Source organism: Kitasatospora sp. Xyl93 (assembly GCF_055383135.1).
On sequence record NZ_AP029185.1, the window covers coordinates 1247828 to 1304226 of the forward strand.

At 74.6% G+C, this 56399-nt stretch carries 48 protein-coding genes and 1 pseudogene (2 of these 49 running past the window's edge); 23 read left to right on the top strand and 26 right to left on the bottom strand.

Translation table 11 applies throughout. The features are described from left to right. On the top strand, window positions 1-337 hold the 3' portion of the coding sequence (locus ACZ5GH_RS05360) for an NADPH-dependent F420 reductase (protein WP_387751611.1). Its footprint begins 326 nt before the window's first position; the window shows 337 of its 663 coding nt (coding positions 327-663); its start codon lies off the left edge, out of view; the stop codon is at window positions 335-337. A 1-nt stretch (window position 338) separates the two neighbouring features. Here the strand turns inward: ACZ5GH_RS05360 and galK are convergent, their stop codons facing one another. Continuing rightward, complete coding sequence (galK, locus tag ACZ5GH_RS05365) at window positions 339-1466, bottom strand: galactokinase (RefSeq protein ID WP_387751608.1); 1128 nt, start codon at window positions 1464-1466, stop codon at window positions 339-341. Then, window positions 1463-2584 (bottom strand): galactose-1-phosphate uridylyltransferase, encoded by a 1122-nt coding sequence (gene galT / locus ACZ5GH_RS05370; protein WP_387751605.1) that lies wholly within the window; start codon window positions 2582-2584, stop codon window positions 1463-1465. The genes galK and galT overlap by 4 nt, the downstream gene beginning before the upstream one ends. A 105-nt stretch (window positions 2585-2689) precedes the next feature. Here galT and ACZ5GH_RS05375 point away from each other — a divergent pair, with 105 nt between their 5' ends. Beyond that, on the top strand, window positions 2690-3526 hold the full coding sequence (locus ACZ5GH_RS05375; RefSeq protein ID WP_464333587.1) for a DeoR/GlpR family DNA-binding transcription regulator: 837 nt from the start codon (window positions 2690-2692) through the stop codon (window positions 3524-3526). A gap of 23 nt (window positions 3527-3549) precedes the next feature. On the opposite strand, the gene ACZ5GH_RS05380 is transcribed toward ACZ5GH_RS05375, so the two are convergent. The 7 genes from ACZ5GH_RS05380 to ACZ5GH_RS05410 all read right to left on the bottom strand — a co-directional run bounded on the left by ACZ5GH_RS05380 (window position 3550) and on the right by ACZ5GH_RS05410 (window position 11853). Continuing rightward, the gene (locus ACZ5GH_RS05380; RefSeq protein WP_464333588.1) at window positions 3550-4668 is read right to left on the bottom strand and encodes a LacI family DNA-binding transcriptional regulator; all 1119 of its coding nucleotides are present in this window, start codon (window positions 4666-4668) and stop codon (window positions 3550-3552) included. Window positions 4669-4767: 99 nt separating this feature from the next. Beyond that, complete coding sequence (locus tag ACZ5GH_RS05385) at window positions 4768-6516, bottom strand: glycoside hydrolase family 36 protein (RefSeq protein ID WP_387751597.1); 1749 nt, start codon at window positions 6514-6516, stop codon at window positions 4768-4770. Between the two features lie 2 nt (window positions 6517-6518). Continuing rightward, on the bottom strand, window positions 6519-7346 hold the full coding sequence (locus ACZ5GH_RS05390) for a carbohydrate ABC transporter permease (protein WP_387751594.1): 828 nt from the start codon (window positions 7344-7346) through the stop codon (window positions 6519-6521). Then, window positions 7343-8257 carry a carbohydrate ABC transporter permease gene (locus ACZ5GH_RS05395; protein WP_387751591.1) on the bottom strand — a complete coding sequence of 305 codons (915 nt, stop codon included), beginning with the start codon at window positions 8255-8257 and terminating at the stop codon, window positions 7343-7345. Before ACZ5GH_RS05395 ends, ACZ5GH_RS05390 begins: the two co-directional genes overlap by 4 nt. Continuing rightward, window positions 8254-9594 (bottom strand): ABC transporter substrate-binding protein, encoded by a 1341-nt coding sequence (locus ACZ5GH_RS05400; RefSeq protein ID WP_387751589.1) that lies wholly within the window; start codon window positions 9592-9594, stop codon window positions 8254-8256. The genes ACZ5GH_RS05395 and ACZ5GH_RS05400 overlap by 4 nt, the downstream gene beginning before the upstream one ends. Before the next feature lie 277 nt (window positions 9595-9871). Further along, a complete protein-coding gene (locus ACZ5GH_RS05405) occupies window positions 9872-11098 on the bottom strand; it encodes a radical SAM protein (RefSeq protein WP_464333589.1) in 1227 nt (408 codons plus the stop codon). A 20-nt stretch (window positions 11099-11118) separates the two neighbouring features. Further along, complete coding sequence (locus ACZ5GH_RS05410) at window positions 11119-11853, bottom strand: hypothetical protein (protein WP_464333590.1); 735 nt, start codon at window positions 11851-11853, stop codon at window positions 11119-11121. A gap of 304 nt (window positions 11854-12157) precedes the next feature. Here ACZ5GH_RS05410 and ACZ5GH_RS05415 point away from each other — a divergent pair, with 304 nt between their 5' ends. Both ACZ5GH_RS05415 and ACZ5GH_RS05420 read left to right on the top strand, forming a co-directional pair. Then, the gene (locus ACZ5GH_RS05415; protein ID WP_464333591.1) at window positions 12158-13114 is read left to right on the top strand and encodes an aromatic prenyltransferase; all 957 of its coding nucleotides are present in this window, start codon (window positions 12158-12160) and stop codon (window positions 13112-13114) included. After that, window positions 13111-13902, top strand: a complete 792-nt coding sequence (locus ACZ5GH_RS05420) for a class I SAM-dependent methyltransferase (protein ID WP_464333592.1) — start codon at window positions 13111-13113, stop codon at window positions 13900-13902. Before ACZ5GH_RS05415 ends, ACZ5GH_RS05420 begins: the two co-directional genes overlap by 4 nt. A gap of 74 nt (window positions 13903-13976) precedes the next feature. Here ACZ5GH_RS05420 and ACZ5GH_RS05425 read toward each other — a convergent pair whose 3' ends face one another. The 3 genes from ACZ5GH_RS05425 to ACZ5GH_RS05435 all read right to left on the bottom strand — a co-directional run bounded on the left by ACZ5GH_RS05425 (window position 13977) and on the right by ACZ5GH_RS05435 (window position 16305). Continuing rightward, window positions 13977-14558 (bottom strand): DUF2785 domain-containing protein, encoded by a 582-nt coding sequence (locus ACZ5GH_RS05425; RefSeq protein ID WP_387751575.1) that lies wholly within the window; start codon window positions 14556-14558, stop codon window positions 13977-13979. 105 nt (window positions 14559-14663) lie between these two features. Next, complete coding sequence (lysA, locus tag ACZ5GH_RS05430; RefSeq protein ID WP_464333593.1) at window positions 14664-16052, bottom strand: diaminopimelate decarboxylase; 1389 nt, start codon at window positions 16050-16052, stop codon at window positions 14664-14666. A gap of 61 nt (window positions 16053-16113) precedes the next feature. Further along, on the bottom strand, window positions 16114-16305 hold the full coding sequence (locus ACZ5GH_RS05435) for a hypothetical protein (RefSeq protein ID WP_464333594.1): 192 nt from the start codon (window positions 16303-16305) through the stop codon (window positions 16114-16116). Between the two features lie 274 nt (window positions 16306-16579). On the opposite strand from ACZ5GH_RS05435, the pseudogene ACZ5GH_RS05440 reads away from it, so the two are divergent. The 3 genes and pseudogenes from ACZ5GH_RS05440 to ACZ5GH_RS05450 form a co-directional block, all read left to right on the top strand. Further along, window positions 16580-16792, top strand: a pseudogene (locus ACZ5GH_RS05440) (potassium-transporting ATPase subunit B); the annotation flags it as partial. Between the two features lie 275 nt (window positions 16793-17067). Then, the gene (locus ACZ5GH_RS05445) at window positions 17068-17553 is read left to right on the top strand and encodes a universal stress protein (RefSeq protein ID WP_464333595.1); all 486 of its coding nucleotides are present in this window, start codon (window positions 17068-17070) and stop codon (window positions 17551-17553) included. Window positions 17554-18008: 455 nt separating this feature from the next. Next, complete coding sequence (locus ACZ5GH_RS05450; protein WP_387751564.1) at window positions 18009-18470, top strand: hypothetical protein; 462 nt, start codon at window positions 18009-18011, stop codon at window positions 18468-18470. Window positions 18471-18505: 35 nt separating this feature from the next. Here ACZ5GH_RS05450 and ACZ5GH_RS05455 read toward each other — a convergent pair whose 3' ends face one another. The 6 genes from ACZ5GH_RS05455 to ACZ5GH_RS05480 all read right to left on the bottom strand — a co-directional run bounded on the left by ACZ5GH_RS05455 (window position 18506) and on the right by ACZ5GH_RS05480 (window position 29985). Then, on the bottom strand, window positions 18506-22222 hold the full coding sequence (locus ACZ5GH_RS05455) for a wHTH domain-containing protein (RefSeq protein WP_464333596.1): 3717 nt from the start codon (window positions 22220-22222) through the stop codon (window positions 18506-18508). A gap of 105 nt (window positions 22223-22327) precedes the next feature. Beyond that, window positions 22328-23710, bottom strand: a complete 1383-nt coding sequence (locus ACZ5GH_RS05460; RefSeq protein ID WP_464333597.1) for a nitrate/nitrite transporter — start codon at window positions 23708-23710, stop codon at window positions 22328-22330. After that, window positions 23707-24066, bottom strand: a complete 360-nt coding sequence (gene nirD, locus ACZ5GH_RS05465) for a nitrite reductase small subunit NirD (RefSeq protein WP_464333598.1) — start codon at window positions 24064-24066, stop codon at window positions 23707-23709. The genes ACZ5GH_RS05460 and nirD overlap by 4 nt, the downstream gene beginning before the upstream one ends. Continuing rightward, window positions 24063-26651 (bottom strand): nitrite reductase large subunit NirB, encoded by a 2589-nt coding sequence (gene nirB, locus ACZ5GH_RS05470; RefSeq protein ID WP_464333599.1) that lies wholly within the window; start codon window positions 26649-26651, stop codon window positions 24063-24065. The genes nirD and nirB overlap by 4 nt, the downstream gene beginning before the upstream one ends. Continuing rightward, a complete protein-coding gene (locus ACZ5GH_RS05475) occupies window positions 26648-27871 on the bottom strand; it encodes an NAD(P)/FAD-dependent oxidoreductase (RefSeq protein WP_464333600.1) in 1224 nt (407 codons plus the stop codon). The genes nirB and ACZ5GH_RS05475 overlap by 4 nt, the downstream gene beginning before the upstream one ends. After that, window positions 27868-29985, bottom strand: coding sequence for a molybdopterin oxidoreductase family protein (locus tag ACZ5GH_RS05480; protein ID WP_464336799.1), 2118 nt, complete (start codon window positions 29983-29985; stop codon window positions 27868-27870). Before ACZ5GH_RS05480 ends, ACZ5GH_RS05475 begins: the two co-directional genes overlap by 4 nt. 330 nt (window positions 29986-30315) lie before the next feature. Here ACZ5GH_RS05480 and ACZ5GH_RS05485 point away from each other — a divergent pair, with 330 nt between their 5' ends. Both ACZ5GH_RS05485 and ACZ5GH_RS05490 read left to right on the top strand, forming a co-directional pair. Next, window positions 30316-31437, top strand: a complete 1122-nt coding sequence (locus tag ACZ5GH_RS05485) for a uroporphyrinogen-III synthase (protein WP_464333601.1) — start codon at window positions 30316-30318, stop codon at window positions 31435-31437. Next, on the top strand, window positions 31437-32132 hold the full coding sequence (locus tag ACZ5GH_RS05490; RefSeq protein ID WP_464333602.1) for a sirohydrochlorin chelatase: 696 nt from the start codon (window positions 31437-31439) through the stop codon (window positions 32130-32132). The genes ACZ5GH_RS05485 and ACZ5GH_RS05490 overlap by 1 nt, the downstream gene beginning before the upstream one ends. 321 nt (window positions 32133-32453) lie before the next feature. On the opposite strand, the gene ACZ5GH_RS05495 is transcribed toward ACZ5GH_RS05490, so the two are convergent. The 4 genes from ACZ5GH_RS05495 to ACZ5GH_RS05510 all read right to left on the bottom strand — a co-directional run bounded on the left by ACZ5GH_RS05495 (window position 32454) and on the right by ACZ5GH_RS05510 (window position 37526). Continuing rightward, window positions 32454-33401: a phosphorothioated DNA-binding restriction endonuclease gene (locus ACZ5GH_RS05495; RefSeq protein ID WP_387751543.1), complete on the bottom strand. Its 948-nt coding sequence runs from the start codon at window positions 33399-33401 to the stop codon at window positions 32454-32456. A gap of 53 nt (window positions 33402-33454) precedes the next feature. After that, complete coding sequence (locus ACZ5GH_RS05500; protein ID WP_464333603.1) at window positions 33455-35563, bottom strand: hypothetical protein; 2109 nt, start codon at window positions 35561-35563, stop codon at window positions 33455-33457. A gap of 85 nt (window positions 35564-35648) precedes the next feature. Then, on the bottom strand, window positions 35649-36746 hold the full coding sequence (locus tag ACZ5GH_RS05505; RefSeq protein ID WP_464333604.1) for a tetratricopeptide repeat protein: 1098 nt from the start codon (window positions 36744-36746) through the stop codon (window positions 35649-35651). A gap of 132 nt (window positions 36747-36878) precedes the next feature. After that, window positions 36879-37526, bottom strand: a complete 648-nt coding sequence (locus ACZ5GH_RS05510; protein WP_464333605.1) for a lysophospholipid acyltransferase family protein — start codon at window positions 37524-37526, stop codon at window positions 36879-36881. 423 nt (window positions 37527-37949) lie between these two features. Here ACZ5GH_RS05510 and ACZ5GH_RS05515 point away from each other — a divergent pair, with 423 nt between their 5' ends. Then, window positions 37950-38555: a transglycosylase family protein gene (locus ACZ5GH_RS05515; RefSeq protein WP_464333606.1), complete on the top strand. Its 606-nt coding sequence runs from the start codon at window positions 37950-37952 to the stop codon at window positions 38553-38555. 128 nt (window positions 38556-38683) lie between these two features. Here the strand turns inward: ACZ5GH_RS05515 and ACZ5GH_RS05520 are convergent, their stop codons facing one another. From ACZ5GH_RS05520 to ACZ5GH_RS05535, 4 genes are all read right to left on the bottom strand, one after another. Then, the gene (locus tag ACZ5GH_RS05520; protein WP_464333607.1) at window positions 38684-40621 is read right to left on the bottom strand and encodes an APC family permease; all 1938 of its coding nucleotides are present in this window, start codon (window positions 40619-40621) and stop codon (window positions 38684-38686) included. 334 nt (window positions 40622-40955) lie between these two features. After that, entirely contained in the window at window positions 40956-42587 is a 1632-nt protein-coding gene (locus ACZ5GH_RS05525) for a multicopper oxidase family protein (RefSeq protein ID WP_464333608.1), read from the bottom strand. Between the two features lie 146 nt (window positions 42588-42733). Beyond that, the gene (locus tag ACZ5GH_RS05530) at window positions 42734-43264 is read right to left on the bottom strand and encodes a hypothetical protein (RefSeq protein WP_464333609.1); all 531 of its coding nucleotides are present in this window, start codon (window positions 43262-43264) and stop codon (window positions 42734-42736) included. Window positions 43265-43349: 85 nt separating this feature from the next. Then, a complete protein-coding gene (locus ACZ5GH_RS05535; RefSeq protein WP_387751521.1) occupies window positions 43350-44273 on the bottom strand; it encodes a LysR family transcriptional regulator in 924 nt (307 codons plus the stop codon). A 125-nt stretch (window positions 44274-44398) separates the two neighbouring features. On the opposite strand from ACZ5GH_RS05535, the gene ACZ5GH_RS05540 reads away from it, so the two are divergent. From ACZ5GH_RS05540 to ACZ5GH_RS05600, 13 genes are all read left to right on the top strand, one after another. Next, window positions 44399-45445: a YncE family protein gene (locus ACZ5GH_RS05540; protein WP_464333610.1), complete on the top strand. Its 1047-nt coding sequence runs from the start codon at window positions 44399-44401 to the stop codon at window positions 45443-45445. A gap of 380 nt (window positions 45446-45825) precedes the next feature. After that, entirely contained in the window at window positions 45826-45966 is a 141-nt protein-coding gene (locus ACZ5GH_RS05545; protein ID WP_387751516.1) for a hypothetical protein, read from the top strand. Window positions 45967-46094: 128 nt separating this feature from the next. Beyond that, the gene (locus ACZ5GH_RS05550) at window positions 46095-46319 is read left to right on the top strand and encodes a hypothetical protein (protein ID WP_387751513.1); all 225 of its coding nucleotides are present in this window, start codon (window positions 46095-46097) and stop codon (window positions 46317-46319) included. Window positions 46320-46424: 105 nt separating this feature from the next. Beyond that, entirely contained in the window at window positions 46425-48035 is a 1611-nt protein-coding gene (locus ACZ5GH_RS05555; RefSeq protein ID WP_464333611.1) for a Rieske 2Fe-2S domain-containing protein, read from the top strand. Between the two features lie 11 nt (window positions 48036-48046). Then, window positions 48047-49138 carry a glycosyltransferase family A protein gene (locus ACZ5GH_RS05560; protein WP_387751507.1) on the top strand — a complete coding sequence of 364 codons (1092 nt, stop codon included), beginning with the start codon at window positions 48047-48049 and terminating at the stop codon, window positions 49136-49138. After that, a complete protein-coding gene (locus ACZ5GH_RS05565) occupies window positions 49135-50232 on the top strand; it encodes an NAD-dependent epimerase/dehydratase family protein (RefSeq protein ID WP_464333612.1) in 1098 nt (365 codons plus the stop codon). The genes ACZ5GH_RS05560 and ACZ5GH_RS05565 overlap by 4 nt, the downstream gene beginning before the upstream one ends. Window positions 50233-50252: 20 nt before the next feature. Next, the gene (locus tag ACZ5GH_RS05570) at window positions 50253-51266 is read left to right on the top strand and encodes a decaprenyl-phosphate phosphoribosyltransferase (RefSeq protein ID WP_387751502.1); all 1014 of its coding nucleotides are present in this window, start codon (window positions 50253-50255) and stop codon (window positions 51264-51266) included. Next, window positions 51260-52447, top strand: a complete 1188-nt coding sequence (locus ACZ5GH_RS05575; protein WP_387751499.1) for an endonuclease/exonuclease/phosphatase family protein — start codon at window positions 51260-51262, stop codon at window positions 52445-52447. Before ACZ5GH_RS05570 ends, ACZ5GH_RS05575 begins: the two co-directional genes overlap by 7 nt. After that, on the top strand, window positions 52440-53438 hold the full coding sequence (locus tag ACZ5GH_RS05580; RefSeq protein ID WP_387751496.1) for a glycosyltransferase family 2 protein: 999 nt from the start codon (window positions 52440-52442) through the stop codon (window positions 53436-53438). Before ACZ5GH_RS05575 ends, ACZ5GH_RS05580 begins: the two co-directional genes overlap by 8 nt. A 38-nt stretch (window positions 53439-53476) precedes the next feature. Then, window positions 53477-54535 carry a lysylphosphatidylglycerol synthase domain-containing protein gene (locus ACZ5GH_RS05585; RefSeq protein WP_464333613.1) on the top strand — a complete coding sequence of 353 codons (1059 nt, stop codon included), beginning with the start codon at window positions 53477-53479 and terminating at the stop codon, window positions 54533-54535. Then, window positions 54510-55469: an aldo/keto reductase gene (locus ACZ5GH_RS05590; RefSeq protein WP_464333614.1), complete on the top strand. Its 960-nt coding sequence runs from the start codon at window positions 54510-54512 to the stop codon at window positions 55467-55469. Before ACZ5GH_RS05585 ends, ACZ5GH_RS05590 begins: the two co-directional genes overlap by 26 nt. 270 nt (window positions 55470-55739) lie before the next feature. Further along, window positions 55740-56069 (top strand): hypothetical protein, encoded by a 330-nt coding sequence (locus tag ACZ5GH_RS05595; protein WP_387751488.1) that lies wholly within the window; start codon window positions 55740-55742, stop codon window positions 56067-56069. 119 nt (window positions 56070-56188) lie between these two features. Beyond that, window positions 56189-56399 carry the 5' end (the start) of an aegerolysin family protein gene (locus ACZ5GH_RS05600; RefSeq protein WP_387751485.1) on the top strand. It continues 725 nt past the right edge of the window, so 211 of the gene's 936 nt are visible here — the first part of the coding sequence; it begins with the start codon at window positions 56189-56191; its stop codon lies beyond the right edge, outside the window.

Sequence of the window (56399 nt, forward strand, 5' to 3'; positions counted from 1 at the left end):
GCTCACCGAGAGCCGCTGGACGGAGCAGCACCTCGGGCACCGGGTGGTCAAGGTGTTCAACGGCACCTACGCGCAGGACCTGCTGGAGCGCCCGCGCCCGGCGGGGGACCCGGAGCGGCTCGCGGTGCCGGTCGCGTCGGACGACGAGGCGGCCAAGCGGGTGGTCCGGGCACTGGTCGACGAACTGGGCTTCGACACCGTGGACGCGGGCGGGATCGACGAGTCCTGGCGCCAGCAGCCGGCCACCCCGGTGTACGGGCTGCGCGCCGGGGTCGAGGCGGTGACCCGGGCGCTCGCGGAGGCTTCCCCGGAGCGCCCGGCGGCCCACAGGGCCTGAGTCAGCGGAGCCGGCGCGCCCCCTCCGCCGGGACGGCGGTGAGGGTGCGCGGCTCGGCGTACCCGGCTTCCCGGAACGCGGCGGTGGCTGCGGCGGCGACGCGCTCGGCGGCGTCCGCGTCCACCAGGGCGATGACCGAGCCGCCGAAGCCGCCGCCGGTCATCCGTGCGCCGTGGGCGCCGGCGGCCAGGGCGGCCTCGACGGCGAGGTCGGTCTCCGGGCAGGAGACCCGGTAGTCGTCGCGCAGCGAGGCGTGCCCGGCGGTGAGGACCGGTCCGAGCGCGGCGAGGTCTCCGGCGTCCAGCCGGGCGACGGCGGCCTCCACCCGGGCGTTCTCGGTGACCACGTGCCGCACCAGCCGGCGCAGTTCCTCCGGCAGTCGGGCGAGCGCACCGGCCAGCCCGGACGGCTGGAGCGAGCGCAGCGCGGGCAGCCCGAGCAGGGCGGCGGCGCGTTCGCAGCCGGCCCGCAGCGCGGCGTAGGCGCCGTCGCCGAGGTCGTGCTTCACCCGGGTGTCCAGGACCAGCAGGGCGAGGCCCGCGCCCGCGAGGTCGACCGGCACCTGACGTGCCGTCAGGTCGCGGGTGTCCAGGAAGAGCGCGGACCCGGGGCGGCAGCACATCGAGGCCATCTGGTCCATGATCCCGCAGGGCACGCCGACGAAGGTGTTCTCGGCCCGCTGGGCCAGGACGGCCAGGTCCGCGGCCGGAAGGCCCAGCCCGTACAGGTCGTTGCAGGCGGTGGCGACGACGCACTCCAGCGCGGCCGAGGAGGAGAGCCCGGCGCCGCTGGGCACGTCGCTGTCCAGCCGGACGTCCGCCCCGCCGACCGGGTGTCCGGCCTCGCGCAGCGCCCAGACCACCCCGGCCGGGTAGCCGGCCCAGCCGGGCACCGCGCCGGGGGCGAGGTCGTCGACGCGGAGCACCACGAGTTCGCCGCCCTGGGCGGACCAGAGCCGCAGCAGCCCGTCCTCCCGGCGGGCGACCTGGGCCCGGACGGTCTGCGGCAGGGCGATCGGGAGGACGAACCCGAGGTTGTAGTCGGTGTGTTCGCCGATCAGGTTGACCCGGCCGGGGGCGGCCCACTCCCCCTCGGAGGCACGGCCGAACAGCTGCTGGAAGGAGCTCATGCCGCGACCTCCCGCAGCCGGCGGGCCGCGTCCTCGGGGGCGACGTCGTTGACGAAGGCGTCCATCCCGGACTCCACCCCGGCCAGGTACTTGAGCTTGTCGGCGGTGCGGCGGACGGTGAACAGCTCCAGGTGCAGGGCGAGTTCGTCCCGCTGACCGGCGGGGGCCTGGTGCCAGGCGGAGATGTACGGGGTGCGGCCGGTGCCGAAGAGCCGGTCGAAGCGGCGCAGCAACTCCAGGTAGAGGGACGGGAACTCGTCCCGCTGGCCGGCGTCCAGGGCGGTCAGGTCGGGCACCCGGCGGTGCGGGTACAGGTGCACCTCGTACGGCCAGCGGGCGGCGAACGGGACGAAGGCCGTCCAGTGCTCTCCGGCGAGCACGACCCTGCCGCCGTGGGCGCGTTCGGCGGCGAGCAGGTCCTCGAAGAGGTTGCGGCCGGTGGCGGCGCGGTGTTCGGCGGCGCGGACGGCCATCCGGGCGGTGCGCGGGGCGGTGAAGGGCAGGGCGTAGACCTGGCCGTGCGGGTGGGCGAGGGTGACGCCGATCTCGGCGCCTCGGTTCTCGAAGCAGTAGACCTGCCGCACGCCGGGCCGGGCGGAGAGTTCGGCGGTGCGGTCGGTCCAGGCGTCCAGGACCAGCCGGGCGCGTTCGGGGGTGAGGTCGGCGAAGGAGGCGTCGTGGTCGGCGGTGAAGCAGACCACCTCGCAGCGTCCGGCGCCGGGGCCGCTGGTCCACAGGCCCTCGGCCGCCCGGACGGGCTCCGCGGGCGGGCCGGCCAGCGAGGGGAAGCGGTTCTCGAAGACGGCCACCTGGTAGTCGTCCGCCGGGATCTCGCTGAGCCTGCCGTCCCGGGACGGGCAGAGCGGGCACTCCTCGGCCGGCGGATGGTAGGTGCGCGCCTGGCGGTGGGCCGCGATGGTGACCCAGTCGCCGGTGGCCGGGTCCAGCCGGACCTCGGAGCCGGGGGCCTGCGGGTCGAGCGGCCGTTCGTCCACGGCGTCGCGGGGGGCGGCGGCGCCGCCGTCGTAGTAGATCAGCTGCCGACCGTCCGCGAGGGTGGTCACGGTCCTGACGGTGGGGCTGACGGGGGTGGGCTGGGTCAGGGACGTCCCGGGCATGGCCCTTCTTCCTCTGAGTGGAGCCATTGGAATCAACAGAAAGCTACAATCTCAAACATTATCCACCAGGACCACTCACCCGAAGTGGTCGAAGGAGGCGTCCCGATGGCTGACAGCGCCCAACCGCTCGCCGGGCAGCGCCGCGTGCTGATCCTGGAGCGGATCCGCGCGCGCGGCGGGGTCCGGGTCACCGAACTGGTCCGGGACCTCGGCGTGTCCGACATGACCGTCCGGCGCGACCTGGACGCGCTGGCCCGCCGCGGCCTGGTGCACAAGGTGCACGGCGGCGCGGTACGGGTCGAGGCGCCGGCCACCGGCGAGCCCGGGTTCGAGACCAAGGCCCACTGGGAGCTGCCCGCCAAGGACGCGATCGCCCGCGCCGCGGCGGCGATCGTCCCGCCGGGTTCGGCGGTCGGACTGGCCGGCGGGACGACCACCTTCGCGGTCGCCCGGCACCTGCGCGCCGTCGAGGACCTCACCGTGGTCACCAACTCGCTGCGGATCGCCGAGCTGCTGGAGCAGCCCGCCGAGGACGGCACCCCGGCCACCGCCACGGTGATCCGCACCGGCGGCGTCCGGACCCCCTCGGACGCGCTGGTCGGGCCGGTGGCCGACCAGGCGATCCGCTCCCTGCACGTCAACCTGCTGGTCCTGGGCTGCCACGGCCTCTCCCCCGAGGCCGGGCTGACCACCCCGAACCTGGCCGAGGCGGAGACCAACCGCGCCTTCCTCCGGTCGGCCCGGCGGGTCGTGGTGGTGGCCGACCACACCAAGTGGAACTCGGTCGGCCTGGCCTCCTTCGCCGACCTGGACCAGCTGGACGTCCTGGTCACCGACGACGCCCTGTCCGCCGAGCAGCGGGCGGCCGCCGCCCGGCTGGTCGGCGAGCTGATCGTGGCGACGACGGCGGACCGCCCCGACCGGCCGGGCGGGGCGGACTAGCCGGGGGGGGCGGGACGGACCGGCTAGTCCGTCCCGCCGGATCGCCCCGAACTCCCGCGCACCACCAGCTCGGTGGGCAGCTCCAGCCCCTGGGCCGGCGCCGCCTCGCCGCGCACCTGGTCCAGCAGCCGACCGACCAGCGCCGTGGCGATCGCCCGCAGCGGCAGCCGGACCGAGGTCAGCGCGGGATGGAGGTGCCGGCAGAGCGGCGTGTCGTGGAACCCGGTGACGGCCACCCCGTCCGGCCCGACCGCCAGCCCCTGCGCCCGGACGGCCTCGTACGCGTCCAGCGCCAGCAGGTCGCTGCCGGCCGCGAAGGCGGTGGGCCGGTCCGGCCCGCCCAGCAGTGCCCGGACGGAAGCCGCCACGGCGGCGCCGGTCGCCGAACCACTCCCCGAACCAGTCCCCGAACCCGTCTCCGCCGCGTCCGTCATCACCGTGTCCGTCGTGACCGCGTCCGTCGTGACCGCGGACAGGCCCAGCCGGTGGGCCTCGGCGAGGAACCCGGCCCGCCGGGCCGCCATCCAGGGCAGCTCCTCGGCGCCCCCGAGGTAGCCGATCCGGCGGTGGCCGAGCGCCGCGAGGTGCCGCACCACCCCGGCCATCGCCGCCTCGTTGCCGATGTCCACCCAGTGCTGGGGCTCGCCGGGCCCGGTCCGCCCGAAGCTGACGAACGGCACGCCGAGCCGGGCCGCATGGGCGATCCGGACGTCGTCGCGCAGGACGTCCGCCAGCACCAGCCCGTCCACCTGACGGGCCGCCACCAGCTCGTCGATCGCGGCGACCGGGTCGGCCGCGCCCTGCCCCGGCCGGAACAGCAGCACCCGCTGCCCCGCCGCCCCGGCCGCGTCCACCAGGGCCTCCAGGAAGCCGGCCATCAGCGGGTTGGGGTCGAGCGGGTCGTCCACCGGCGCGAGGTAGCCGATGGTGCGCCGGGCGCCGCTGCGCAGCGAGCGGGCCGACTGGTCGGGCTGGTAGCCGAGTTCGCGGATCGCCGCGTTCACCCGCTCCAGCGTCTCCGAACGGACCCGCCGCGGCGCGTTCAGCGCGTTGGAGACGGTCTGTCGGGAGACCCCGGCCGCCCGGGCGACCTCCTCGATCGTGGTGGCGCCGCGGCGCGGCCGGTGCGGTCCCTCGGGCATGCGGTTCTCCAGGCGTGGTCGGGGTTCGGGACGGGCGCCGGCACCCGTCCCGGACCCCGAACGGGTCGGCCTCGGCGCGGCGTCGGCCTCGGCGCGGGGTCAGGATCGGCGCAGGGTCAGCAGCCCGCCGCGCGGCACGGGGATCGCGTCCGCGCGGTCCAGCTCGACCTCGCCCTGCCGGACGATACGCCCCCGGGCGTCCCGCACCGTCACCGCCACCCGCCCGCGGCCGCCGGTGAGCCGGACGTCCGGGTCGGCGTCGGCGTTGGCCACCAGCAGGGTCTGCCAGTCGTCGCCGGAGGCGTCCACCGGCAGCGCGGCGTAGCGGGCCACGGCCACGGTGCCGTCGCCGTGCGCGGTGACCATGGGGTAGCCGAGGTCCGGGCGGGCCGGGAGCAGTTCGCCGAGCTGGAGGGTGGCGGCGTGCTCGCGGAAGACGCCGAGCCAGAAGGCCATCGCCTCGCGCTGGCCCTCGCTCTGCGCGGCGAGGTCGACGGAGACCTGCGGCACCGAGAACAGCACGTTGATCAGGTGGCATGCGACCTGCTCCGGCGGCTCGTCGCGGTGCCACATCAGCATGTCGGCGTGGACCGGGACGGGCCCGGCGGCCAGCCGCACGTCGACGGTCCGCTGCCGGTTCTCCTGCGGGCTGAGCGGGCAGTCGGTCGCGCGGATCATGGTGGCGTACGGCCACAGGCCGGGGCTGACGTACGGCTGGCGGTGCTCGATCATCGCCTCCGGGTCGGCGGCGGTGATCCGGCGGCGGATCCCGGCGAGCAGCCGCTCCACGCCCTCCTCCACGCTCGCGCAGTCCGCGCCGGGGCGGGCCGGCGCGGCGTCGGCGCTCTCGGCGGCGCGGGCGAACCAGTCGACGAAGTCCACCTTGAGGCCGTCCATGCCCCACTCCTCGACGGCCCGGGCGAGCCGGTCGGTGAGGAAGGCCCGGACCTCGGGGTGGCGCGGGTCGGCGACGATCGCGCCCATGTGGGGGACGTCGGCCAGCGCCAGGTGGCCGATCTCCCGGTACGCGGCGCTGTCCTTGCCGATGAACGGCAGCGCGTACCAGAGCAGGTAGCGCACCCCGAGGTCGTGCACCCGCCGGACGTGGGCGGCGGTGTCGGGCAGCGAGACCGGCTCCCAGTCGCCGCAGTGGGCGTAGCCGCGGGTGCGGTCGGCGGTCATCCAGCCGTCGTCCACGATGATCACGTCCAGGCCCAGCTCCTTGCCGAGCGCGGCCTGGGTCTCGACGCCCTTGGGCGTGACGTCCTGGTGCATCGAGTACCAGGTGGAGTACGCGGGGCGGCGGGCGGCCTCCGGGATGTCAGCCGTTCGGCCCTCGCCCCACCAGGCGGCGAGGTCGGCCAGGGCGCGGCCGAAGTGCCGGCGGGAGGTGTCGATCCGGACGGTGAGCCGGTCCTCGGCCTGGGCCCAGAACCGGAACTCGCCGGTCTCCTCGACCACTCCGGCGCCGACCAGCACGTCCGGGCGCCCGGCGGCGAAGGCGCACAGGGCGACGTCCCCGGTGCCGACCAGCGCGGCGATCGGCGCGCCGTTGGCGAGGCCGGTACGGCGCGGGGCGCTCCAGGCGGCGGGCAGCCAGCCGGTGCCGCGCGGCTCGGGGGTCCACAGGGCGGTGGCGTCGACGCAGGGCACCCGCCACTCGATCCGCACCCCGCCCGCGCCCTCGGCGGTCACCTCCACCACCCCGTCGGCGAGGCCCCGGGCGGTGCCCGTACCGCTCACCCGCAGGTCCAGCCCGTCGGCGTACAGCGGGCGCAGGCCGCCGGCGGCGGTGGGGGCGTGCGGCTCCCAGACCTCGGCCGTGGCGGTCTCGTCGGTCCCGGTCATGGTCATCCCTTCGTGGCGCCGGCCAGCAGGCCGGAGATGAACTGCCGTTGGAGGACCAGGAAGAGGACCATCATCGGCAGGGTGGACAGCGCGGTGCCGGAGAGGATCGCGCCGTAGTCGGTGTTGGACTTGTTGCCGTGCAGCGTCGCCAGGGCGACCGGCAGGGTGTGCATCTCGGGGCTGCGCAGGGCGATCAGGGGCCAGACGAACTGGTTCCAGGAGCCCAGGAAGAGGAAGATCGACAGGGCCGCCAGCACCGGGCGCATGACCGGCACCACCACGCTGAACAGCACCCGCAGTTCGCCCGCGCCGTCGACCCGGGCGGCGTCCAGGAGTTCGTCCGGCAGGCTGCTCAGCGACTGCCGCATCAGGAAGACGGCGAAGGGCACGCACAGGCCGGGCAGGATCAGCGCCTGGTAGGTGTCCAGCAGGCCGAAGTCCGTCATCATCGTGAACAGCGGTACCAGCGTGACCTGTTCGGGCACCACGAGGGTGGAGAGCAGCAGGGCGAACAGCAGGGTGCGGCCGCGGAAGCGGAACTTGGCGAAGGCGTAGCCCGCGAGCAGCGCCACGACGAGGGCGCCCAGGGTCTGGATCCCCGCCACCAGCAGGGAGTTCCCGACCACCCGGAGCAGGCCGATCTTCTGCTCCAGGTGGCCCAGGTTCTCGCCGAGGCTCCCGCCGGGCAGCAGCTTGGGCGGCCAGTCGAAGACCTCGGTGTCCTTGCGGGTGGCGGAGACCACCAGCCAGTAGAAGGGGGCGACGGACAGCCCGGTGACGGCGGCGAGGAAGAAGGTCAGCGGCCAGCCGCGCAGTTTCCTGAGGTTCACTTGTCCTTCTCCCCCATCAGGCGCATCTGGGCGGCGCCGAGCACCGACACCAGCAGGGTGAGCGCGTAGGCGATGGCGGAGGCGTAGCCGAAGTCGAAGTACCGGAAGCCGTTCTGGTACAGGTACATGGAGACGGTCAGGGTGGCGTTGTCCGGTCCGCCGCCGGTCAGCACGTACGGCTCGTCGAAGAGCTGGAGCGTGCCGATGGTCGAGAGCACGACGGTGAACAGCAGCACCGGGCGCAGCGCGGGGACGGTGACCGAGGTGAACCGGCGGATCGGGCCGGCGCCGTCGACCATCGCGGCCTCGTACAACTCCTTGGGAATGGACTGGAGTCCGGCGAGGTAGATGACGGCGTTGTAGCCGGTGTAGTGCCAGGTGAGCACCACGACGACGGCCATCCGGGCCCAGCCGGGCTGGCCCAGCCAGTCGACGGAGGGCAGGCCGACGGCGTTCAGCACCCGGTTGACCATGCCGTCGTCGGCCTTGAGCAGGTAGGCGAACATCACGCCGGTGGCGACCAGGCCGGTGACGGAGGGCATGAAGACGCCGAGCCGCCACACCGTGCGCCAGCGCACCAGGGCGGAGTTGATGCCGACGGCCATCAGCAGGGCCAGTCCGAGCATCAGCGGGACCTGGATGACGAGGATCTCGCCGGTGTTGCGCAGGGCCGTCCAGAACAGCGGGTCGTCCAGCAGCCGCCGGTAGTTGGCGAGGCCGGCGTCGCGGGTGGCGGAGCCGGAGCCGGTGGTGAAGGAGAGCAGCAGCGAGTCGACGACCGGGTAGGCCTTGAACACGCCGAAGGTGAGCAGGGCGGGGGCGAGCAGCAGGTACGGTACGGCGGCGCGGCGCCGGCGGGCCGTTCCGGCCTTCCCCGCGAGGGAGGTGGCGGGCGGGCTGGCGGCACTCATGCGATACCGCGCCCCGTCTGCTGGGCGAGCTGCTTGGCGGCGTCCTGGAGCACGGCGGCCGGGTCGGCGCCCTTGAGGAGGACCTTGACCTGGGCGTCGCTGACCAGCTTGAGGGCGCGCGCGTAGTCGCCGGAGTAGTTGGTGGGGTCGCCGCCCTCGGTGGCGAGGTCGGCGAAGGTCCTCAGCACCGGCTGGCCGCCGTAGTAGGCGCTCGGCGCGGCGTACAGCGGGTCGGTGTAGGCCTCGGTGAGGGCCGGGAAGACGCCGCCCGCGTCGAACATGGCGTTCACCGAGGCGGGGCGGGTGACGGCGTACTCGACGAACTTCCAGGCGGCCCGGCGGCGCGGGCTGGAGGAGGCGACGGCCAGGTGGGTGGAGTTGACCAGGGCGGTGCGCCGGCCGCCGGGGGTGACCGCCGGGGGCTTGGTGAGGCGCCAGTTGCCGCTCTGGTCGGGGAACTTCTTCTCCAGGTAGTGGGCGACCCAGGCGGGCATCGCGGCGACCGCGAGCTTGCCGGCCTTCATCACGGGCGGCCAGCTCTGGACGCCGGGGGTGTCGCCGACCAGCCCGGCCTCGTCCAGCCGCTTGATGATGGTCAGGGCGCGTACGGCCGGTTCCGAGCCGACGGTGATCCTGCCCTGGAGGTCGAAGTAGAAGGCGCCCTGGAGCTGCATCAGGGACTGCAGGAAGTCCAGGTCGGGGGTGGGGTTGGCGGCCCGGTTGAGGCCGATCAGGGCGGTGCCGGGGTTGGCGGCCTTGAAGCGGTCGGCGACGGCGAGCAGGTCGTCCCAGGTGGCGAGGGCCTCGGGGTCGATGCCGGCCCTGTCGAAGTAGTCCTTGCGGTAGAAGAAGCCGAGCGGGTTGACCTCCCAGGGCAGCGCGTAGGCGTGGCCGTCCTTGCCGGAGACGACCGGCCACAGGCCCTTGGCGAACCTGTCCTTGTGCGCGTCGGCACCGAGCGAGGAGAGGTCGGCCAGGCCGCCGGGGAACTTCTCCAGGTATCCGGGCAGGTAGTCGCAGCCGATGTGCAGGACGTCGCCGAGGCCCTGGCCGCCGGCCGCCATGCCGACGGTGATCTTGTCCCAGATGGCGGGCTCGCCGATGTCCTGGACGTCGACCTTGATCCCCGGGTTGTCCTTCTCGAAGGCCGGGACGATCCCGCGCAGGGCTTCGGCGGCGGTGGCCCAGGACCAGACGGTGATGGTGCCGGTGTCGGCGTCCCCGCCGGCGCCTGCCGAGCCGGAGCCGCCGCAGGCCGCGAGGGTGCCTCCGGCGGCGACGGCCAGCAGGCCGGCTCCGGATGCGCGGAGGAGGTCGCGACGGGAAAGGTGTGACATTGCATTCCTCTCGGTGGGGTGGCGCCGGAAGGCTGTGGTGCGCAGGGGGGTGCTGGGTGGGGAGAGACGGGTGCGGCGGGGGCTCGACACGGTTTGAACGTTCAAACACACAAAACAAATCAGAACCGAACAGGTTCCAACGAGCGGACACAGCAAACGCCCGCCCTCCCCGTGCCGTCAAGCCCTGGGCACGGGAAGGGCGGGCTCCGCAACCGTTCCGTTATCAGCCGGGGGCCGCGCCTCGCCCGGCGTCCCGACGGCTCCGCCCGGCGCCCCGTCAGCCCCGCCCGGCGTCCACCGGTTCGAACACCGTCCCCGGGGTGACCGGGATGCCCCGGGACATGGCCTCGAAGTCCAGGATCGGGTGGGTCAGGATCTCCTCGACCTCGTCGGTCAGCAGGTTGCCCAGGATGAACTCCTCCTCGGCGCCCGAGCCGAAGGTCACGACCTGCCCGCTCGACTGGATCATCCAGTTCAGCAGCTCCCGCTCGCTGCTCTCCGCCAGGTGGATCTCCCGGCCGGGGTGGTCCCGCCGGATCGCCTCCACCACCTCGCGGACGTCCTCCACCGCCACCCCGAGCCTGCGGACGGTGGCCGGTGACGCCCGCCGGCCCCACCACTGGAAGATCACCCACTGGGCGACCGACGGATGGGACATCACCTCGGCGGCGAGCTCGGGCAGTTGGTGGAGGTTCTCGGCGCTCGCCACGGTGTGCACCCGGACGCGGTCGAAGCCCTCGGCGTCGCACAGGGCGAGGGAGTCCAGCAGCGCCTGGAGCAGGTTGCCGTCCGGACTGCGGCGGAAGGCGCGCTGCACGTCCGCGGTGACGGCGTCCAGCGGCAGCCGCAGCGAGGACAGCCCCCGCAGCCGGGCGAGCTTCTCGGCGGTGAGCGTGTAGCCGGTGGTGTCGAGGCCGACCTTGAGGCCGCCGGCGACGGCGTGGTCGACCACGTCGAAGATCGGCGGCCACAGCAGCGGGTCGCCGCCGGCCAGGACCAGGTCGCTGGTCCCGTGCGCGACCAGCTTGTCGGTGATCCGGTACGCCTGCGCGAGGTCGATCTGCTCCGCGGCGAACGGGTTGTAGCAGCCCTGGCAGGACATCGGGCAGCGGTTGTTGATCGACCAGTTGACCCGTCGGACGCGGCGGCCGGTGCGCGGCTGCCCGGCCCGGCCGCGGATCCCGGCCACCAGGTGGGCCAGCCGCCGGCCCTGCGGCAGGGTGGTTTCGGCGAGTAGGTCCGCGGCCCGCTCGACGGCGGCCGCGGTGGCGTTGTTCTGGAGCAGCAGGAACGCCAGGCGCCACCGCATGGTCTCGTCCGCCGGGTCCTGGCGAAGGGCCTGTTCGACCCGCTCGGTCAGGGCGCCGAGGTATCCCGGGTTGAAGTGGGCCGGCTCCAGGCGCCGTTGGAAGTCGTCGGCGATCGACCCGCGCTCCAGCGCCCTGTCGTAGCCCGCCCGCAGGGGGTGCGGGGGAAGGATCTCCACGTGCTGCCGAGTGGACATGAAGTGCTCTCCGGTCGTGGTCAGTTCGGGGCGGACGGCAGCAGGACGAGCATCGAGTCGGCGGACGGCAGGCCCATGCTCTCGACGAAGACCGCGTCGCGGACGAGCCGGGCGACGTCGGGATGGGTGGGGGTGTCGAGGTAGCGGGCGGTCGACTCGAGCGGGGTCACGCCGCGTTCGGCGATCAGGGTGCGCAGGGCCCGCGGGAGGTTGTCGAGGTTGTCGCGCACCTCCTCCAGGTCGAACCGGTCGGCCAGCCGCGTCGCGGCCCTACGGGCCTTGGCCAGGTTGGTCGTCGGGTCGAGGACGGTGGCCTTCGCCAGGTAGTAGGGGACGGGCTGCATCATCCAGGACAACGCGGCGCGCTGGTCGCCCTCGGCGCGGCCGGGGTGGACGAAGGCCTCCGGCCCGAGCCCGAGCCCGTCGCAGAACCACTCGGGCCGCATGCTGATCCGGTAGTGGGCGTGGCCGGCCATCCGGAACGCCGGAAGCATGGCGATGACGGACGTCGTCTCGATCCGGAAGGAGTCCGAGATCCGCTGCATCCTCCGTTCCACCAGGGCCCGGACCTCCGGCACGTCGGCGCCGTCGGCCACGACGTGGATCAGGTCGAGGTTGGAGACGATGTCGCCGCCGGGCCCGGTGCGGTGGTCGCCGCGCGCGAGTGAACCGGTCGCCGCCACCGACATGTCGGTCACGTCCGCGTACTCGCGGGCCAGCTCCTGGAACAGCAGGGGGACGTCTTCGGGTCTCACGTGGCTCCTCGGGGGTCGGCGGCGGCGGTGAAGGCGCGAGCCTTCACCCTCTCTTCCAAGTCCTTTTACATCGTGGAGACTTCGTATTCAGGCGCGCAGCCTAACAGCGGCCCGCCACAAACGGTCGAGTTCGCATCAACTACCCCAGGAGTCCGGACTGACAGATCGACAGAAGCGGTCTGATTCGGTCAACCGGGAACCGTGCGCCCGCGCTCCTCCCCTCTGGCGAAATGATCTTCTCAGTGGTTTGATCACTGAGGGACTGGGGCGGAGCCCCTGCACGACCGAAGGGGGAACCCCTCTGATGACCTCTGCCGTCGGCTTCTCGCCGTCCCGGTTCCTCCAGGACGTCGAGGCCACCGCGGACCTGCTGGGCGTCGACCACTCCCTGCCGACGACCCGCCGCGTCCTGGACGCGTACGAGGAGAGCTTCCACCGCGGAGCCGTCCTGTGGCGCACCGACGACAGGCCCGGCGGCGCCCTGAACTACCGCTTCTACGACCGCGTCCCCATCGACTCCGTGGACATCGCGGTGCGGGCCGGACTCCTCGGCCCGCACAGCCGGACCGCCGGCCTGGTCTCCGCCTGGAGCTCGCTGTACGACGGCTCGACGGAGCTGTGCGACTTCGACGCGGTCCGGGGCCTGGTCAAGACCTGGGTGTACCTGGGCGGGATGCGGCCCGTGGCGGAGGTCCTCGACGCCCCCGGGGTCCCGGACACGATCCGCCGCCATCACGACCGGTTCCGCGAACTGGGCCTGACGTCGGTGCGGCACGTCGCCGTGGACTACCAGCACGACACCGCGAACCTGTACTTCCGCACCCGGGAAGGGCTCGGTCCGGCGGGCGTGGAGCGCCTGCTCGCCCTGTCCGGGGGCGGGGTGCCGGACGCGGCGACCTTCCGGGACATGACGGCCTTCACGGCCCCGGACGGGCACACCTTCTCGGTGACGCTGCGCCTCGGGACCGGCCGGATCGAGCGCGTCGGCGTCTACGCCCTCCGGCTGCCCGCCGGGCGGTTCCCGCGCGTCAACGAGCGACTGGCCGCCTTCTTCCGGGGCGCTCCCTCGTACGACGAGGAGGAGATGAACGCCGTCGCCTGGTCGTTCGGCGCGGGCGGCAGCCGCTACGTGAAGGCGGAGCGCAGCTACTGCGGCCGGCTGGTCGAGCTGATGCGCGAGTGGAACAGCCCGATGACCGACCCCGGCGAGCAGCCGCGCGTCAGCCCCGTCGCGGCCCGGCTCCCGAACGGAGAACGATGAGCGACCCGGTCTACCAGGACGGAGTCCTCGCCCACGGCACGCGGGGCGAACGCGAACGCCTGCGTCTGCTGGAGGAGCTCAACGACCCGGCCACCGTCGCCGTCTTCGAACAGCTCGGTGTCGCCGCGGACTGGCACTGCGTCGAGGCGGGGGCCGGACACGGGTCCATCGCCCGCTGGCTCGCCGCCCGCTGCCCCGACGGCCGGGTGACGGCCACCGACCTCGACACCGCGTTGCTCGAGGCGTCGCCCGTACCGGCCAACCTAACGGTCGCGCGGCACGACGTGACGCGGGACGGCTTCCCGGCGGGCTCCCAGGACCTGGTGCACGCCCGGGCCCTGCTCGGCCACCTCCCCGACCCGGAACTCGCCCTCGACCGGATGGCCGGCTGGCTCAGGCCCGGCGGGTGGATCGTCGTCGAGGACCCCACCTACCTCCCGGCCGCGGCCTCCCCCTATCCGCGGTTCGCCGAACTGCTGGAGGCCTGCCAGCAGTTGCTGGCCAGGACCCACGGGACGGACCACTCCTGGGCCCGCCGCATCCCGGCGGCCATGGCCCGTGCCGGCCTCACCGACGTCGGCATGACCATCCGCGTCGCCGTGTGCGGAACGGACGACACGGAGGACGCCTTCTGGCGCCGGTGCTTCGCCCAGGCCACCCCCGGGCTCATCGCCACCGGGCTGATGACGGCCGAGCAGATCACGGCGGCGGTCGCCCACCTGGACGACCCGGCCTTCGCCGACACCGCCTGGATGATGGTCTCCTGCTGGGGCCGCCGCCCCGCGTGAGCCACCGGCGCCTGGACCCACCCGCGTGAGAAGTCGGCCGGGCCGACTTCTCACGCGCCGGTGCTCCCCCGGGCCTACAGGACCGGGCGAAGGACCTCGGCCAGGCCGGCCTTGACCGCGTCGCCGTGGGTGAGCGGGACGGGATGCCCGCCGCGCTCCGCCGAGACGCCGAGGTCCGTCGGCGCGAGCAGGCGCTCGGCGGCGAGCGCGAGCATCACCTCCGGGTCGACGTCGGGCCGCAGGCCGACGGCCCCCAGCAGGTCCGCGCCGTGCGCCACGGCGTGCAGCCAGCCGAGTTCGTCGTCACGGCCCCGTAGGTCCGCCTCCGCGGGGTACCAGGCGGCGAACGCGTCGAGCCAGGCGGGCCGGAGCCGGCCCCGGCGCACGATCATCTCCAGGACGAGCGGGGCGAAGGTCCGGGCCTCGATCCGCGGATCGGTGAAGCGCTCCGCCATCAGGTCGCCGAGCGCCAGGCACCGGTCGCCGTCGACCACCCCGCGCCGGATCCAGGCCGCCAGCACCGCGTACGGGTAGCCGTCCCTGACCTCGGGGTCGGGATCGCCCAGCGCGTCCGCCAGCTCCGCCACCAGGTTGTCCAGCCGCCACCCCGGGGGGTGCGCGCAGTCGCTCTCGTAGATCTCCTGCCAGTTCGTCACGGACAGGACCCTACTGATCGCTTCCACCCGCTCTCACCTGCTCTTTCGCCGGGAACCCGCGCGGGAAGTCGGCCGGGCCGACTTCTCACGCGCCGGTGCTCCCCCTCAGCGGCCGACCTCGCGGAGGCGGAAGTCCTCCACCGTCTCCCGCCGGATCAGCAGGCGGGCGCGGCCGTCCCTCACCGCGACCACGGCCGGGCGGCCGACCAGGTTGTAGCCGGAGGCCATCGACAGCTGGTACGCGCCGGCCGACGGCATCGCCAGCAGGTCGCCGGGGCGCAGGTCGGCGGGCAGGGCGGCGTCGCGCACCAGCACGTCGCCGGCCTCGCAGTGGCGGCCGACGACGTCCACCCGGGCCTCGCCCGCCTCCGCGTGGCGGCCCACCAGCCGCACCGCGTACGGCGATCCGTACAGGGCCGGGCGCGGGTTGTCGCTCATGCCGCCGTCCACCGCGACGAAGCAGCGGCCGTCGGCGGCGTGCTTGACGGAGAGCACCCGGTAGACCGCCACCGCGGCCGGGCCGGCGATCGCGCGGCCGGGTTCGACGATCAGCCGGGGCACCTCCAGCCCGGCCTCGGCGCAGCGCACCGCCAGCCGGTCGGTCACCCGTACCGCGAACTCGGCGAGGTCCAGCCCGGTGTCCCCGGGCAGGTAGCGGATGCCGTGGCCGCCGCCGAGGTCCAGCTCCGGCAGCTCCACACCGTGCCGCTCCCGCACCTCGGCGAGCAGCCCCACCAGCGCGTCCAGCGCCCGCAGGTACGGTTCGACCGAGGTGATCTGGGAGCCCAGGTGGCAGTGCAGGCCCGCGAGTTCCAGCCCCGGCTGGCCGAGCACCCGGGCGACGGCGTCCGCCGCGTCGCCGCCCTCGATCGGGAAGCCGAACTTCTGCCCGCCGACGCCCGTCCGCACCGCCGCGTGGTGCCCGGCGGCGATCCCCGGCACCACCCGGACCAGTACCTTCTGCGGCGTGTCGGCGGCCACCAGCGCGGCCAGCCGCGCGATCTCCGCCGGGCCGTCGATGACGATCCGCCCGACCCGCAGCCGCCGCGCCAGCCGCAGTTCCTCCGGGGACTTGGCGTTGCCGTGCAGCAGAATCCGCTGTGCCGGGAAGCCCGCCGAGACCGCCAGCCGCAGCTCGCCCGAGGAGCAGACGTCCAGCCCCAGGCCCTCCTGTTCCACCCAGTCGGCCATCGCGCTGCAGAGGAAGGCCTTGGCCGCGTACAGCACCTCGGCGTGCGGCAGTGCCCGCCGGTAGGCCCGGGCGCGGTCGCGGACCTCGGACTCGTCCAGCACGTACAGCGGGGTGCCGAACCGCTCGGCGGCCTCGGCCAGCCCCACCCCGCCGACCAGCAGGTCGGCTCCCCGGCCGGGCCGCGCCGAGGCCGGCCAGGGGCCGCCGAGCGCGTCGGCGGGCGTGGCGGGGGGCGTGGGGACGGGCGGAATCGGCGGGACCGGCGGAACGGGCGGGGCGGGCGGGGCGGTGAGCTGGGTCATGGCGGCTGCTCCTGTGGATCGGCGCGGGGTGGCGGTGTCGGTCGTCCGCGTGGGGCCGGGGTCAGTCCTCGTAGTGCATCGCGAACCGGCAGTGCGCCGGGCGGGTGCGCCCCCGGTCGGCCGCCGGGGCCGGTTCCGGCGGCTCGGGGCGGTCCCCGCGGTCCCGGCGGTCCCGGCCCCAGGCGGCGGGCAGGAGGCGGACCGTCCGCTCCGGCGGCTCCTCGACGTCGACGGCGGCGGTGACAGTGGTCATGGAGGTCCCTTCCAACAGCGGCCCGTACGGCCGGACCCCTCCAGTGGAGCCCCTCCGCCGACCGGTCGCACCCGTCCTTGACGCAGGGCGTACGGTCCGGCGGCCGTCCTTGACGCCCTCCTGACGGCGTTGCGGCCGGGGTGTCAGGGAGGCGTCAGGGACGGCCGCTTCGCCGCCAAGGCCTCGTCAAGGCGGGCATGTCCCCCGTTCCTCCGGTGGTGGGCTGTCCGCCGTCCCCGCAGCCCCACCCCGTCTGCGGCGCACCCCGGCCGCCGGGAACATCGTCGCGACGACCGGCGACGGCACCGACGACGCCCCCGCGCCCGCCCAGGCGGACGTCGGTGTCGCGATGAACTCCGGCACCCCGGCCGCCGAGGAGGCCGGCAACATGGTCGACCTCGACTCCAACCCGGCGAAGCCGATCGAGATCATCCGGGTGGGAGAGCAACTCCTCATCACCCGGGGCGCGTTGACCACATTCTCGATACGGGCTCGGCGGGCCCGTCCTGCCGTTCCTCGGCATCAAGGCGATCGACCTGCTGATCCAGTTCGTGCCCGGGCTGGGCCCGAGAGGTGCGGGAGCGGGGCCCTGTCAGCAGGCCGTCAAGATGGGTGCGCCCGGCGTCATGGTGGTGTCAGCGGCGGTCCGGAGGGCTCCGTTCCGGGGTTGACTGGAGTCATCCGAAGCAAGGAGTGCCGAACCGGCGGAGCCCGACGGAGAGTTCCGCCGGGCGCTCCGCCGGAGAGACGGAGGCAACGGCCATGACCGGGACCACCCGAGTGATCGTCGGCCTGAGCGGATCACTGAGCAGTCTGGCCGCCCTCTACCACGCCGTCGGCGAGGCGGCCCGGCACCGGGCGGTGCTGGTGCCCGTCGCCGCCTGGACCGCGAACGAGCGGGACGGCCTGCGCCCGCCCGCCGAACCGGAGCACGCCGCCCGGCGGCGCCTCGACGTCGCGTTCGAACAGGCCTACGGCGGCTACCCGTCCGGCCTGGTCATCCACCCGCTGGTGGTCAACGCCGACCCCGGCCCCGCCCTGGTCGGCGCCGTCACCGGTCCGGACGACCTGCTCGTCCTCGGCGCCGCCACCCGCCGCCGCCTGGACCGCCTGCGGCACGGCTCGGTGGCCCGCCACTGCCGCCACCGGGCCGGCTGCCGGGTGGTCGAGGTCTCCCCCTCGGCGCTGCTCGCCCGACTCGAACTCCCCGCCCGCACCGGCGCGCCGCTGCCCCTGATGGCCCGCTGAGGACGCTTCGCACGGGTTCGGCACGGTCGGCCCGCTCGGCCCGCTCGACTCGCTCGGCCCGCTCACGTCGGGAGCCCCTGGTGATCAGCCAGGGGCTCCCGACGTTTCGCCGTTCCCCCGCGGGCCCGGGTCCCGCGACTTCGACACTCCTGTCGAAGTTGGCATGCCCGGGCTATGCTGACCCGAAGCCCGGAAGTCCGGCCACCACCGGCCTCCCGCCCCGTCGACGAACGCACCGCCCAGGCGCGACCGACCGGAAGGAGCTGCCTCCAGCCCTCCGAACGCGGCCAACGTCCCTCCCCCTTCACTTTCTTGACGGCCCGTCAATTCACATCCCGCGATTTCACCGCCTGAGCCGTGACGCGTGCCCCGGGCCGCCCACCACCGTTGTACGGAAGGTGAATCGCCGCGCCCGCCCGAAACCCCCGGCCGCCCCGCCGAGGAGGAGGTTCCGCATGACGACGTCCCGGACCCACCCGCGCCCCGCCGAGGCCGCGGTCCTGCTCACCGCGCTCAGCCTGCTCGTCCTGGAGGAGATCGCCCTCGGCATGGCCGAGGAGGACGACCGCCCCGTCATCGGCGGCATCCTGATCGGCGCCTCCGGCACCGGTCTGCTGGTGGTCGGCGCGGTACTGCTCAGCCGCTGGCTCGACCTCCGCCGCCCCCTCCCGCTGCCCCCGCCCGGCCCCAACGGCCGCGAGTACAGCGCCCGCGCCCTCGAAGGCTTCCCCATGGAGGCCGTCCGCCCACTGCTGCTCGCCGAGAACGCGCCCCAGCTCGGCCACCTCTACTCCGCCTGGATGCTCGCCCGGGCCGGCCGCCCCGCCCCCTGGATCGCCCGCCGACTCCCCGTCCCCCTGGACGCCGCCCAGCTCCTGGTCGACACCGCCCGCTCCGCGGGCCTCGACCGGGCGTGATCAGCGCCGCGGACCGGGCGCCGCGTCCGCGGCGGTCAGGAGGGGTCGGCGTCGGCCGTCGGGACCCGTGCGAGGGCGTCGCGGATCGACTCGGCGACGTCGGGGACGGGGATGCCCCACTCCCGGTACCACTCGGCGATCTGCGCGACCGAGTGGCCGGTTCGCCGGGACACCTCCAGCAGGGTCACCAACGAGATGCCCTTGCCGACCATGTGCGGGCTGTTGTCCAGCTCGCCGACGATCTCCAGCGCCTGGCGGTGCGTCAGCTGCCGGGGCAGGTCGTCGCAGGACAGGGCGATCCCCCGGGACCTCAGATGGCGGGCCAGCTCCCCCGGACTCCGGTCGAGGCGGTACCCCGCCGTGATCAACTTGGCCAGCGGAACCGTGTCCCCCATCGCCAGGTCGTCCCAGTCCATGACGCTGTCGGGGTGGAAGAGCTCCCGGTCGAGGCGCGTGGCCGGGCCCGGTAGGAAAACCGGCGATCCGTAGGCACGGTACCGCTCGACCAGCTCCTCCAGCGAGATCTCGTCGTCCCTCAGCAGGGAGAACGCGAACCGGAAGTGGACGTCCGCGGGATCGCCCCACGCCGACCGCCCGTCGAAGAGGAACAGATCATCCGGTGTGGCATCGTGCGGCATCTCGGGGATCGGGAACCCGAGCCCCGCGAAGGACCCGAGCACCTCGGCGATGCTCGCCCCCGACTCATCCGCCACGCGCAGCACATGGGCGACGGGAACGGGGTGCGCCCGGCTCAACCATGGCCACAACCCGTCGAGTTGGTGACTGAGCAGCACGGCCGTCTCGTTCGACGGCAGGTCCGGAAGTCCCGTGAGATCGACCTCCAGTCCGTAGGACGCCATGGCCTCGGCGACCTCCGTGACGGGAACCCCCAGCACAGCGCCGGCCTTGGCCAGGTACCCCGGAGCGACGGCCTCACCCGGCTCCGGCCACCCACGAAACCTCCGCCCCTCCTCAGTCTCCCTCAGGAACACCCGGTCCGACTCGACGGCAAGCGCCAGGTCGAGGACGGCCCCGGGAACGTTCACTCCGGCCCGCGACCAGTCTGCGGCCACCCGGGCGACCGATTCGGACCGCTCGTCCGCTGCCGTCACCAAGTCGGTGACCGTGACCGGCCGACCATCCGTCTCGGGGAGGCCCTCCACCCGGCCGACCCGGGGGAAGCGCCGCCAGTATGGCGTCCTGCGGCCACGCTTCTCCGTCATGGCGAGCTGGTCGGAGGGCATGGCCACACGTCCGCGGCCGACCGTCAGGAGCGGCGGCCAGATCTCCGCGAGTTCCGCCAACTCCTGCTGCCGGTCGTGCGCCAGGAGCCTCCAGAGGACCACGGAGTCGTCCGGCGCGCCGGACAGCCACCCCAACGCGCTGCCTCCGTCGGGTAGGGGGATTCCCACCGCGCCGAACAGGTCGAGGTCCACCGGGCAACACCCCGTCCGTCGGGTGTCGAACTCGAAGCCGCGGTACTCGAACCGGCGCCCCTGCTTGACGCACTCGGCAGCCACCACATCGGCGACGCCGACATGGCCGGGCGTCACCCGCGCGAGCCACTCCATGCTCAGCAGCGCCGCGTCGGTCCGGACCAGATCGACCGCCGCCGACTCCAGGAGCCGACGTACCTGCTGGGACACGTCATCGATGACCAGGCGCCGGTCCACCGACAACTTGTTCGGTGACCACACCCCCGACAGGTTCACCACGGCCCCCTCCAGGCCCTGGCCGGCGCCCACGAACTCTCCCGCCGCAGAAGGCCGGACGAACAGGCCGTCCACCAACACGGCCCCGCCGTACTGGCACCACACCACCTGCGCACCGTCGGGAGCGTGCTCCCACGGGACGAGCGTGCCCGACGCGTGGAACCCGAACTCCTCGTCCGACTGCGCCTCTCTGGTCCGCAGCGTCTTCGGCCGCCACTCGACGACGCGCTCACCGTGCACCGCCGTGGTGCGGAACTCCGCGATCCCCAGCAGGCGTTCGAGGACGTCGAGGGCCGACCAGGACGCGCCGAGGTCGATGTCCTCTCGCAGGTACAGCCGCACCGTGGTGCCGGGCTTCCGAGCCGGCTCGGGCCGGGGGAGGATCCGGAAGAGGTGGCTCGGGCCGTAGATGGAGACCTCCAGCTGCGGGCCGAGGCTGCCGTCGGCGTGCATGCGGCAGGTGGTCACCCGGATCTCGTCGGCGAGCATGAAGTAGCTCAGCACGCCGATGCCGAAGCGGCTGTTGGGGTACAGCTCGACGGGTGGGTCGACCTTGCGCCACTCGGCGCGTTCGAGCTTGAAGTCGAGTTGTTCGGCGAAGCGGGCGCCGGCGTTGGAGAAGACGCCCCTGAGCTCCTCCTCGCCCATGCCGACGCCGTTGTCCTGGCATTCCAGGTAGGCGCGGCCGTTCTCGTCGACGCCCTGGCGGAACTCGATCCGGCCTTCGTAGGTGAAGGTGGCGATCGGGTTCGTGCGGTCGAGGTACTCCGTGCGGGCGCGGCGGTACCGGCATGCGTCCAGGGCGTTCTGGTAGAGCTCGCGCACGGCGAGGTCCCGGTCGCGGTAGAGCTCGACGCCCATCAGCAGGCTACGCACCCGGCGTTCGTCCATCCGGAAGCGCGCCCAGCCGGTGAAGGCACCGGGCGCAGGCGCGGCTTCGTCGGAGGTCAGGCGGGTAGGGAGGGGATGCGACGTTAGGACGCGGCGGACGGCGTGGAGGATTTCGTCGGCCCGGGCGGTGTACTCGCGCAGGCTTTCCACCACTGCCTCGTGATGACACTCGGCGCGCAGCACCGGCAGGTCGTACGAGCCGCCCCAGACGGCGAGTTCGAGTGTCCGGCGCAGGTCGACGAGGTCGACCTCGTACTGCTCCGGGATGCCGAGGTGTTCGGCCACGATCTCGGGCAGGGCGGTCATCTCGACGGCCGTCCCGTACGCCAGCGCCAGCAGCAGCGCCAACCGCAGTTCCCGGACGTGCTGTTCGCCTGGCGCCCGCAGGTGGTCGTGCGCGCTGAGGCCGGCGAGGTAGTCGCGGTTCCCGACGTCGGGGCCCCGGCGCAGACCGTGCAGCAGGGCGCAGATCCGCTTGAGGGCGAAGGTCTCGCCGAGTTCCGACAGCGCGGGCACCCGGTCGAGGATCTCGCCGACGCCCTCGGGGTCGGCGAGATCCTCATACTGGTCGAGCCAGCGGTGGTAGAGCCACCAGCCGAGCGGGGCGGTGGAGTTCGGCCGGGTCCGGGTGCGGCCCACGAGGAGGTCGTAGGACTCGATGAACTGCTCGTACGCGGCCCGGTCGCCGATGCCGTCCGAGGGCAGCAGGTCGGTCGGACGGACGGAGACCCGCGCCGCCGCCAACCGCAGCGAACGGACCCGGTAGAGGAACGGAAGCACCGCCAGCAGCGCCGCCTCGGCCGGGTAGAGGTCCAGGCGGTCGTTGCCGAGCAGCCAGTCGACTCGTGAGGCGAAGCGCTCCGCGATGCCCGGGTCCTGCCAGGGATCGTCCGCCAGGTCGACCGAGTCCCGCAGCACGGCCAGCTCGCCCACGGCCGTCAGCACGACGCGCCGGTACGGCTCGACGTCCCGGTCCTCCCGGACGTGCTTCCAGACGCGGGACTCCGCGGCGGCCCGCACCCAGTGGTCGGCCCCTTCCGGCACCGCCGGGGGCCGGCTCCCGTCCAGGTAGACGGCCCCGATGCTCCCTGCCTGCACGACCGGCCCGGTCACTGCGCCGTTCACCGCGTTCGTCGTGTTGTCGACCATGCCCTGCGCCCTCCCCATGTGCCGGGGACGAGCGTAGGGCAATCGCGGTTCGCGCCACGGTCGTCGGTCGGGATGCCGCGCGCGGAGTGACGGGCGACCAGCCCCTCAGCGCCGCCGGAGCCAGACCGCCCAGGTCAGCGCCGAGCAGGCCGCGTAGGCCAGCAGGAACCCCGTGTAGGCCGCGTCCCCGTTGCCGCCGGCCAGGAAGGACTGCCGGAACGCCAGGTTCACCAGCACCCCGCCGAACGCCCCGACCGCTCCCGCGAGCCCGATCAGCGCCGCGGACCGGCGTCGGGAGTCGGCCTCGGCGGCCGCCGGTTCGGCGCCGGCCGCGACCGCCGTCCGGGCGACGGCCTGGTAGTGCGCCGGGATCATCTTGTACGTCGAGCCGTTGCCGATGCCGCTGAGCACGAACAGGGCGACGAACCCGCCGAGGAACAGCGGCAGCGAGCCCGCCCGGGAGGCGGCGAGCACCACCGCCGTACCGGCGCCCATGGCGGCGAAGGTGCCCAGGGTCACCCGCGCGCCGCCGTACCGGTCGGCGAGGCGTCCGCCGACCGGCCGCAGCAGCGAGCCGAGCAGCGGCCCGAGGAAGGTGAGCGCGGCGGCCTTGGCAGGGGTGTCGAAGCGCTCGTGGAACTGCACCTGGAGCACCTGTCCGAAGGCGAACCCGAAGCCGATGAAGGAACCGAAGGTGCCGATGTAGAGGGTGGAGACGGCCCAGCCGTACGGATCGCGGGCGACCTCGCGCAGCGCCCGCCCCTCCCCCGATCCGCCCGAACCGCCCGAACCTCCCGAGCCGCCCGAACCGCCCGAACCGCCCGACGCCACTGGCAGGTTGTCCATCCGCCACCACGCCCCCGCCGCCGCCAGCAGGATCAGCGGCAGGTAGAGCAGCGGCAGCAGCCGGGGGTGGGCGGCGCCGGCGGTGGCCAGCACCAGCAGCCCGAGCAGCTGCACCGCGGGCACGCCCAGGTTGCCGCCGCCCGCGTTGACGCCGAGCGCCCAGCCCTTGAGCCGGTGCGGGTAGAAGGCGTTGATGTTGGCCATCGAGGAGGCGAAGTTGCCGCCGCCGACGCCCGCCACGCAGGCGACGGCCAGCAGCGTCCCGTACGGCACCCCGGGTTCCAGCACCAGGGCGGCGAGCGCGGTGGGCACGAGCAGCAGCAGTGCGCTGATCACCGTCCAGGTCCGGCCGCCGAAGCGGGCGACGGCGAAGGTGTACGGCAGCCGCAGCAGCGCGCCGAGGGCGGTCGGCAGGGCGGTGAGGGTGAACTTGCCCGCGGTGTCGATGTGGTACTCGGGGCCGAGGAACAGCACCAGGACCGACCAGAGGCTCCACACCGAGAAGCCGATGTGTTCGGAGAGCACCGAGAAGACCAGGTTCCGGCGGGCGATCCGGGCGCCGTCGCGGGCCCAGAACTCCTCGTCCTCCGGGTCCCAACCGGTCAGCGGGGCGGGCGATCTGGTGTCGAGGACGGTCGTCATGCCGCGGCCTCCCCGGCGAGGGCCCGGACCGGCCAGCGGCGCAGTACGGCGGGCGTGCCGTCGGGGGCGGTGTCCTCGTCCAGGCAGCGGCCGTCGGTGAGGTCGTAGACCTGCTTGTACATCGGCGAGATGAGCGTCGGCCGGTCGCCGCGGCTGCCGAGCAGGCCGCGGGCGAGGACGGGGGCGCCGCTGAACGGGTCGAGGTTGTCGACGGCGTACAGCTCGTCGGAGCCGTCGCGGAAGAGCGCGACCTGTCCGGCTTCGGGGAGCAGCACGGCGACGCCGCGGCCGGGTTGGAGGTCGGTGAGGTCGCAGACGGTCTGCCAGCTGGTGCCGTCGTGGATCTGTACGGTCACGGGGTGAGCACCTCCAGTCGGGCCCCGGCGACCAGCACCGGGGCGTTGAGGGTGTGGCCGGCCTCGCCGGGGCGGGCCGGGCGGATCTGCCCGCGTTCGGGGACGAAGGTCACGGCGGGGTCGGGGGTGCCGGGGGCGTTGACGAAGGAGGCGAAGCGCCGCAGCCGCTCGGGGTCGGCCAGGGTGGCGGCCCATTCGTCCTGGTAGCCGCAGATGTGACGGTCCATCAGGTCGTCCAGTTCGGCGGCGATGCCGAGCGAGTCGTCGAGGACGACGGCGCGCAGGTGGTCCAGGCCGCCCTCCATCCGCTCCAGCCAGACCGAGGTGCGTTCCAGCCGGTCGGCGGTGCGGATGTAGAACATCAGGTAGCGGTCGATGGTGCGGATCAGCGTCTCGCGGTCGAGGTCGGCGGCGAGCAGGTCGGCGTGGCGCGGGGTCATGCCGCCGTTGCCGCCGACGTAGAGGTTCCAGCCGGCCGAGGTGGCGATGATGCCGAAGTCCTTGCTCTGCGCCTCCGCGCACTCGCGGGCGCAGCCGGAGACGGCCGCCTTGAGCTTGTGCGGGGAGCGCAACCCCCGGTAGCGCAGCTCGAGTTCGATGGCCAGGGCGGTGGAGTCCTGGACTCCGTAGCGGCACCAGGTCTCGCCGACGCAGGACTTCACGGTGCGCAGCGACTTGCCGTAGGCGTGCCCGGACTCGAACCCGGCCTCGACCAACCGGTGCCAGATCGCGGGCAGTTGGTCGACGGTGGCGCCGAACATGTCGATCCGCTGGCCGCCGGTGATCTTGGTGTACAGGCCGTGGTCGCGGGCGATCTCGCCGATGGTGATCAGACCCTCGGGGGTGATCTCGCCGCCGGGCACCCGGGGGACGACGGAGTACGAGCCGTTGCGCTGGAGGTTGGCGAGGAAGTGGTCGTTGGAGTCCTGGAGCGCGCCCTGCTCGCCGTCCAGGATGTGGCCGTTGCCGAGGCTGGCCAGGATGGAGGCGACGGTCGGCTTGCAGATCTCGCAGCCCTCGCCGCTGCCGTGCCGGTCGCGCAGTTCGGTGAAGGTGGTCACCCCGGTCACCCGGACGATCTCGTACAACTCGGCCCGGGTGTGGGCGAAGTGCTCGCACAGGCCCTTGAACGCGGAGACCCCGGCGGCCTCCAGCTCCTCGGTGACGACGGTGCCGAGCTGCTTGAGGCAGCTGCCGCAGCCGGTGCCGGCCCGGGTGCACTTCTTGACGGCGGCGACGCTGTCGGCGCCCTGCTCGCGGACGGCGGCGCGCACCGCGCCCTGGGTGACGTTGTGGCAGGAGCAGAGCACCGCGTCGTCGGGCAGCGCGACCGGCCCGGCGGCCCCCGCGAACCCGGCGGGCAGGACGAGCTGTTCGGGGGCCACGGTGAGCGGTTTGCCGCCGACGGCGAGCGGGCGCAGGGTGCCGTAGCCCTCGGTGTCGCCGACCAGGACGCCGCCGAGCAGCGCGCCGTCGGTGCCGATGACGAGCTTGCGGTAGACGCCGCTGCGGCTGTCGCTGTAGAGCACGTCGAGGGCGCCCTCGGCGGTGCCGTGCGGGTCGCCGAAGCTGGCGACGTCCACGCCGAGCAGCTTGAGCTTGGTGGAGAGGTCGGCGCCGGTGAAGGCCGCGCCGTCCAGGCCGGCCACCGTGCGGGCGGCCGTCTCGGCCATCTGGTAGCCGGGGGCGACCAGGCCGTAGACCCGGCCGTCGACGGCCTGGGCGCACTCGCCGATGGCGAGGACCGCCGGGTCCTCGGTGCGGCACCGCTCGTCGACCACCACGCCGCCGCGCGGGCCGACCGGCAGTCCGCAGTCCCGGGCGAGCTGGTCGCGGGCGCGCACCCCGGCGGAGAAGACCACCAGGTCGGCGGGCAGCTCCCGGCCGTCGGACAGGGCGAGGCCGCGGACCCGGCCGTCCGGGCCGGTGAGCACGCCGCCGGCGCCGGCGCCGGTGTGCACGGTGACGCCCAGGTCCTCGATCTTGCGGCGCAGCGCTGCGCCGCCGCCGTCGTCGACCTGGACGGCCATCAGCCGGGGCGCGAACTCCACCACGTGGGTGGCCAGGCCACCGGCCCGCAGGGCGCCGGCCGCCTCCAGGCCGAGCAGTCCGCCGCCGACCACCACGCCGGTGCCGGCGGTGGCGGCGTCGGCGCGGATGGCGTCGACGTCCTCGATGGTGCGGTAGACGTGGCAGCCGGGGGCGTCCGTCCCGGGCACCGGCGGTACGAACGGCACCGAGCCGGTGGCCAGCACCAGGACGTCGTAGCGGACTTCGGCACCGGACCGGGTGGTGACGGTCCGCCCGGCCCGGTCGATCGCGGTGGCCGGGTCGCCCAGGCGCAGGTCGATGCCGTGCTCGGCGAGGAAGCCGGACGGGCAGAGCGCGAGGTCCTCGGCGGTGCTGCCGTCGAACAGCGAGCTGAGGTGGACCCGGTCGTAGGCGGGCCTGGGCTCCTCGGCGAGCACGGTGACCCGCCAACCGCGCGCGGCCGACTGCTCGGTCCAGGCCTCCAGGAAGCGCTGGCCGACCATGCCGTGGCCGACCAGGACGAGGTCGCGGACAGTCCGGTCGTCAAGGGTCATCGCGCTTCTCCAGTCATTGCGGTTCCTCGGGTGAGCAGGTGCAGGGGGTGGCCGGCCAGCGCGCCGCCGTCGGCGAAGGCGCCGGCCAAGGCGTCCACGGCGGCCAGGTCGCCGAGCAGGATGGCGCCGACCAGCCGGTCGCCGCGCAGGACGAGCTTCTTGTAGCTGCCGCGGGTGGCGTCGGCGAGCCGCAGCACGTCGAGGCCGGGGTCGAGGGTCTCGTCCACGGCGCCGAAGGCGGCGTACTCCAGGTCTCCGGTGCTGAGCCGGGCGCGCGGGCTGGTGCCGGGGTAGCGGGCTTCGGGCTCGGCGCCGGAGAGGCGACGGGCGAGCACGTCGGCCTGTTCCCAGGCGGGGCCGGCCAGGCCGTGGACGGTGCCGCGGTGCTCGGCGCAGTCGCCGATCGCGGACACCCGCGGGGCGACGGCCAGCCGGTCGTCGACCAGGATGCCGGTGCCGACCGGCAGGCCTGCCGTGTGGGCGAGCGCGGTGCGCGGGCGGGTGCCGCAGGCGAGGACCACCAGGTCGCAGTCCAGCCGGTACCCGTTGGCCAGCTCCACGGCGGCCACCGACTCGCCGCCGTGCACGGTCCGGGCGCGGTTGCCGGTGTAGCAGTCGACGCCGAGCGTCCGGAGCCGCTCGCGCAGCACGGCGGCCGCCTCCGGGTCGAGCTGACGCTCGATCAGGTACGGCGCCTGGTGGACGATTTCGGTGCGCACTCCGAGCGCGGCCAGCGCCCGGGCGGCGCTCACCCCGAGCACCCCGCCGCCGATCACCACCGCCCGCTTGGCGCCCACCGCCTCCTCGGCCAGCCGGGCGCAGTCCTCCAGGGTGCGCAGCGTGTGCACGCCCTCGACCAGGCCGTACCCGTCGGGGCGGCGCAGCCCGCGGACGGGCGGCAGCACCGGGTTGGCGCCGGTGGCCAGCACCAGTTCGTCCCAGGGCTCCACGGTGCCGTCGGCCAGCCGCAGGGTGCGGGCGGCCGGATCGAGGGCGACCACCTCGCAACCGGGCCGGGCGGACGCCCCGCCGAGCGGCAGGGCGATCGACTCGGCGTCGTAGCGGCCGGTCAGCACCTCGGCGAGCAGCACCCGGTTGTACGGGGCGCGCGGCTCGGCGCCGTACAGCGTCACCTCGCCGGCGCCGCCGAGGGCGCCGTACCGCTCGGCGAAGCGGGCGGCCGCCATGCCGCCGCCGACCACGGCGATCCTCGGGGTCATGCCGCCGCCTCCTCTCGGGCGTGCTCCGAACCTGCCGCGTCCGCTCCGGCCGTGTCCGACCCGGCCGACTGCGACCGGAGCGGCTCCACCCGGACGGCGCAGAGCTTGAACTCCGGCATCCGGGAGACCGGGTCCAGCGCCGGGTTGGTGAGGCTGTTGGCCCGGCCGGCGCCCGCCCAGTGGAAGGGCATGAAGACGGTGTCCGGCCGGATCGCCTCGGTGACCCGGGCCGGGGCGACGGCCCGGCCGCGCCGGCTGGTGACGGCCACCGGCTCGCCGTCGGCGATCCCGAGCCGCGCGGCGAGCCTGGGGTGCAGCTCGACGTACGGTCCGGGCGCGGCCGAGTTCAGCTCGGCGACCCGGCGGGTCTGCGCCCCGCTCTGGTACTGGGCGAGCACCCGGCCGGTGGTCAGGTACAGGGGGTAGGCCTCGTCCGGTTCCTCGCCGGCCGGGCGGTGGGTGACGGCGGCGAACCGGGCCCGGCCGTCCGGGGTGGCGAAGCGGTCCAGGAACAGCCGGGGCGTGCCCGGGTGGTCCGGCGTCGGGCAGGGCCAGAACACCCCGTCCTCGGCGGCGATCCGGGCGTAGTCGATGCCCGCGTAGTCGGCGTCGCCGCCGGCCGAGGCACGGCGCAGCTCGTCGAAGGCCCGCTCGGCCTCGACCGGGAAGCCGTCCGCCGGGAAGCCGTCCGGCACCCCGAGCCGGGCGGCCAGCTCGCGCAGCACCCACAGTTCGCTGCGCACGCCCTCGGGCGGGTCGACGGCGCGGCGGCGCAGGATCACCCGGCCCTCCAGGTTGGTGGTGGTGCCAGTCTCCTCGGCCCACTGGGTGACCGGCAGCACGACGTCCGCGAGCCGGGCCGTCTCGGAGAGCACCAGGTCGGCGACCACCAGCAGGTCCAGCGCGCGCAGCCGTTCGGTGACGTGCCCGGCGTTCGGCGCGGACACCGCCGGGTTGGAGCCGGCCAGCAGCAGCGCCCGGACGCCGCCGGGGCGGCCGAGGCCGTCCAGCAGCTCGTACGCCGACTTGCCGGGACCGGGCAGGCTCCCGGCGGGCACGCCCCAGACGCCGGCGACGTGCTCGCGCGCCGCCGGGTCCTCGATCGAGCGGTAGCCGGGCAGCTGGTCGGCCTTCTGGCCGTGCTCGCGCCCGCCCTGGCCGTTGCCCTGGCCGGTCAGGCAGCCGTAGCCGCTGTACGGACGGCCGGCCTTGCCGGTGGCCAGGCAGAGGTCGATCCAGGCGCCGACGGTGTCGGTGCCCTTGCTCTGCTGCTCCGGGCCGCGCGCGGTGAGCACCATGCCGGTCGCCGCCCGGCCGAACAGGCCCGCCGCCTCCCGCAGTCGGTGGGCGGGCACGCCGGTGATCCGCTCCACCCGGTCGGGCCAGTGGGCCATCGCCGCCTCGCGCGCCCGCTCGAAGCCCGACGTCCGCTCGGCGACGAACTCGTGGTCGACCAGTCCGTCGGCGATCACCAGGTGCAGCAGGCCGAGGGCGAGCGCCAGGTCCCCGCCGGGGCGGGGCTGCAGGTGCAGGTCGGCCAGTTCGGCGGTGCGGGTGCGGCGCGGGTCGACCACGATCAACTTCCCGCCGTTCTCCCGCAGTTCGCGGAGGTAGCGGACGGCGGGCGGCATCGTCTCGGCCGGGTTGCCGCCGACCAGGACCAGGCAGCCGGTGTGCGGGATGTCGGCGAGCGGGAACGGCAGTCCGCGGTCCAGGCCGAAGGCCCGGCGGTGCGCGGCGGCGGCCGAGGACATGCAGAACCGGCCGTTGTAATCGATGTTGGCGGTGCCCAGCACGACCCGGGCGAACTTGCCCAGCAGGTACGCCTTCTCGTTGGTCAGCCCGCCGCCGCCGAACACGCCGACCGCGTCCGGCCCGTGCTCCGCCCGGACCCGGGCCAGTCCGGCGGCCACCCGGTCCAGTGCCTCCGGCCAGCCGGCCGAACGCAGCGGCCCGCCGGGGCGGTCGCGCAGCAGCGGGCCGGTCAGCCGGACGTCCCGGGCGAGCAGCGCCGGCGCCGAGCGGCCCTTGCCGCACAGCGCGCCGCGGTTCACCGGGAAGTCGGGGCGCTCCAGCACCTCGACGGGCAGGTCCGCCCCCGGCGCCAGCCGCATCCCGCACTGCAGCGAGCAGTACGGGCAGTGCGTGTCGGTGGCGGCCACGGCGGCGGCACGGCCGGTCGACGCGGCGCTGGGGCTGGTCGGCCCGGCACCGGGGCCGGTCGTCGTGGCGCTGGGGCTGGTCGGCGTCATGCCCAGAAAGGTCGCCGCCCGCTGTTTCGCGAGCGGGTCGCCGGTGTTGCGTGCGCGGTACACCTCGCTCACGCCGTCCCGGCCGCAGGGTGCACGGCCGGACATCTGCCGTAACCTCGGCGGCACTTTCGCTTACCGGCAGGTGACGGCCGGGCAATGCCCCCGTAACACGTGCGGCGGAGGCTGACCGGCATGGCAACCCTCACCCAGCCGGGGCCCCTCACCGGCTACACCGTCGGCGTCACCGCCGCGCGCCGCCGCGAGGAGCTGACCGCGCTGCTCACCCGGCGCGGCGCCCAGGTGGTCGAGGCCCCGGTGCTGCGCATCCTGCCGCTCGCCGACGACCTCGCCCTGCGCGAGGCCACCGACCGCTGCCTGGCCGGCCCGCTCGACTACGTGGTGGCCACCACCGGGGTCGGCTGGCGCGGCTGGATGAGCGCCGCCGAGGGCTGGGGCCGGGGCGCCGCGCTCGCCGAGGCCTGCCGCGGCGCGGTGGTGCTCAGCCGCGGCCCCAAGGCCACCGGGGCGGTCCGGGCGAGCGGGCTGGACGAGGGCTGGTCCCCCGCCACCGAGGCCACCGACGAACTGCTCACCTGGCTGCTCGCCCGCCCGCTGGCCGGGCGGCGGATCGCCGTCCAGGAGCACGGGGTCCGGCTGGACGCCTTCGCGGCGGCGCTGCGCGAACGCGGCGCCGAGGTGATCTCCGTTCCGGTGTACCGCTGGGCACCGCCGGAGGACCCGGGGGCGGTGCGCCGCCTGCTCGACCAGACCGTACGGCGCCAGGTGCACGCGCTCACCTTCACCAGCGCCCCCGCGATCACCGCGCTGCTCGCCGCGGCGGAGGACGAGGGCCTGCGCGAGGCGCTGCTCGACGCCCTGCGCGCGGACGTCCTGCCGGTCTGCGTCGGCACGCTCTGCGCCCGGCCGCTCACCGAGCTCGGCCTGCCCGCCGTCCACCCCGAACGCGGCCGGCTCGGCGCCCTGGTCCGACTGCTCGCGGACACCCTTCCGGGCCGCTCCCGACGCGAAGTCCCCCTGCCCGGGCTGCTGTTGACCCTCCAGGGGAACGCCGTCCTGGTCGACGGCGAGAGCCACCGGCTCAGCCCGCGCGGAGCCGCCGTCCTGCGGGCACTCGCCGAGCGGCCCGGCCGGGTGCTCAGCCGGGCCGAACTCCTGCGCGCCGCCTGGCCGGACGCGAGCGCCGACGAACACGCGGTGGAGGCGGCGATCGGCCGGCTGCGGGCCGCCCTGGGGCCGCACGCGGGGCTGATCCGGACGGTCCCCAAGCGCGGCTACCGGCTGGCGGCGGGCTGATGCTGCTCGCCGTCGCGCACGGCAGCCGGGACCAGGCGGCCGGCACCTCGATCCGCCTGCTGCTGCGGACGGTTCGCTCGCTCCGGCCCGAACTGCCCGTCCGCTGCTGCTTCCTGGACCTCGCCCGCCCCTCGCTCGCCGAAGCCCTCTCCCAAGTCGCCGGCTCCCGGCCGGTCCTGGTCCCCCTCCTCCTCTCCAACGGCTACCACCAGCGGGTCGACCTCCCCGCCGCGCTCGCCGCCGCCGGTCTCCCGCTGCCCCACCTCGCCCCCGTGCTCGGCCCGCACCCGCTGCTCGCCGAGGCCCTCGCCGACCGTCTCACCGAGAGCGGCGCACCGCCGCACGCCCCCGTGGTGCTGGCCGGCGCCGGCTCCTCCGACCCCGCCGCCCTCGCCGACACCGCCCGGATGGCCGCGCTGCTGGCCGCCCGGCTCGGGCGCCCGGTCACCCCGTCGCACCTGTCGGCCGCCACCCCCACCCCGCACCAGGCGGTCGCCGACCTCCGGCGGGCCGGCCACCCCGAGGTCGCCCTCGCGAGCTACCTCCTCTCCCCCGGCTTCTTCGCCCGCCGCGCCGCCACGACCGCGGCCACCTGGACCAGCGCCCCCCTGGGCCCCCACCCGGCCGTCGCCCGCCTGGTGCTCCACCGCTACGACCAGGCCCGGGCGGCCACCGAGGCGCTCGCGGCCGCCTGACCGCACCCGGCTCCGGAGAGGTCGGCTGCGGCCGAACTCTCCTGGCCGTTCCGAGCCCCGGGACGTGCGTGAGAAGTCGGCCCGGCCGACTTCTCACGCGCACGGCCGCGGTCGCACCCACCGCCCTGGCACGCCGTCAGGTCGCCGACGCCCGCGACCCGCTGCCCGCCGCCCTGGCCCTGCTGGGCGACCATGCCTGGCCGAACCCACGGGCCTCGCGCCACCCCCGTACGGCGCCCCCCCGAACCCGCCCTCACCCGGCAGCCGCACACAAACGGTGGCCCGTGCCCCAGGACACCCGGGGCACGGGCCGTCACATCGTCAGGTGGTCGAACCCGCCCGCCTCGACGCCACGCAGGAGGGCGTCGAATCCGACGGTTGGCGCGGTTCGCCGTGGAAGACCTGCTGCACGTGCCACTCCCGGTGCCGGTCCGCGACCGGCGGGCGGCCGGGTTGGGGGCCGATCACGGGGCGGCCGTTCAGGGCGAGCACGTGGCGGCGGCTGGCCTCGCTGCGGCCGACGAAGCGGTCGGAGACCAGGATGCGGTGGCCCTCGCCCAGGCCCAGCACGCCCTTGTCGAAGAGCTTGTGGTGCAGCGAGCACAGGCACAGGCCGTTGTCGACCTCGTCCGGCCCCTCGTGCGACCACCAGCGCACGTGCGCGGCCTCCAGGCCGACCGTGCTCGCCCCGAGGGCGCCGTCGTAGCCGCAGAAGGCGCACTGGAACTCGTAGGCGGTGAGTATCAGTTCACGCATCCGCCGGTCGCGCTGCCGCCGGGCCGCGGTGTCGGCCCCGCCCGCGAGGACGGTCTCGGCCCGCTCCAGGTCGAGGCCGACCGCCTCGCAGAGCTCGGTGTGCAGGGAGGACGGGAAGTTGACGTCCAGCAGCACCCTGGCCATCCGTCCCAGCAGGGCGGGGTCCTCCGCCAGGGACTCGCGCAGCGCGGGTGCGAGCCGACCGGTGGCGCCGCTCGACCGGAGGACCCCGATCCCGCTGCCGGGGCTGCCCGGGCCCCGGTCGGTGCGGACCTCCCACACCCCGTCGCTGACCAGGTGGTGGAACGGGTAGGCCGGAGTCGTCGGACGCGGCGGCCCGTACTCGGCGAGCAGTCGTCTCAGCTCCTCCTCGACCGCGCTGTACCGCAGTTCGCCCTCCGCGTCCCGCTGGTAGCCGCCCAGGGCGTACAGCAGCAGCAAGGGCTTGTGCGGCGCACGCTCGCCGCGCTTCGTCCAGCGCCTCAGCCGCGCCACCCGGTCGAGCCAGTCCATGCCCGCCAGCGTAGTACTGCAGCCGTAGCGGGGCCGCAGCCGCCAAGTCCGCCTCAGTGCCCGCCTCGGTGCCCGCCGTGCGTCGTCGAGGAGTGGGAGAGCTCGCCGCGCGCCTGGTCGCTGATGTCCATCAGGCTGCTGATGAGCTCCCTGCCCTCGTCGTTCAGCGGGGTCAGCCGACCGACCAGCTCGCGGCTCCGCACGATGTCCGGCGCGTTGATCCGCGCCTCGATCTGGTGGAGGGTGGCGTGGAGCCGGTTGCGGTACTGCTGGATGTGGTTCTCGACGGCGTCGATCAACAGCAGGCCCTGCTGTTCGGCCACCTTCCTGAAGTCGTTCTGGGCCGTGACGACCTGCCCCGCGATGGCCTGCTTCCGTTCCCCGCGGGCCCGTTGGACGACCGACTCGCGTTCCTTGAGCGCCTTGGCACCGGCCACGGCGGCCGCGCCGACCGCGACCGCGGCCGCCACCGGCAGCGCGAGGGTGGCCAGCGAGAGGCTCGTCATCAGCCAGGCCGTGCCCCCCGCGACCGGGCCGATCAGCCCGACGGTCGCGCCCGCGGTCTGCACCATGCGGTAGAGGTCCGACGGGCTGCGCTCAGGCCTGGAGCCCAGCATCCCCGTGGTGTCGAAGGGTTCGGGCGCGACCAGCCGGAAGTCGCTCTCCTCGTCGCCGAGGGACGCGCTCAGCAGGGCGTGGCCCTCCTGACTGAGCGCCTCCAGCGCGTGCTGCCAGAGCACGGCCGGCCCGGCGGGAGCGGTCATCCACTCGGCGAACACGTGGTTCTGCCGCACCTCGATCTGGTTGTTGTGCTCGGCATCGAGGTTGCCGCCGTCGATCAGCCCGTCCAGCCCCCGGTGCAGGTGGTCGGCGAGCTTCCCGAAGGGCTGCTCGGCTTCCCGGATCCGCCGGTCGAGGCTCTTGCGCAGCTGTGCGCTCACCCGGTCGGCGGAGTCCTCCGTCCTCCGGATGCGCTCCCGCACCTCGGCGAGCTGGTCGGCCAGGTCGCTCACCGAGAGCTGGTGCGCGCCGACCTGGTCGAGGACGGGGCGGTGCCTGCGCTTGACCAGCAGCCGCGCCTCGTCGGCGATCTGGACGAGGTGCCGGTAGCCCGCCCCGCCGTCCACCAGGCCGGACAGCAGCGCGCGGAGCGATTCCATGTTGCTGTTCCGACGGTTCCGCCCGGCGATCCTCGCCTGTCCGTCCTCCTCCTGGAAGGCGGCCTGGGCCTCCCAGGCGGGAGAGACGGCGACGAATCCGGGCCCGATGAACGTGGCGTCGCTGTAGGGGCCGTGGCCGAAGTGCTGGTAGAGGTAGGCGTTGTTCGTCTCCTGCGTGGTGCGCCAGGCCAGCTTCTGCGTGGTCGCGTCCCGCTGGTTCGCCCGGTCGATCCCGGTGAGCACCCACAGGACCTTCTTCCCGGTCTCCAGGTGGTGCCGGTGCAGGTCCCGGATCAGTTCCAGCTCCGGGTCGGAGAGGCTCGACGTCGCCTGGGTGACGTAGATGAAGCAGTCCGCCTCGGCCCAGACCCGCCGCATGATCGCGTCGTGCGACCGGTCCGGGGACTGCGCTCCGGGCAGGTCGTAGAGCTTGGCCGCCAACGGCGGGTCCTGGAGCAGCAGTTCGATCTCCTTGACGGTGAGCCCGATGTGCTCCGGCCGCCGGTCCTGCAGGTTGTCGCCCGAGCCGTAGGCCGCCACCTCGGCCGGCGAGAGGTCGCTGCCGATCTCCACCCACCCCTCCGCCGTGAACTCCGCGAAGCAGACCCGCAGCAGGCCCCGCTTGAACTCCGGATCGGAGGGGCCGCGCCGGACGGGCACGACGGTGGAGGGGCAGGCGGTGGTCGCGTTGGAGGCCGAGGGCAGGATTCCCGTGTAGAGGTCGGCGACGCCGCCGTCGTCCTCCTCGACCTCGACGTACTTCAGACCGTGCTGCAGGCCGCTGACCAGGAAGCTCTTGCCCGAGGACTGGCTGCCGACCAACGCCACGTTCAGCATCGCCGACAGTGCGCGGGTGCGCATGCTCCGCATCTGCCGCACGTCCCGGGCGATCTGGTCGCCGTCCAGCTCGAGGTCGGGGGCGGAGGACAGGTTCTGCAGCCACCGCTCCGCCGCCGTCAGGAGGCGTTCGAGGTCTTCGCGAAGCTCATCGACCGTCGTCATGGGAGATGAATACCGCACGATTCGGTCCAAGCGCAGCAGAACGGGAACTTCACCGCGTCACCGCAGAGTGCCACCCGTGGCGCCGTCAGGCGCTGCCCAGGCCGTCGTACCGGGCCCGGAACTCGGCCCGTTCGTCCTCGTCCGGCGCCGTCTCCAGCGCCACGGCGGCATGGTGGTGGGCCCGGCCGTCCCCGAGCATCCGGTAGACCATCGCCAGGGCGCCGTGCCCGTAGAAGTCGAGTTCCTCGACGGCGGCGAGGCTCTCGGCCAGCCACAGCGCCTCGGCCGCGTTCCCGGTGCCGGCCTCGGCCTGCACCACGCAGCGCAGGACGTCCGGGTTGTTGGGGCTCGTCCGGTACTGCGACCGGAGGTCCCGGACGGCGCCGTGCGTCTCCGCGGGCTCGGCCGCGAGGGCGAGCAGCCGGTCGGGGTCCGGCGCGGCGGCGGGCGGGGCCGAGCGCCAGTGGTCGAGGCGGCCGGACCCGGGGGCGACCCGCACCAGCCCCAGCACCGCCGCCTGCCACCGGGCCTCGGCGCCCGCCCGGTACGCCGCCGCCGCGAGGAGTTCCAGCACCGGTTCGCGGTCGGGGTCGAGGTGGTCGGCCCGCTCCAGGACGCCCACCACGTCCGGCCAGTCCACGCCGCTGCGCGGGACCGCGGCCAGCTGGTACAGCACCCTCCCCAGGGCGAGCCACTCGTCCGGGCCACCTGGCCCGTCGGCGACCAGTCCGGAGAGCACGCCGGCCTGCTGCCGCAGCACGTCCACGGACGCCTCGTGCCACCGCAACCAGGCCCGGACGTCGACGAGTTGCCGCTCGGCGGCGACCCAGTCGGGGTGGGCCGCGAGGACGCGCTCCAGCTCCCGGGCGGCCCGGTCCACCCCGCCGATCCGGGTGTAGCCGGTGGCGAGGTCGCACCGCGTGGCCGGGTCCTCCGGCCCCGCGTCCGCCAGGAACTCCAGCAGCGGGACCGCCTCCGCGAACTGCCCCGCGACCAGGTGGGCCGACGCCAGTGCGTGCAGGTCCCCCGGGAGCGGGTCGGCCGACAGGGCCGCCGCCTTCAGCGCGGCCAGCCCCTCCGCGTCCGGAGCGGAGACGAACCGCTCGAAGCACGCGAGGACTTCGGGACGCGTACGGTCCCCCCGGTACTGCGGCTCCCAGTCGATGCTCGGTTCCCCGCTCACACACGCCTCCCCAGTCATCCGTCCCCCACCCGGCCTACCCGCGCTCCCCACCGTCCCACCCCGCACCGACAAGCCGCTCCGCCGACCGGCGCGCAGCGCCGCGGCACACCGGTCGCGCGACCATGCGGGGGCTCACCGCCGGGGGCAGCGGCGCTGCGCGGTGCGCCAGGCGGCGGTGACGGCGTGGTGGGCGGCGGCGGTGGCGGCGGGGATGTCGCCCGCCAGCTGGAGCGGGGTGCCGAGGTGGACGTGCAGGGCGGGGCGGCGCAGCGGGGCGGTGGCGAAGCCGGCGAGCTGTTTGGCGGCGCCGCCGGAGCTGAGGCGGCGGGCGCCGCACTGGCCGAGCGGCACCACCGGGGCGCCGCTCGCCGCGGCGAGCCGGGCCAGGCCGGTGCGGAAGGCGCGCGGCCCGGCGTCGTGCGGGTCCCGGCGCTCGGGCAGGCCGCCCTCGCCGTAGATCAGGACGACCCGGCCGGCCGCGAGGGCCGCCGCCGCGGAGTCCAGGGCCGTGGCCGCCCGGGCCGTCCCGCGGTGGACGGGGATGTGCCCGCCGGCCCGCAGCGCCCCGCCGAGCAGCGGCACCCGCCACAGCCCGGCGGTCGCCATCACCACCGGCTCGGTGCCCAGCCGGCGCAGCGCGGCCAGCACCACGCCGGGGTCGGCGAGCGAGCTGTGGTTGGCCGCGACGATGCTGCCCGGGGCGACCGGGCCCGCGACCTCGGACGTGACGGACAGACGGCCGAGGGCGGGCACCAGGGCGGCGGCGATCCGGCTGAGCATGGCGGTTCCTTCGTGGGACTTCGGCGGAGTGACGCCTCCATGCTCGCCGGGCGCCGCCGCCGGCCGCCTGAGTAGGAGTACTCAAACCGGACCGGGTCGGCCGCGCCGCACGGTGATCCGGTCCACGGCCGTCCCGCTCGGAGCCCACCATGGGGACGGGCTCGTCGTTCTTCGTCTCGTGCCCGAGGTACGTGTCGGCGGCCGGGAAGGATGAGAGCCCCCCGTTCCCGTGGATCGGGGAGCGGCCGGGCCCGGTGACGAGGGTGACGGCCGATCGGCCGTGGGCCGCCGGAGTGGCCCGGGGCCGCCGTGCGGGTGACCTGTCGGACGTGTCGGCGGCGAAACGCCCCGTGTGGCGTGCCTGGGTGGGAGGGCGCCGTCCGCGGACGGCGCCGGTCCTGTCCCCGAGCCTGAGAGCCGCCCATGCCTGCCACCGCCCGTCTGCGCCGCATCGTCCCGACCGCGCTCTGCGCCCTGTCCGTGGCCCTCGCCGCCGCCCCCGCGGCCCACGCCGCGCCACCGGGCCGCGACAGCGGGTCCGACCCCGGGAGGGCGGGCGACGGCTCGTACGACTGGGACCGCGTGGCGGCCTGCGAGAGCAACGGCAACTGGCGCATCAACACCGGCAACGGCTACTACGGCGGCCTCCAGTTCGACCAGCCGACCTGGCGGGAGAACGGTGGCCCGGCGTACGCCCCGCGAGCCGACCTCGCCACCCGCGAGCAGCAGATCGCCGTCGCCCAGCACCTCGCCGACCGCCGCGGCCTCTCCCCGTGGCCTGTCTGCGGCGCCCGCGCCACCCGCGGCCACGGCGGCCGCGAGACCGTCCTGGCTCCCCCGGCCGCCCCGGCCCGGGCCGCGTCGAAGGACGGCACCTGGACCGTCCGCGAGAACGACACCCTCGCCGACATCGCCGAGGCCCTGCGGGTCCCCGGCGGCTGGCCCGCGCTCTACGAGCTCAACCGTGCCGCCATCGGGGAGGACCCGGACCTCATCCACCCCGGCCTGGTCCTCGACCTCCCGTCCTGACCCCGCCGGCCCACCCGGTCCGCCGCCCGCGCCCGCCCCGGCGCGGGCGGCGCCGCACCGGGAGGAACCTCCCGGACGCGCCGACGGCCCGCCCGCTCCTGGTGAGCGGGCGGGCCGTCGCCGGTGGGTCAGCCGACGTGGACGCGCGGGCGGCGCGAGCGGTCCGGCTCCGCCTCGCGCAGCACCTCGCGGGTGACCGGTGCGACCTCGCCCTGCCCGAACAGGAAGAACCGCAGGAACTGGGCGAAGGGGCTGCCCTCCGTCCACTCGAAGTAGAGGTGCGGCTGCTGCCCGGTGCGGTCCCGGACGTTCAGCGCCAGCGCGGCGAGCGCGTTCGGGATGCTGGAGCTCTCCAGGGTGAGCACCCGGTAGCGGCCGTGCAGCACCTCGCCGCGCACCGTCAGCTCGGCCTCGAAGTCGGAGGCGTCGCGGACGGTCACCTCGACGAAGACCAGGTCGTCCTCGCCGGGGATGTCGTTGTCGGCGCGGATCTGGCGGATCTTGTCGCGGTACTCGGCGACGTCGCGGTGGCTCGGCTCGTTGGCGATCAGCCGTAGCGGGCGGTGCGCGTAGTCCCTGATGAAACGTTCCGCCGTGTCGTCCAGGGCCACGCTGGTGACGCGCAGCTCGAAGGCGCGGCGCAGCCGGGAGAGCAGCGAGACGAGGATGATCCCGGCGATGAAGCAGGCGCCGATCTTCAGGCCGTCCGGCCGCTCCAGCACGTTCAGCACGGTGGTGTAGAGGAAGATCGCCGAGATGGCCGCGAAGGCGACGGTCCAGCCGCGCTCGCGCTTCCGGTACGCGGCGATGGTCACCGCGATGGCGGCGGAGCTGATCAGCACCAGCACACCGGTCGCGTACGCGCCGCCCTGGGCGTCCACGTCCGCGTCGAAGATCCAGGTGACCAGGAAGCCGATCAGGGTCAGCACGATCACCATCGGCCGCACCGCGCGGGCCCAGTGCGGGGCCATGCCGTAGCGCGGCAGGTACCGGGGCAGCAGGTTGAGCATGCCGGCCATGGCGGAGGCGCCGGCGAACCAGAGGATCGCGATGGTGGAGAGGTCGTAGACGCTGCCGAAGGCGCCGCCCAGGTACTCGTGCGCCAGGTACGCCAGGGCGCGGCCGTTGGCGTCGCCGCCGGCCTTGAACTGGTCGGCCGGGATGAGCAGCGTGGTGATGAAGCTGGTGGCGATCAGGAAGCAGCTCATGATCACGGCGGAGGTGGTCAGCAGCTTGCGGGTGCCGCGGATCCGGCCGGCCGGGTTCGCCTCGGTGTCGTCGGGGCCGCCCTTGATGTGCGGCATCACGGCGACGCCGGTCTCGAAGCCGGACAGGCCGAGCGCCAGCTTCGGGAAGGTCACCAGCGCCACGCCGACCATGACGATCGGGTTGCCGTGCTGGGCGGTCAGCGCGTCCGTCCAGTCGGTGACCACGTGCGGCGCCTCGACGATCTTCCAGAGGCCGACGGCCACCACGACCACGTTCAGCAGCAGGTACGTCCCGACCAGGAACACCGCCAGGCCGATCGCCTCGCTGAAGCCCTTGAGGAAGACCGCGCCGAGCAGCGCCACCAGGACCAGCGTGATCAGCACCTGCTTGCCGCCGAGGGCGCCGGTCAGGTGCGGGTTCTCCACCAGGTGCGCGCTCGCGTCGGCGGCCGACAGCGTGATGGTGATCAGGAAGTCCGTGGCCGCGAAGCCCAGCAGCGCGAGGACGAACAGCTTGCCCTTCCAGAACGACAGCAGCCGCTCCAGCATCGCGATCGAGCCCTCGCCGTGCGGGCTCTCCTTGGCCACCCGCCGGTAGACCGGCAGCGCGCCGAGCAGGGTGACCACCACCAGCACGATGGTGGCGATCGGCGACAGCACGCCCGCGGCGAGGGCGGCGATGCCCGGCTGGTAGCCGAGCGTCGAGAAGTAGTCCAGGCCGGTCAGGCACATCACCCGCCACCAGCGCCGGCCGGGGTGCGCACCGTGCGCGGCGGGGTCCTCCGCGGCCGCGCCCTCGGGCGACGCCTCCGGGGCGCCCTCCGCGGTGGACGGCTGCGCGGGCTTCGCCGCGCTCACGTCCTCCAGCAACCAGCTGCGGAGGCGTATTCGCGCGGACGGCGCGTCCGACTCCGCCGTCTCCGTCGAACCCGACGAAACCACCTTGCACCTCTTGTTTGAAGACCCCGGGAAGAACGCCGTCGAGCGACGGCAGTGCGACACGCTATGCGACCGGCGTCAGGAATCCGCCATCGGCCGCGTTAAGAAAACGTCATGGCCGCGCGGGTCGGCGGCGGCGGCACGCCGAGGTGGGCCGGATGCCGGGAGGGGAAGGACCCCGAACCGGTGGAGAATTCGGGGCCCTTCCCGGGGCGAGACCCGGAGGCTTTCTCTCTCGGGGGGGGAGCCTGGGTCAGGCCCGGTAACCGAGGACGGTCATCATGCCCGTCTCCGCGTGGTAGACGTTGTGGCAGTGCACCATCCACAGGCCCGGGTTGTCGGCGTCGAAGTCGACGGCCAGGGTCGCGCCCGGCAGCACCACCGCGGTGTCCTTGCGCGGGCCGTCGCCGGGCAGCGCGAAGCTGTGGCCGTGCAGGTGGACGGGGTGCCACATGGTGGTGCTGTTGCGGAACTCCAGCCGCACCCGCTCGCCCGCCGCCACCGGGTGGCGCTGCGCCGGGTCGTACCCGCGGCCGTTGAACGCCCAGTCGGCCTTCGCCATCCCGCCGGTGAGCTCCAGCCGCACCGTGCGGTCCGGCTGCCTGGCGGGCAGCCGGACGGCCGGGGCGGCCCTGAGCTGCCCGGCGGTGACCAGCCGGCCGTCCAGTTCGGCCGGGCGGACGGCGGCGTCGGGCGCGGCGCCCCCGCCGGTGCGCAGCACGGCCAGGGCGGTGGCGTTCTTGCCCTCGGCCAGCGCGGTCAGCGGGAAGGCGCCGTCCCCGGCGGTGACCAGCACGTCGTAGCGCTCGCCCATGCCGAGCAGCAGCGCCTGGGTGGTGGCCGGTTCGACCGGGAAGCCGTCGGTGTGGGTGACGGTCAGCTCGTGGCCGCCGAGGGCGACCCGGTAGGCGGTGTCGCCGCCGGCGTTGATCAGCCGGATCCGGATCCGGTCGCCGGGCTTGGCGGTGAAGGTCTCCGGGGCGGTCGCGAGTCTGCCGTTGACCAGGTGGAACGGGTAGGCAACGTCACCGGCGTCGCCACCGAGCAGCGTGCTCCGGGCGCCCATCAGCATCCGGGCCGGGCCGGTCGGGGCGGCCGGGGCCGTCCCGGACGTTCCCGCCGGGTCGTGGCCCGGCATCCCGGACATGTCGTGCCCGGAGCCGCCCGAGTGGTCCGTCCCGCCCATGCCCCGGGCGAGTTCGGCGAGGACGGCGTCCGGGGTGCTGCCGTCGACGCCGTCCACCCAGTCGTCCAGGACGACGACCCACTCCCGGTCGTAGGCCAGCGGCTCCTTGGGGTCCTCGACGATCAGCGGGGCGTACAGGCCGCGGTCCTGCTGGACGCCGGAGTGCGGGTGGAACCAGTACGTGCCCGGGTGGGCGAGCGCGAAGCGGTACTCGAAGGAGGCGCCGGGCCTGACGTCGGCCTGGGTCAGGCCCGGCACGCCGTCCATGTCGTTGCGCAGCGCGAGGCCGTGCCAGTGCAGCGAGGTGGACTGCGGCAGGTGGTTGGCGAGGGTGACGGCGAGCGTGTCGCCGAGGGTGGCGCGCACCTCCTGGCCGGGCAGCCGGTCGCCGTACGCCCAGCTGCGGACGGTGCGGCCGCCGAGGTCGAGGGTGGTCTCGGTGGCGGTGAGCGCGACCTTGCGCTCCGGTCCGGGGTTGCGCGCGGCCTCGGCGGCGGCGACCTCGGGGCCGTTCGGGGCGAGGTAGCCGGCCGGGGCGGCGGACGGGCCGGTCGGGCCGGACGTGGCGCTCGTGGCGCCGTGGTTCATGGACGCGTGGTCCATGCCCTGCATGGAGTCGGAGGAGCAGGCGGTGAGCAGGCCGGTCCCGGCGGCGGCGAGCGCGGCGCCGAGGACGGTACGACGGGTGGGTGTGCGCATGGCGGAGTGCACCTCGTGCGGTGTGTGGGTGTGCGGGACGTCGCGTCGGCCGTTCCGTGCGCGGGCGCCGCAGGGCGCGAGCGGGCGTGCGGAGGTGCGCGCGGGCGCCACTGAGCGGGCGCGGGCACGGGACGGCGGGCGCGCGCCTACTGGCGCAGCACCGAGAGCCGGGTGAGGAGCAACCGCCCGCCCCCGGGCGGGGGCAGGGCGCGGACGGCCCGCAGCAGCCGGGCCCGGACGTCGGCGGCGGCGTCGCCGCTGCGGCGCAGCAGCGGGCCGACCAGGAGGAGCAGCAGGGTCCAGCCGGACAGGACGGCGAGGCAGACGGTCATCGGGTCCATGCCGCCGGGGGCGGCGGGGTCGGCCGTGGCGCGGGCGGCCGCGGTGACCGCCGCGGGTTCGACGGCCGGGCCGTGGTGCGCGGCACCCGCCGCCGGGAGCACGGCGGAGGCGCCCATCGCGTAGCCGTGCGTCGCGGAGGCGCCCATCGCGTAGCCGTGCGTCGCGGAGGCGTGCGTCCCGGCCCCCTCGTGCCCGCCGGCGCCGACAGCTCCCCCGTGTCCGCCGCCCGGATGCCCGAGCGTGTGCATGGTCACGAGGCCGAGCACCAGGGCGGCGAGCAGCAGCAGGCGCGGCGCCCACGGCACCGGCGGGCCGAACGGCCGTGACCGCACCATCCTCCGCCTCCCGTCGACGCCCGCCTGGATGTACCCCGGCAGGGTATCCCGAGTTCACCTCGGGGGCCGCGCCGGGGCGCCGCGTTCACTCCCTCGGACGCTCCCCCGCCCCACGGGGGCCGGCGCCCAGCACCGCGGCCGCCACGTGCTCGCGGAACCAGCGGTGCCCCGGATCGGCCGAGTTGCGCGGGTGCCAGGCCATGCCCAGTTCCAGCGGGGCGAGTTCGAGCGGGATCGGGAACGTCCGCAGCCCCAGCGCGGCCACGGTGTCCGGCAGCCAGTCCGCCAGGACGAGGGTGACCAGGTCGCTGTCCCGGGCCAGCAGCATCGCGCCGGTGTGGCTGGGCACGACGACCGCCACCCGGCGCCGCAGCCCGAGCCCGGCCAGCGCGGTGTCGATCGGGCCGAGCCGCTTGCCGCGCCGGGAGACGCCGATGTGGTCGACGGCGGCGAAGCGCCGGGCGGTGATCCGGCGGCCGTCGAACAGCGGGTGGCCGTCGCGGGCGAGGCCGACCAGCGAGGCGCTCAGCAGTCCGCGGCTGCGGATCTCCGGGTCCAGCTGCCCGAGCACGCCCAGCTCCACGTCCACCAGGCCCTGCCGCAGCGCCGGGCCGCCCTCCAGGCTCTCCGGCAGGAACACCACGTCCACCCGCGGCGCCTCGGCCCGGACCCGCTCGGCGAGCGGTCCGGCCGTCCGGGCCAGCAGCAGCTCACCGGCCTGCACCGTGAAGGTGCGGTCGAGGTGCACGGGGTCGAACCCGGCGCCGGGCCGCAGCACGTCGTCGCAGCCGCGCAGCAACGCGGCCACCTCCTCCCGCAGTTCGAGCGCCCGCGGGGTGGGGACGAGGCCCTGCCCGGCGCGCACCAGCAGCGGGTCCTCGACGGCCCGGCGCAGCCGGGCCAGCATCCGGCTGACCGCCGCCGGCGAGGTGCCGAGCCGCTCGGCCGCGCGGGTCACGCTGTTCTCCTGGAGCAGGGCGTCCAGCGCCCGCAGCAGGTTGAGGTCCATCGACCGTACGCTCCCGAGCTGTGTCTTTGCGTCCTGGGCAACTATGCGATGCCGATTCTTGCATTGTTCCGGTCGGGGCCGCCGACGAAGGTGGAGACGACCGCGAAACCTTCTGAGGAGTCCTCATGTCACAGCCCTCCCGCGCCGCCCGCGCCGGCGACGTCCTCGCCGTCGTCAGCCAGAGCGGTCCGACCGTCTCGTTCTTCGACGCCGCCACCGACCGGCTCCTGGACACCGTCGAGGTCCTCGCCGAGCCGCACGAGCTGTGCTTCGACCCGACCCAGCGGCTGCTCTGGTGCACCAGCGCGTACCGCTCGGGCTACTACCACGCCAACAGCGGCCGCCGCACCGAGCTGACCGTCATCGACGCCGACACCCGCCGGATCGTCGAGGTGATCGACCTCGCCCCCGAACACGGCCCGCACGGGCTGGCGTTGGACACCGCCCGGCGCCGCCTCTACGTCAGCGTGGAGGGCGGCGAGGACCGCCCCGGCGGCGTCGTGGTCATCGACACCGAGACCCGCCGCCCGCTCGGCCGGATCGACACCGACGCCCCCGGCCCGCACTGGTTCGCCGTCTCCCCGGACGGCCGGACCGGCTTCGCCACCAACAAGGAGGCTCCCTTCGTCTCGGTGGTGGACCTCGAACGGGGGGTGCTGACCGCGAAGGTGGAGGTCCCCGGCAGCGAGGGCCTGGCCGTCTCCCCCGACGGCAAGCGGGTCTACGCCGCCGGCCCGTACCTCTCCACCTCCGCCGCCCCCGCGGCGGCCCCCGGCGTCCGGGTCATCGACGTCCCGACCGCGACCGTCACGGCCGTCCTGCCCACGGAGTCCCCGGCCCTGCCGGTCCACCTCACCTCGACCGGCCGGATCCTGGCCGGCGAGGTCCGGCTGGCTCCCGACCCGGCCAACGCGCTGGGCCGTCAACTCCCGGGCCGTCTCACCGTGTTCGGGGCCGACGACCACCGGCTGATCGGCTCCGTCGAGGTGGGCCTCTTCCCGCTCACCATCACCTCCTCCCCGGACGGCGAACTCGCCTACGTCGCCAGCGTGGTGTCCTCCACCGTCGACGTCATCGACCTGGCCACCCTGACCCCGGTCTCCCGGCTGACCATCCCCAAGCTCGCCGACCCGGGCGCCCACGGCCTGGCCTACCTCCCTTGCCCGGCCTGATCCCGAGCGCTCCTCCACCCCCGCCCCGGGCCCCTCGCGCCAGAGTTCCGCGCGAGGGGCCCGGGGCGTTCGGCCGCACCGGCGGGGCGGGGGCGCGTCGGCCGCACCGGCGGGGGACGGACCGCGCCGGTGTCCACATCGCGGGACGCCCGGCGGCCGGGAGCTGACAGCTTCCGCCTGACCCAAACCTGCCAAGGCCGCTGCCGCGCAGCTCACTTGGGGTCGACCCGGTGACCCGCCCCTGGCCCGAAGCTGCCACGCGTTTGGTGTCACCCCGGAACCCGTGTGAGCGCTCCGGGACGCGTGCGAATCTTGGGACCGCAGAGGCCGCGGACGAACGAACGCGGCCCGAAACCCCCCACGATTCGGAGGACTTCCCCATGTTCACCTCCGCGCGTTCCCGCGGCCCCGTGCACCGGGCGACGACCGGGCTCCGCACCGCACCGGCCGTCGCGTTCCCCGGCTGTCCGGCGCCGGAGGCCGTCCGGGCCTCGGCCGGCGACGGCTTCTCCTGGGGCTGACCGGCCGGTCTCCCCCACACCTCCCGGGACCTCCGGTTCACCTCGTCGGCGTCCTGCTGACCGCCGCCGCGGGCGGCTCGGCGGACGCCCGGCCGACCGCCGGGGCCGTGCTCGCGGCCCTGGACGGCGTGACGTCCGCGCGCGACGGCGTCGAGCACGTCCATGTCCAGGTCACCCCGCGCGGCGTCCGGTTGACCTTCTACCTGGCCGGCTGCGATCTGGTCGACGCCGTCGGCCGCGCCATCGCGATCGCCCACCGCGCCGTCGCCGGACCGACCGCGCTCGCCCGGTTCGCCGTCGCGGACTTCAACGTGCTCGACCGCCCCGCCCGCCCGCCGCACGGCGCCCGCTGACGCCCGCACGGGACGGTCACCCGACGGCGGCTCCCCCACGCACGCACCGCCGTCGCCCACCCGGTCCGCCTCCTCCCGAAGTCGCTCGACCGCCTTTGGAGACTCATGCGCATCACATCCGTCGGCCACGCCGGCCTGCTCGTGGAGACCAGTGCCGGGCGCATCCTGTGCGACCCCTGGTTCAACCCGGCCTTCTTCGCCTCCTGGTTCCCGTTCCCCGACAACGAGGCGATGGACACGGCCCAGCTGCACACCGCGGAGTACCTGTACGTCTCCCACCTCCACCACGACCACTTCGACGCCGAGTGGCTGCGGACCCGGATGTCCAAGGACACCGTGGTGCTGCTGCCGGACTTCCCGGTCCGCGACCTGCGGACGTCCCTGGAGGACCTCGGCTTCCGCCACTTCGTGCAGACCCGGGACCTCGAACCGACCCCGCTGGACGGCGGCGTCCGGGTGATGGTCAACGCGCTCACCTCGCCGACCGACGGCCCGATCGGCGACTCCGCGATCCTGGTCGACGACAACGGCACCAGGATCCTCAACCAGAACGACGCCCGCCCGGTCGACGAGCCCCGGATCAGGTCCTTCGGGCCGCTCGCCGGGCACTTCCTCCAGTACTCCGGGGCGATCTGGTACCCGATGGTGTACGACTTCCCCGCCCGGATGAAGCAGACCGTCGGCCGCCGCAAGCGCCGCAACGGCATGGCCCGCGCGCTGAACTACGTCGAGCAGTACGGCGCCGAGCACGTCTTCCCGTTCGCCGGGCCACCCTGCTTCCTCGACGAGGAGCTCTTCCACCTCAACGACCTGGACGGCGACGACGCCAACATCTTCCCCGACCAGTGGGTGTTCCTCGACTTCCTGCGCGAGCACGGGGTGGCCAACGCCCACCTGTTCCTGCCCGGCACCGTCACCGAGTTGGGCCCGGACCGAGGCTTCCGGCTGGAGCAGGTCGACGAGCGGACGGTCGCCCGGATCCGCGACGACCGCACCGGCTACCTGCGCGACTACCAGGCCCGCCGGGCCGAGCGGATCCGCACGGAGAAGGCCGGCTGGCCGACCGACCGCACCGACCTGCTGACGAGCCTCCAGGAGTGGGTGGAGCCGCTGCTGCGGTACGCCGACCACACCTGCGAGGGCGTCAACGGCCGGGTCCTGGTCGAGGTGGTGGACGGCGCGGACGCGGCCGGGGCCCCGGGCGCGGGCACCGAGCAGATCCTGTTCGACTTCCTGGACCGCCGGGTGTCCCGCTGGGCGGGCGAGGAGTGCCGCTACCGCTTCGAGCTGCCCCGGCCGCTGGTGGAACGGCTGGTCGCCGAACGCTGCCCCGACTGGGCGAACGAGCTGTTCCTGTCCTGCCGTTTCAAGGCGGCCCGCAAGGGGCCCTTCAACGAGTTCGTGACCACCTTCTTCGCCTCCCTCTCGACCGAGCGGATGTCCTACGTCGAGGGCTACTACGCGGAGTTGAGCCAGACCGAGGAGCGCGCCCGGGCCGGCGACTACGTCGTCCAGCGGCTCTGCCCCCACCTCAAGGCGGACCTGGTCCGGTTCGGCTCCCACCGGGACGGCGTGCTCACCTGCCGGCTGCACGACTGGGAGTTCGACCTGGCCACCGGCCGCTGCCTGACCAGTGACGACCGGAAGATCATCAGCGAGGCGCGGGTGAACCCGTCCGACGATGACCCGGACCTGCCCGAGATCCCCGCGGCCTGAACAGGACTGTCATGACCCTTCCCCTGGTGTCGGTGGTCATCCCGCTCTACAACGACGCCCGCACGCTGCCCGCCTGCCTGGAGGCGGTGACCGCCCAGACCTACCCCAACGTCGAGATCGTCGTGGTCGACGACGCCAGCACCGACGACTCGGCCCTGGTCGCCGAGCGGTACCCGTGCCGGCTGGTCCGCCAGGAGCGCAACTCCGGCCCCGCCGAGACCCGCAACCGCGGTGCCCGGGAGGCCCGCGGCGAGATCGTGTTCTTCCTGGACGCCGACGTCGGCCTGTCCCCGACCTCGGTCGCCGCCGCCGTGGAGCGGCTGGCCGCCGACCCGGAGGTCGGATCGGTGTGCGGCATCACCGACAAGCACCCGCTGCTGCCGACCACCCGGGTCGGGGACTACCGGATCCTCCAGTCGTACTACTGGCGGATCAGCTCCGAAGGCACCGTCACCCCCTGGTTCTCGGCCCTGGCGGCCATCCGCCGGTCGCTGTTCCTGGACTCCGGCGGGCTGAACCCGGCCCTGCGCCAGACCGAGGAGATCGACTTCGGCGTACGGTTGTCGGCCACCCACCGGATCGAGCTCAGCTCCGCGGTGGTCGGGCGGCACAACGACGAGGAGCGGCTGTCCGCCCTGGTCCGCAAGCTGTTCCGGCGGGCGCGGCTGCGGGTGCCGCTCTACGTCGACCACCGGGGCTTCATGCGCGGATTCGAGACCCGCTCCCGGGCCTTCGCCGCGCTCGCCGCGGCCGGCGCGACGGCCTCGCTGCCGCTGGCCCTGGTGTCCCGCCGGACGCTTCCGGTCACCGCCGCGCTGGCGGCCGGCGCCGTGCTCGCCGACCGCGGCTTCCACGCCTTCCTGGTCCGCGAACGCGGGGTCGCGACCACCGTCGCGTACACCGCCCTGCACTTCGCGGCGGGCACCGCGGTGACCGCGGGCGCGGCGGTCGGCGCCGGCCAGTGGCTGCTGAGCCCGCGGTTCCGGCGGCTGTACCGGCGTCAACTGCCGCCAGCGGGCGCCGGTCCAGCCGCCGGTGCCTCGTCGGCGGCACCCGGCGCGGGCCGGAACCCGCTCCCGAGCGGGCCGGCAGGCCGCCCGTGACCCCCGACACCGCCCGACCCGCCGACACCCCCCGACCCGCCGCCCGCCCCCAGCGCGTCCTGCTCACCGGCGCGGCGGGCTTCCTCGGCAGCGCCCTGGTCCGCCGGCTCGGAAGCTCGCCCGGGCACCGGGTGGTCGCCCTCGACCGCCGCCCGCTGCCGCCCGCACTCGCCGCCCTGCCCTCCGTGGAGGCGGTGGTCGGCGACGTCCGGGACCGCACCCTGCTCGGCCGGCTGACGGCCGAGGCGGACGTGGTGGTGCACGGCGCCGCCGCGCTGCCGAGCCACCCGGCGGCGGAGATCCGCTCAGTGGACGTCGACGGCACCCGCACCGTCCTGGACGCCGCCCGGCGGGCCGGGACCGACCGGGTGCTGCACATCTCCTCCACCGCGGTGTACGGCCTGCCGGAGCGCACGCCGACCCCGGAGTCCCACCCGCTCGTCCCGGTCGACCCGTACAACGCCGCGAAGATCGCCGCCGAGCGGCTGTGCGCCGACCACCGGAACCGGGGCATGTGCGTGCCCGTGCTGCGCCCGAAGACCTTCATCGGCCCGGGCCGGCTCGGCGTGTTCGCGATGCTCTTCGACTGGGCGCTGGACGGCCGCGGCTTCCCCGTCCTCGGCGGCGGCCACACCCTCAACCAGATGCTGGACGTCGAGGACCTCTGCGACCTGGTGACCGCGATGCTCACCATGCCGGGCGAGCGGATCAACCGGGAGTTCAACGTCGGCGCGGCCGAGTACGGCTCGTTCCGCGAGGACTGCCAGGTCGTCCTGGACCTCGCCGGCCACGGCAGACGCGTCGTCCCGCTGCCGCTCGGCCCGGCGAAGGCGGCCCTGCGGACGCTGGCCGCGCTGCGGCTGTCACCGGTCTACGGCCGCCTCGTCCAGAAGCTCACCCGGGACTCCTGCGTCGACATCACCGACGCCCGCGAGGTGCTCGGTTTCACCCCCCGCCACTCCAACGCGACCGCCATCGGGCGCAGCTTCACCTGGTACCGCGAGAACCGGTCCACCGTGGCCGGAACCACCGGCCGGACGCACTCCGACCGCTGGCGCGAGGGTGCCCTGCGCACGGTCAAGGTCCTCTTCTGACAGCAGCGAAGGGAACGGAAGTGAGTACTGCGAGCGAGTACCGCGAGGGCCTGGTCGGCCCGCCGGTCCATCCGCCCGACGGGGACACCGGCCCCCCGACCGCCGAACCGCCCGACGGGCCCGGCGCGTCACCCCGGAAGCCCGGACGCGGCGCGCTGGTGCGCGGCCTGGTCCGGCTGGTCCGACCGCACCAGTGGGCGAAGAACGCGGTCGTCCTGGTGCTGCCGCTGCTGGAGTCCGGCACCTCGCCGTGGCCGGCGGTCGTCGGCGCGCTGCCCGTCCTGGTGCTGTTCGTCCTCGCCTCCTCGGCCACCTACGTCGTCAACGACCTCGCCGACCGGGAGCGGGACCGCCGCCACCCGGTCAAGCGCCACCGCCCGATCGCCTCCGGGGCCGTGCCGGTCCCGGCCGCCGTCGTGCTCGGCGCCGTCCTCTACCTCGCCCTGCTGGCCGGATCGGCGACCGCGGGGGCCGCCGCGGTCCCCGTGCTCGTCTACGCGGTCACCAACATCCTGTACAGCTTCGTCCTCAAGCACGTCTCGGTGGTCGACGTCTTCGTCATCGCCACCGGCTTCGTGCTGAGGGTCTGCGCCGGCGCCATGGCGGCGTCGGTCTCGATCTCCTCGTGGTTCCTGCTCTGCGTCTTCTCGGTCTGCATCCTGCTGGGCTTCGGCAAACGCCGGCACGAACTGACGTCGGTCCAGGGCGGGCCCTCCGAGCTGCACCGGCCGGCCCTGCGCGCCTACTCCGTCCCGTTCCTGAACAGCATGGTCACCTTCGCCGCGTCGGTGACCGTGCTCGCCTACGTGTCCTTCCTGCAGAGCGACGCCGCGGCCGGCGGCATGCGCCAGCTGCGGATCCTGCTCTCCACCCCGCTGGCGGTCTTCGCGATCGCCCGCTACCTGCAGATCCTGCTGGTCAGCGAGGGCGGCGGCGAACCCACCCGGACGCTCTTCACGGACCGGACCATGCTCGCGGTCGGCGGGCTGTGGCTGGCCGGCTTCGGCCTCCTGCTGGTGGTGCAGTCGTGGTGACGCTCCCCGGGCCCGGCCGCTCCGCGCTCCCCGGGCCCGGCCGCCGCCTCCTCCCCCGGCCCCGGCGCTCCTGGTTCCTCGCCGACCGGGCCGCCACCTGGCCGGTCCGGCTGCTGACCGGGGCGAGCGCGGCGTGGCTGCTGTTCTGCGCGCTGCAGGAGGCGCTGACCGGCCGGGCCTGGTTCTGGGTGGTGCCCGGCTCCGCGCCCCCGCCGGTGCTGCTCGGCGTCCCGCTGCTGGTGCTGCTGGCCGCGCTGGCCGTCCGGCTGCGCCGCAGCCCCAGCCGGGTGCGCTGGCCGGCCGCCATGGGCGCGCTCTCGCTCGCCGTCGGACTGGACCAATCCGGGCTGACCCTGGCCGCGGCGACGGCCGACCGGACCGTACCGCCCGGCGCGGTCCACGTCGTCGCGCAGAACACCGAGTACTGGGGCTCCGACGTCGACCCGGACCGGTTCTACGCCTACCTCAGGGCGCAGGACGCCGACGTCTACCTGCTCCAGGAGTACCTGCACTGGGACGACTCGGCCGGCGCGGACGGCGCCCGCGAGGTGGACGACACCGCCCGGCTGAGGCGCGAGTTCCCCGGCTACCAGCTCGTGATCCGGGGCGAGTTGGTGACGCTCTCCCGCTTCCCGGTGGTGGCGCAGCCGCCGGTCGGCCCGGACCGCGAGCTGCGGGCGAGCGGGGAGGGCGACTGGTCGCGGGTCTTCGCCGGGGCCAAGGTGCTGCGCACCGACCTCGCGGTGAACGGGTCGGTGGTCTCCTTCTACAACGTCCACATGCTCGTGCCGGTCGCCTACGGGATGCCCCCGCGGGACTTCCCGGCCGACGTGCACCGCCGGCAGCGGGAGCGCCGGCAGCAGTTCGACGGGCTGCTCCGGGACGTCCGGGACAACCCCAACCCGCTGTTCATCGCCGGCGACTTCAACACCAACGCCGGCATGGGCGACCTCAACGTGCTGCGCGGCCTCGCCCAGGACGCCGCGGACGCGGGCGACACGGTCCTGCCGACGTCCTGGGACGCCGGCAGCTGGCACGACTGGTGGCGCTTCGACTGGGCGTTCACCGCGCACGGTGCCCGGACCCACCGCTACGCGCTGAGCAGCCCCGAGGGCACATCCGACCATCTCCGCCAGGACGCCTGGATCTCCGGGCCGGCATCGGGAGGCACGCATGGCTGACGCACGACCCACGGTGTCGGTGATCATCCCCAACTACAACTACGAGAAGACCATCGCGGCGGTCGTCGAGTCCGCGCTGGCGCAGACCTATCCCGTGCACGAGGTGCTGGTCGTCGACGACGGCAGCTCGGACCGCTCCCCGGAGATCGTCCGGCGCTACCCGGTCCGGCTGATCACCCAGCGCAACGGCGGGGTGTCCGTCGCCCGCAACCGGGGCGCGGCCGAGAGCACCGGCGAGATCCTGTTCTTCCTGGACTCCGACATCGCGCTGGACCCGGACGCGGTCGGGAACGCGGTGGCCCTGCTGGAGGAACAGCCCGACCTCGGCTGCGTCCACGGGGTGGTCGGCAAGCGGGCGCTGTTCGACGACGGGCCGGTCGAGCGCTACCGCGTCCTGCACGAGTACTGGTGGCGCCGGCGGGCCACCGGCCGGGTCCGCACCGTCTTCTTCGCCATGTGCGCGATCCGGCGGACGGTGTTCGAGGAGATCGGCCCGCTGGACGAGACCCTGCGGGAGTCGGAGGACGTCGAGTACAGCGAGCGTCTGTCGGCGAAGCACCCGATCCTGCTGACCGAGCGGATCACCGGCCGGCACGACGACGTGGACCGGCTGGGCGCCCTGCTCGGCGAGCAGTACCGGCGCTCGCAGCTGCTGGTGGCGTTCGCCGGCGCCCACCGGTTCAGCCCGGGGGCGCTCAAGGCCAACCGGATGCCGGGCGTGCTGGCCACCGCCGCCACCTGGGGGAGCCTGCCGCTGCTGCTCCTGACGCCCCGGGCGGCCGTCCTCCCGGCGCTGGGGGTGGCCTGGTTCGCGGTGGCGGACCCCGGGTTGGCCCGGTTCGTGGTGCGGGACCAGGGGCTGCGGTACTACCCGGTCTTCGTCGGCTACCACTTCCTGCTGCACACCGCGCTGGTGGCGGGCGTCGCCCGGGGCGCGGTGCGGGCGCTCACCGAGCGCGGCTTCCGGCGGCCGCGGCACCGGGCGTCATGACCGGCGCGTCCGGGGGGCGTCCGGCCGCGGCGCCGGCGGTGGGCGCCGCACCGGCCGGCGATGCGGCGGCGGACGGCGCTGCGGCCGGCACGCCGGCCGTGGGCACGGCGGCGGGGCAGCCCAGGGCCCGGCACCGCCTGCTGACCGCCGTCCTGCTGCTGGCCGGCGTCGCGGGCCTGGTCGCGGTGGCCCGCAACGACGCCTGGAGCCTGGTGACCAGGATGGCGGACGGGCGCTTCCTGGCCCTGCTGGCGCTGTCCGTGCTGACGAACGTCGGCGGGCTGCTGCTCGGCCTGCTGTCCTGGCGGGCCGTCCTCGACGACCTGGGGCCGCCCGTCGGGCTGTTCGGCAGCGCCCGGATCTTCTTCTGCGGGCTGCTCGGCAAGTTCCTCCCGACCCCGGTCTTCGGGCTGCTGGCGCACATCCAGCTCGGCGCCGAGTACGGGGCCACGGCCGGCCGGATGGTCACCACCTACGTGGTCAGCCTGGGCATCACCATGCTGACCGCCTGCCTCGCCGCGCTCGGCATCGCCCCCGCCGTGCTCGGCGGGAACACCTGGTGGCTGACCCTGCCGGTGCTCGTCCTGCTCTGCTTCGTGGTCCGCCCGGGGCTGATCGGCGCGTCGGTGGAGCGCGGCGCCCGGCTGTTCCGCCGACCGCCGCCGACCGGACGCAACTCGCCCCGCGCGGTGCGGGTCTCGCTCGCCCTGGCGCTGCTGTCCTGGTTCTCGGCCGGGCTGCACCTGTGGCTGATCGTGGTCGCCCTGGACGGGCCGCCCGCCCGCTCGTTGTCGGCCTGCGTCGGCGGCTTCGCGCTCGCCACCGTCGCCGGGACGCTGACGATCGTCCTCCCGGACGGCCTGGGCGCCCGGGAGATGGTCCTGGTGCTGTCGCTGTCGACGGTCGTCCCGGTCCCGACGGCGGGCGCCGCCGCGATCGTCTCCCGGCTGGTCTGCACATTGGCCGAACTGGGCACCGCCGGGGTAATGATTCTGGTGACCCGGTCCCGGCGGGGCACACCCCCGGCCGCGACCGGCGACACCACCGACGACCCCCCTGGAGGGATGACTGATGCGGTACCGCAGCCTCGGAGTTGACGGAAAGTCGGCCAGCGCGCTCTGTCTCGGCGCGATGACCTTCGGCACCACCGTCGACGAGGAGACCGCGACGGCGATCCTCGACCGGTTCACCGAAGCCGGCGGGACGTTCATCGACACCTCGAACAACTACGCCTTCTGGGCGCCCGGCGCCGACGGCCACGAGAGCGAGGAGCTGCTCGGCCGTTGGACGGCCCGCCGCGGCAACCGCGACGACCTGGTGCTCGCCACCAAGGTCGGCGCTCGCCCGGTGCCCGGACTGCCCTTCCCCGAGCACATCGAGGGCCTGTCCGCCCGCGCGGTGCGCGAGGCCGCCGAGGGCAGCCTGCGCCGGCTCGGCACCGACCGGGTGGACCTCTACTACGCCCACGTCACCGACCCGGCCACGCCGGTCGAGGAGACCATGGGCGCCTTCGCCGGGCTGGTCGCCGACGGCAAGGTCACCGCCCTCGGCTGCAGCAACCACGGCGCCGCCGAACTGGCCGCCGCCAACGACCTCGCCGACGAGCGGGGTTGGCCCGGCTACCGGTGCGTCCAGCAGCGCCACAGCTACCTGCGGCCGCGGCCCGACGCGGACTTCGGCATCCAGAAGCACGCCGACGACGCGCTGCTCTGGTACCTCGCGCCGCGGCCGTCGATGACGCTGCTCGCCTACTCCCCGCTGCTCGGCGGCTCGTACTGCCGTCCCGACCGCCCGCTGCGCGAGCAGTACGAGCAGCCGTCGACGAAGGCCCGGCTGGCCGCGCTGGCGGAGGTGGCCGAGGAGACCGGCGCCACCGTCAACCAGGTCGTGCTGGCCTGGCTGATCGGCCACCCCGTGCCGACCGTCCCGGTCGTCGGCGCCAGCTCCGTCGCCCAACTGGAGGAGAGCCTGGGCGCGTTGGACCTCGTCCTCGACGAGGAGCAGCGCCGGCGGCTGGACACCGCGGCCTGAGCGACCCGGTCCGCGCTCCGCCCAGCCGCCGGGGCCTGTCGTGCGGGACAGGCCCCGGTAGCCCTGGGACGCGCGCGCACTTGGGGAACGCGCACTTCCGGGACGCACACCCCTGGGACGCGCACCGCGCCAAGTTCGCGGTTTTCCACGATGCCCGGGCGCGGCGGTCGCTGCCAGTCTGTGACCACCACCGCACCCCGCAGCCGGGGCGGGCCGATCCGCCACGGGTGACCGGCTGTCGCGTGGAACGTCCAGAAGGGAATATTTGTCATGAACAGGCGAATTCGCGCGGCCTCGCTCTGCGCCGCCCTCGCCGCCGCGGTCCTCGTCGGCGGCACCGCCCAGGCGTACGCCGCCGCCTCTTCGGCCGCCCCCGCCCGGCCGCACGCCGCCGTGGCGCCCGCCGACGCGCCGACCGCCCTCCAGGAGGGCACCTCGGCGCAGGCCATCGACATCTGGCGGTGGGCCGGCCGGTACGACACGTACGTCGCGGCGGAGGCCGCGTACTGGGTGCTGTACGGCCTCGGGAGCGCCGTCAAGCAGAAGATCGAGCAGGTCTGGGTCGACGGCGCGTACCGGTGGGAGCTCTACATCCAGTAGGTCCCCGGCCACGTCCAGCGAGTCCCCCGCCGCCGGCCCCGCGCCGCGACGCCCCCGGATCCGACCACGGCGAGCGTGCCGCATCCGCTCGCCCCGCCACGAAGAGAGTTGGTCACCCCATGCAGCGTACGACGTCCACCACCGCCCTAGGCCGCACGGCCGCCGGTGCCCTCACCGCCCTGCTGATGGCGGCCGGAGCGGTCTCCCTCGCCCCGTCCGCGCAGGCCGCCGCACCGGCCGCGCCCCAGGCCTCCGCGGCGCAGCGCCCGGCCGCCGAGAGCGAGGCGGCGAGCGTGCCGCGGATCACCGCGGACCGTTCCACGAAGGTCA

What these genes read in the sequence shown, in the direction of transcription:
- galK (WP_387751608.1), bottom strand. Translation starts at nt 1,466, where the DNA reads ATGAGCTCCTTCCAGCAGCTGTTCGGCCGTGCCTCCGAGGGGGAGTGG.
- galT (WP_387751605.1), bottom strand. Translation starts at nt 2,584, where the DNA reads ATGCCCGGGACGTCCCTGACCCAGCCCACCCCCGTCAGCCCCACCGTC.
- ACZ5GH_RS05375 (WP_464333587.1), top strand. Translation starts at nt 2,690, where the DNA reads ATGGCTGACAGCGCCCAACCGCTCGCCGGGCAGCGCCGCGTGCTGATC.
- ACZ5GH_RS05380 (WP_464333588.1), bottom strand. Translation starts at nt 4,668, where the DNA reads ATGCCCGAGGGACCGCACCGGCCGCGCCGCGGCGCCACCACGATCGAG.
- ACZ5GH_RS05385 (WP_387751597.1), bottom strand. Translation starts at nt 6,516, where the DNA reads ATGACCGGGACCGACGAGACCGCCACGGCCGAGGTCTGGGAGCCGCAC.
- ACZ5GH_RS05395 (WP_387751591.1), bottom strand. Translation starts at nt 8,257, where the DNA reads ATGAGTGCCGCCAGCCCGCCCGCCACCTCCCTCGCGGGGAAGGCCGGA.
- ACZ5GH_RS05400 (WP_387751589.1), bottom strand. Translation starts at nt 9,594, where the DNA reads ATGTCACACCTTTCCCGTCGCGACCTCCTCCGCGCATCCGGAGCCGGC.
- ACZ5GH_RS05405 (WP_464333589.1), bottom strand. Translation starts at nt 11,098, where the DNA reads ATGTCCACTCGGCAGCACGTGGAGATCCTTCCCCCGCACCCCCTGCGG.
- ACZ5GH_RS05415 (WP_464333591.1), top strand. Translation starts at nt 12,158, where the DNA reads ATGACCTCTGCCGTCGGCTTCTCGCCGTCCCGGTTCCTCCAGGACGTC.
- ACZ5GH_RS05420 (WP_464333592.1), top strand. Translation starts at nt 13,111, where the DNA reads ATGAGCGACCCGGTCTACCAGGACGGAGTCCTCGCCCACGGCACGCGG.
- lysA (WP_464333593.1), bottom strand. Translation starts at nt 16,052, where the DNA reads ATGACCCAGCTCACCGCCCCGCCCGCCCCGCCCGTTCCGCCGGTCCCG.
- ACZ5GH_RS05435 (WP_464333594.1), bottom strand. Translation starts at nt 16,305, where the DNA reads ATGACCACTGTCACCGCCGCCGTCGACGTCGAGGAGCCGCCGGAGCGG.
- ACZ5GH_RS05445 (WP_464333595.1), top strand. Translation starts at nt 17,068, where the DNA reads ATGACCGGGACCACCCGAGTGATCGTCGGCCTGAGCGGATCACTGAGC.
- ACZ5GH_RS05450 (WP_387751564.1), top strand. Translation starts at nt 18,009, where the DNA reads ATGACGACGTCCCGGACCCACCCGCGCCCCGCCGAGGCCGCGGTCCTG.
- ACZ5GH_RS05455 (WP_464333596.1), bottom strand. Translation starts at nt 22,222, where the DNA reads ATGGTCGACAACACGACGAACGCGGTGAACGGCGCAGTGACCGGGCCG.
- ACZ5GH_RS05460 (WP_464333597.1), bottom strand. Translation starts at nt 23,710, where the DNA reads ATGACGACCGTCCTCGACACCAGATCGCCCGCCCCGCTGACCGGTTGG.
- nirB (WP_464333599.1), bottom strand. Translation starts at nt 26,651, where the DNA reads ATGACCCTTGACGACCGGACTGTCCGCGACCTCGTCCTGGTCGGCCAC.
- ACZ5GH_RS05475 (WP_464333600.1), bottom strand. Translation starts at nt 27,871, where the DNA reads ATGACCCCGAGGATCGCCGTGGTCGGCGGCGGCATGGCGGCCGCCCGC.
- ACZ5GH_RS05480 (WP_464336799.1), bottom strand. Translation starts at nt 29,985, where the DNA reads ATGCGGCTGGCGCCGGGGGCGGACCTGCCCGTCGAGGTGCTGGAGCGC.
- ACZ5GH_RS05485 (WP_464333601.1), top strand. Translation starts at nt 30,316, where the DNA reads ATGGCAACCCTCACCCAGCCGGGGCCCCTCACCGGCTACACCGTCGGC.
- ACZ5GH_RS05490 (WP_464333602.1), top strand. Translation starts at nt 31,437, where the DNA reads ATGCTGCTCGCCGTCGCGCACGGCAGCCGGGACCAGGCGGCCGGCACC.
- ACZ5GH_RS05495 (WP_387751543.1), bottom strand. Translation starts at nt 33,401, where the DNA reads ATGGACTGGCTCGACCGGGTGGCGCGGCTGAGGCGCTGGACGAAGCGC.
- ACZ5GH_RS05500 (WP_464333603.1), bottom strand. Translation starts at nt 35,563, where the DNA reads ATGACGACGGTCGATGAGCTTCGCGAAGACCTCGAACGCCTCCTGACG.
- ACZ5GH_RS05510 (WP_464333605.1), bottom strand. Translation starts at nt 37,526, where the DNA reads ATGCTCAGCCGGATCGCCGCCGCCCTGGTGCCCGCCCTCGGCCGTCTG.
- ACZ5GH_RS05515 (WP_464333606.1), top strand. Translation starts at nt 37,950, where the DNA reads ATGCCTGCCACCGCCCGTCTGCGCCGCATCGTCCCGACCGCGCTCTGC.
- ACZ5GH_RS05525 (WP_464333608.1), bottom strand. Translation starts at nt 42,587, where the DNA reads ATGCGCACACCCACCCGTCGTACCGTCCTCGGCGCCGCGCTCGCCGCC.
- ACZ5GH_RS05530 (WP_464333609.1), bottom strand. Translation starts at nt 43,264, where the DNA reads ATGGTGCGGTCACGGCCGTTCGGCCCGCCGGTGCCGTGGGCGCCGCGC.
- ACZ5GH_RS05535 (WP_387751521.1), bottom strand. Translation starts at nt 44,273, where the DNA reads ATGGACCTCAACCTGCTGCGGGCGCTGGACGCCCTGCTCCAGGAGAAC.
- ACZ5GH_RS05540 (WP_464333610.1), top strand. Translation starts at nt 44,399, where the DNA reads ATGTCACAGCCCTCCCGCGCCGCCCGCGCCGGCGACGTCCTCGCCGTC.
- ACZ5GH_RS05545 (WP_387751516.1), top strand. Translation starts at nt 45,826, where the DNA reads ATGTTCACCTCCGCGCGTTCCCGCGGCCCCGTGCACCGGGCGACGACC.
- ACZ5GH_RS05555 (WP_464333611.1), top strand. Translation starts at nt 46,425, where the DNA reads ATGCGCATCACATCCGTCGGCCACGCCGGCCTGCTCGTGGAGACCAGT.
- ACZ5GH_RS05560 (WP_387751507.1), top strand. Translation starts at nt 48,047, where the DNA reads ATGACCCTTCCCCTGGTGTCGGTGGTCATCCCGCTCTACAACGACGCC.
- ACZ5GH_RS05580 (WP_387751496.1), top strand. Translation starts at nt 52,440, where the DNA reads ATGGCTGACGCACGACCCACGGTGTCGGTGATCATCCCCAACTACAAC.
- ACZ5GH_RS05590 (WP_464333614.1), top strand. Translation starts at nt 54,510, where the DNA reads ATGCGGTACCGCAGCCTCGGAGTTGACGGAAAGTCGGCCAGCGCGCTC.
- ACZ5GH_RS05595 (WP_387751488.1), top strand. Translation starts at nt 55,740, where the DNA reads ATGAACAGGCGAATTCGCGCGGCCTCGCTCTGCGCCGCCCTCGCCGCC.